Source organism: Pseudomonas sp. FH1 (assembly GCF_000510895.2).
Classification (GTDB): Bacteria; Pseudomonadota; Gammaproteobacteria; order Pseudomonadales; family Pseudomonadaceae; genus Aquipseudomonas; species Aquipseudomonas azotoformans_A.
On record NZ_AOHM01000052.1, the window covers coordinates 1 to 57,671 of the forward strand.

General features: G+C 60.3%; 45 protein-coding genes (2 of these 45 only partly in view). 36 read left to right on the plus strand and 9 right to left on the minus strand.

Translation table 11 applies throughout. The annotated features are described in order from the left end of the window. Window positions 1–329: 329 nt before the first annotated feature. On the plus strand, window positions 330–2,210 hold the full coding sequence (locus tag H096_RS16675; RefSeq protein ID WP_033900071.1) for a methyl-accepting chemotaxis protein: 1,881 nt from the start codon (window positions 330–332) through the stop codon (window positions 2,208–2,210). Window positions 2,211–2,255: 45 nt separating this feature from the next. On the opposite strand, the gene H096_RS16680 is transcribed toward H096_RS16675, so the two are convergent. From H096_RS16680 to H096_RS16700, 5 genes are all read right to left on the minus strand, one after another. Then, window positions 2,256–2,714, minus strand: a complete 459-nt coding sequence (locus H096_RS16680) for an SRPBCC family protein (protein WP_033900072.1) — start codon at window positions 2,712–2,714, stop codon at window positions 2,256–2,258. 18 nt (window positions 2,715–2,732) lie between these two features. After that, window positions 2,733–6,110 (minus strand): amino acid adenylation domain-containing protein, encoded by a 3,378-nt coding sequence (locus H096_RS16685; protein ID WP_033900074.1) that lies wholly within the window; start codon window positions 6,108–6,110, stop codon window positions 2,733–2,735. Further along, a complete protein-coding gene (locus H096_RS16690) occupies window positions 6,107–7,054 on the minus strand; it encodes a diiron oxygenase (protein ID WP_033900076.1) in 948 nt (315 codons plus the stop codon). The genes H096_RS16685 and H096_RS16690 overlap by 4 nt, the downstream gene beginning before the upstream one ends. After that, window positions 7,051–7,809, minus strand: coding sequence for a DUF3050 domain-containing protein (locus H096_RS16695; RefSeq protein ID WP_033900078.1), 759 nt, complete (start codon window positions 7,807–7,809; stop codon window positions 7,051–7,053). The genes H096_RS16690 and H096_RS16695 overlap by 4 nt, the downstream gene beginning before the upstream one ends. 316 nt (window positions 7,810–8,125) lie before the next feature. Next, the gene (locus H096_RS16700) at window positions 8,126–8,836 is read right to left on the minus strand and encodes a GntR family transcriptional regulator (RefSeq protein WP_033900080.1); all 711 of its coding nucleotides are present in this window, start codon (window positions 8,834–8,836) and stop codon (window positions 8,126–8,128) included. 367 nt (window positions 8,837–9,203) lie between these two features. Between H096_RS16700 and H096_RS16705 the strand changes: the two genes are divergently transcribed. The 13 genes from H096_RS16705 (at window position 9,204) to H096_RS16765 (ending at window position 23,443) form a co-directional block, all read left to right on the plus strand. Continuing rightward, the gene (locus H096_RS16705) at window positions 9,204–10,097 is read left to right on the plus strand and encodes a TauD/TfdA family dioxygenase (RefSeq protein ID WP_033900082.1); all 894 of its coding nucleotides are present in this window, start codon (window positions 9,204–9,206) and stop codon (window positions 10,095–10,097) included. A gap of 14 nt (window positions 10,098–10,111) precedes the next feature. After that, window positions 10,112–11,137 carry an ABC transporter substrate-binding protein gene (locus H096_RS16710; RefSeq protein ID WP_033900084.1) on the plus strand — a complete coding sequence of 342 codons (1,026 nt, stop codon included), beginning with the start codon at window positions 10,112–10,114 and terminating at the stop codon, window positions 11,135–11,137. A 1-nt stretch (window position 11,138) separates the two neighbouring features. After that, entirely contained in the window at window positions 11,139–11,990 is an 852-nt protein-coding gene (locus H096_RS16715) for an ABC transporter ATP-binding protein (protein ID WP_033900086.1), read from the plus strand. Between the two features lie 11 nt (window positions 11,991–12,001). Next, window positions 12,002–12,850 carry an ABC transporter permease gene (locus H096_RS16720; protein WP_033900088.1) on the plus strand — a complete coding sequence of 283 codons (849 nt, stop codon included), beginning with the start codon at window positions 12,002–12,004 and terminating at the stop codon, window positions 12,848–12,850. A gap of 99 nt (window positions 12,851–12,949) precedes the next feature. After that, on the plus strand, window positions 12,950–13,576 hold the full coding sequence (locus tag H096_RS16725) for a TonB family protein (RefSeq protein ID WP_033900090.1): 627 nt from the start codon (window positions 12,950–12,952) through the stop codon (window positions 13,574–13,576). A 52-nt stretch (window positions 13,577–13,628) separates the two neighbouring features. Further along, a complete protein-coding gene (locus H096_RS16730; RefSeq protein WP_033900092.1) occupies window positions 13,629–14,549 on the plus strand; it encodes a LysR family transcriptional regulator in 921 nt (306 codons plus the stop codon). A gap of 102 nt (window positions 14,550–14,651) precedes the next feature. Beyond that, the gene (locus tag H096_RS16735; RefSeq protein WP_033900094.1) at window positions 14,652–16,187 is read left to right on the plus strand and encodes an MFS transporter; all 1,536 of its coding nucleotides are present in this window, start codon (window positions 14,652–14,654) and stop codon (window positions 16,185–16,187) included. 15 nt (window positions 16,188–16,202) lie between these two features. Further along, entirely contained in the window at window positions 16,203–17,261 is a 1,059-nt protein-coding gene (locus tag H096_RS16740; protein WP_033900096.1) for an HlyD family secretion protein, read from the plus strand. Next, the gene (locus H096_RS16745) at window positions 17,258–18,703 is read left to right on the plus strand and encodes an efflux transporter outer membrane subunit (protein WP_033900098.1); all 1,446 of its coding nucleotides are present in this window, start codon (window positions 17,258–17,260) and stop codon (window positions 18,701–18,703) included. Before H096_RS16740 ends, H096_RS16745 begins: the two co-directional genes overlap by 4 nt. Before the next feature lie 74 nt (window positions 18,704–18,777). Further along, a complete protein-coding gene (locus H096_RS16750; RefSeq protein ID WP_033900099.1) occupies window positions 18,778–19,287 on the plus strand; it encodes a sigma-70 family RNA polymerase sigma factor in 510 nt (169 codons plus the stop codon). Beyond that, window positions 19,284–20,234, plus strand: a complete 951-nt coding sequence (locus H096_RS16755; protein ID WP_033900100.1) for a FecR domain-containing protein — start codon at window positions 19,284–19,286, stop codon at window positions 20,232–20,234. The genes H096_RS16750 and H096_RS16755 overlap by 4 nt, the downstream gene beginning before the upstream one ends. A gap of 92 nt (window positions 20,235–20,326) precedes the next feature. Further along, a complete protein-coding gene (locus tag H096_RS16760) occupies window positions 20,327–22,780 on the plus strand; it encodes a TonB-dependent siderophore receptor (RefSeq protein ID WP_033900102.1) in 2,454 nt (817 codons plus the stop codon). Window positions 22,781–22,879: 99 nt separating this feature from the next. Beyond that, window positions 22,880–23,443: a hypothetical protein gene (locus H096_RS16765; protein WP_033900103.1), complete on the plus strand. Its 564-nt coding sequence runs from the start codon at window positions 22,880–22,882 to the stop codon at window positions 23,441–23,443. A 12-nt stretch (window positions 23,444–23,455) separates the two neighbouring features. On the opposite strand, the gene H096_RS16770 is transcribed toward H096_RS16765, so the two are convergent. Together H096_RS16770 and H096_RS16775 are read right to left on the minus strand one after the other, a co-directional pair. Continuing rightward, on the minus strand, window positions 23,456–24,160 hold the full coding sequence (locus tag H096_RS16770) for a DUF3142 domain-containing protein (RefSeq protein ID WP_033900109.1): 705 nt from the start codon (window positions 24,158–24,160) through the stop codon (window positions 23,456–23,458). Further along, window positions 24,157–26,325 carry a hypothetical protein gene (locus tag H096_RS16775; RefSeq protein ID WP_033900111.1) on the minus strand — a complete coding sequence of 723 codons (2,169 nt, stop codon included), beginning with the start codon at window positions 26,323–26,325 and terminating at the stop codon, window positions 24,157–24,159. Before H096_RS16775 ends, H096_RS16770 begins: the two co-directional genes overlap by 4 nt. A 168-nt stretch (window positions 26,326–26,493) precedes the next feature. Here H096_RS16775 and H096_RS16780 point away from each other — a divergent pair, with 168 nt between their 5' ends. From H096_RS16780 to H096_RS33945, 6 genes are all read left to right on the plus strand, one after another. Continuing rightward, window positions 26,494–28,098, plus strand: coding sequence for a glycosyltransferase family 39 protein (locus H096_RS16780; RefSeq protein ID WP_033900113.1), 1,605 nt, complete (start codon window positions 26,494–26,496; stop codon window positions 28,096–28,098). Window positions 28,099–28,131: 33 nt separating this feature from the next. Continuing rightward, entirely contained in the window at window positions 28,132–28,377 is a 246-nt protein-coding gene (locus tag H096_RS16785) for a DUF2789 domain-containing protein (protein ID WP_033900115.1), read from the plus strand. A gap of 101 nt (window positions 28,378–28,478) precedes the next feature. Next, the gene (locus H096_RS16790) at window positions 28,479–29,951 is read left to right on the plus strand and encodes a Fic family protein (RefSeq protein WP_033900117.1); all 1,473 of its coding nucleotides are present in this window, start codon (window positions 28,479–28,481) and stop codon (window positions 29,949–29,951) included. 127 nt (window positions 29,952–30,078) lie between these two features. Next, complete coding sequence (locus H096_RS33940; RefSeq protein ID WP_156717490.1) at window positions 30,079–30,693, plus strand: hypothetical protein; 615 nt, start codon at window positions 30,079–30,081, stop codon at window positions 30,691–30,693. A gap of 56 nt (window positions 30,694–30,749) precedes the next feature. Beyond that, window positions 30,750–31,166: a hypothetical protein gene (locus H096_RS16795; protein ID WP_033900118.1), complete on the plus strand. Its 417-nt coding sequence runs from the start codon at window positions 30,750–30,752 to the stop codon at window positions 31,164–31,166. Window positions 31,167–31,194: 28 nt separating this feature from the next. Further along, entirely contained in the window at window positions 31,195–31,347 is a 153-nt protein-coding gene (locus tag H096_RS33945; protein WP_156717491.1) for a hypothetical protein, read from the plus strand. A 4-nt stretch (window positions 31,348–31,351) separates the two neighbouring features. Here H096_RS33945 and H096_RS33325 read toward each other — a convergent pair whose 3' ends face one another. Further along, window positions 31,352–31,645 (minus strand): type II toxin-antitoxin system RelE/ParE family toxin, encoded by a 294-nt coding sequence (locus H096_RS33325; protein ID WP_082461616.1) that lies wholly within the window; start codon window positions 31,643–31,645, stop codon window positions 31,352–31,354. Then, window positions 31,642–31,920 (minus strand): hypothetical protein, encoded by a 279-nt coding sequence (locus H096_RS16800; RefSeq protein WP_033900182.1) that lies wholly within the window; start codon window positions 31,918–31,920, stop codon window positions 31,642–31,644. The genes H096_RS33325 and H096_RS16800 overlap by 4 nt, the downstream gene beginning before the upstream one ends. A gap of 294 nt (window positions 31,921–32,214) precedes the next feature. On the opposite strand from H096_RS16800, the gene H096_RS16805 reads away from it, so the two are divergent. Then, the gene (locus H096_RS16805; protein ID WP_033900120.1) at window positions 32,215–32,625 is read left to right on the plus strand and encodes a MarR family transcriptional regulator; all 411 of its coding nucleotides are present in this window, start codon (window positions 32,215–32,217) and stop codon (window positions 32,623–32,625) included. Next, complete coding sequence (locus tag H096_RS16810) at window positions 32,622–34,700, plus strand: FUSC family protein (protein ID WP_033900122.1); 2,079 nt, start codon at window positions 32,622–32,624, stop codon at window positions 34,698–34,700. The genes H096_RS16805 and H096_RS16810 overlap by 4 nt, the downstream gene beginning before the upstream one ends. Next, window positions 34,697–34,906, plus strand: a complete 210-nt coding sequence (locus tag H096_RS16815) for a DUF1656 domain-containing protein (RefSeq protein ID WP_010214247.1) — start codon at window positions 34,697–34,699, stop codon at window positions 34,904–34,906. The genes H096_RS16810 and H096_RS16815 overlap by 4 nt, the downstream gene beginning before the upstream one ends. Then, complete coding sequence (locus H096_RS16820) at window positions 34,903–35,793, plus strand: efflux RND transporter periplasmic adaptor subunit (RefSeq protein WP_016976684.1); 891 nt, start codon at window positions 34,903–34,905, stop codon at window positions 35,791–35,793. The genes H096_RS16815 and H096_RS16820 overlap by 4 nt, the downstream gene beginning before the upstream one ends. Next, window positions 35,790–37,232: an efflux transporter outer membrane subunit gene (locus H096_RS16825; protein ID WP_033900123.1), complete on the plus strand. Its 1,443-nt coding sequence runs from the start codon at window positions 35,790–35,792 to the stop codon at window positions 37,230–37,232. Before H096_RS16820 ends, H096_RS16825 begins: the two co-directional genes overlap by 4 nt. 81 nt (window positions 37,233–37,313) lie before the next feature. Next, complete coding sequence (locus H096_RS16830) at window positions 37,314–37,946, plus strand: hypothetical protein (protein WP_033900124.1); 633 nt, start codon at window positions 37,314–37,316, stop codon at window positions 37,944–37,946. Between the two features lie 145 nt (window positions 37,947–38,091). Further along, window positions 38,092–39,588, plus strand: coding sequence for a YdgA family protein (locus tag H096_RS16835; protein WP_033900126.1), 1,497 nt, complete (start codon window positions 38,092–38,094; stop codon window positions 39,586–39,588). 300 nt (window positions 39,589–39,888) lie between these two features. Then, window positions 39,889–42,369, plus strand: a complete 2,481-nt coding sequence (pgaA, locus tag H096_RS16840) for a poly-beta-1,6 N-acetyl-D-glucosamine export porin PgaA (protein ID WP_033900128.1) — start codon at window positions 39,889–39,891, stop codon at window positions 42,367–42,369. 12 nt (window positions 42,370–42,381) lie between these two features. Then, window positions 42,382–44,379, plus strand: a complete 1,998-nt coding sequence (gene pgaB, locus H096_RS16845; RefSeq protein ID WP_033900130.1) for a poly-beta-1,6-N-acetyl-D-glucosamine N-deacetylase PgaB — start codon at window positions 42,382–42,384, stop codon at window positions 44,377–44,379. Between the two features lie 2 nt (window positions 44,380–44,381). Continuing rightward, the gene (gene pgaC / locus H096_RS16850) at window positions 44,382–45,722 is read left to right on the plus strand and encodes a poly-beta-1,6-N-acetyl-D-glucosamine synthase (RefSeq protein ID WP_033900132.1); all 1,341 of its coding nucleotides are present in this window, start codon (window positions 44,382–44,384) and stop codon (window positions 45,720–45,722) included. Window positions 45,723–45,724: 2 nt separating this feature from the next. Further along, window positions 45,725–46,207, plus strand: a complete 483-nt coding sequence (gene pgaD / locus H096_RS16855; protein WP_033900133.1) for a poly-beta-1,6-N-acetyl-D-glucosamine biosynthesis protein PgaD — start codon at window positions 45,725–45,727, stop codon at window positions 46,205–46,207. 366 nt (window positions 46,208–46,573) lie between these two features. Beyond that, on the plus strand, window positions 46,574–48,298 hold the full coding sequence (locus tag H096_RS16860) for a ShlB/FhaC/HecB family hemolysin secretion/activation protein (protein ID WP_033900134.1): 1,725 nt from the start codon (window positions 46,574–46,576) through the stop codon (window positions 48,296–48,298). A gap of 30 nt (window positions 48,299–48,328) precedes the next feature. Then, complete coding sequence (locus tag H096_RS16865) at window positions 48,329–56,851, plus strand: hemagglutinin repeat-containing protein (RefSeq protein WP_241495512.1); 8,523 nt, start codon at window positions 48,329–48,331, stop codon at window positions 56,849–56,851. Further along, window positions 56,839–57,357: a hypothetical protein gene (locus tag H096_RS16870; RefSeq protein ID WP_237142536.1), complete on the plus strand. Its 519-nt coding sequence runs from the start codon at window positions 56,839–56,841 to the stop codon at window positions 57,355–57,357. The genes H096_RS16865 and H096_RS16870 overlap by 13 nt, the downstream gene beginning before the upstream one ends. A gap of 120 nt (window positions 57,358–57,477) precedes the next feature. Continuing rightward, window positions 57,478–57,671: the 5' portion of a hypothetical protein gene (locus H096_RS33950; RefSeq protein ID WP_156487784.1), read on the plus strand. Its footprint extends 1 nt past the window's final position; the window shows 194 of its 195 coding nt (coding positions 1–194); the start codon lies at window positions 57,478–57,480; the stop codon is cut by the window's right edge — 2 of its three bases fall inside, at window positions 57,670–57,671. Continuing rightward, a protein-coding gene (locus tag H096_RS33330; RefSeq protein ID WP_082461634.1) for a hypothetical protein crosses the window boundary here: on the plus strand, window positions 57,669–57,671 show its 5' portion. Its footprint extends 360 nt past the window's final position; 3 of the gene's 363 nt are visible here — the first part of the coding sequence; it begins with the start codon at window positions 57,669–57,671; its stop codon lies beyond the right edge, outside the window. The genes H096_RS33950 and H096_RS33330 overlap by 4 nt, the downstream gene beginning before the upstream one ends.

Here is a 57,671-nt window from a genome sequence, read left to right on the forward strand (position 1 = left end):
ATGGTAGTGTGGGGTTTCCCCATGTGAGAGTAGGTCATCGTCAAGATTGAATTCCGAAACCTCTGTCTGCTAACGCAGACAGGGGTTTTGTCGTTTAGGGCCAAAAATTACCACGCTTGGTAACCCCGCCGCATACATGTACCGCCGGTCGGTTTCCTACGTAAAAACAGGAAATGCCTCACAAATACCTAAGATTTGCCAAACCTTGGCCGAAAGCCTGACGAGCCATGCGTGCACCGAAATAGAGCGGCCCGAGAGTCCGCCTATACCGTTACATGGAATGTTCCACTCGGCACGCTCACCCCCCTTTGGCAAAAGAAGTCGATGAAATGAATCTCAAGTTCAGTCATAAAATTCTGTTGGCCGCGTCAGGCGTCGTGGTTCTAGCCTTCGCGTTATTCACCCTCTACAACGATTACCTGCAACGCAGTACCATCAAGCAGAACCTGGAGTCGTCCATCCAACAATCCGGTGAGCTCACCGCCAGCAGTGTGCAGAACTGGCTTAGCGGTCGAATACTGGTGCTTGAAAGTCTCACGCAAAACGTCGCTCACCAAGGCAGTGGAGCTGATCTGCCTGGCTTAGTCGATCAACCGGCACTTACCTCAAACTTCCAATTCACCTACGTTGGCCAAACCAACGGTGTGTTCACCCAGCGTCCGGACGCAAAAATGCCTGACGGCTACGACCCCCGTCAGCGTCCCTGGTACAAGCAGGCGGTGGCTGCAGACAAACCCATGCTCACACCCCCCTACATGGCTGCAGTGGGTGGGCAGATCGTGACAATTGCCATGCCGGTGAAGAAGAATGGCGAATTGCTCGGCGTAGTCGGTGGCGACCTGAGCCTGCAGACCCTGGTGAAGATCATCAACTCGGTAGACTTCGGCGGTATCGGCCATGCGTTCCTGGTCAGCGGCGATGGCCAAGTCATCGTCAGTCCTGATCAGGACCAGGTGATGAAGAACCTCAAGGACATCTACCCCGGCACCCAGGTACGCATCGAGAAGGTGAACCAGGACGTTGTCCTCAATGGCCAGGACCGCATCCTGTCGTTCACTCCTATCAGTGGTTTACCCGGTGCAGATTGGTACATCGGTCTGTCGATTGATAAAGACAAAGCCTACGCACCGTTAGGCAAGTTCCGCACGTCTGCACTGATTGCCATGTTGATCGCCGTGGTTGCGATTGCAGTGCTCCTGAGCTTGCTGATTCAAGTCTTGCTGCGCCCGCTCACCACCATGGGTGTAGCGATGCAAGACATTGCCCAGGGTGAGGGCGACCTGACCCGTCGCCTCGCTGTGACTAGCAAGGACGAGTTCGGCGAAGTCGGCAGTGCCTTCAATCAGTTCGTAGAACGCATCCACGCTTCGATCTCGGAAGTGTCTTCCGCAACCCGTCAGGTCCACGATTTGTCCCAACGCGTAATGGCCTCGTCCAATGCCTCGATTATTGGTTCTGACGAGCAAAGCGCGCGTACCAATAGTGTGGCTGCCGCGATCAACGAACTGGGCGCTGCCACCCAGGAAATCGCACGTAACGCCGCTGATGCTTCACAGCACGCCAGCGGCGCCAGTGAGCAAGCCGACGACGGGCGCAAAGTGGTGGATCAAACCATCCTTGCAATGTCGGAGCTGTCGCAGAAAATCAGCCTGTCCTGCACCCAGATCGAGACGCTCAACGCCAGCACCGACAACATCGGCCATATTCTTGATGTGATCAAAGGTATCTCGCAGCAAACCAACCTGCTGGCACTCAACGCCGCCATCGAGGCGGCCCGTGCCGGTGAGGCGGGTCGAGGTTTCGCAGTGGTCGCTGACGAGGTTCGCAACCTGGCTCACCGCACTCAAGAGTCGGCCGAGGAGATCCACAAAATGATTACTTCGCTGCAAGTGGGCTCGCGTGAAGCGGTCACCACCATGAATGCCAGCCAGGCCTCCAGCGAAGAAAGCGTACAGGTCGCGAACCAGGCCGGTGAGCGCCTGGTCAGCGTGACACAGCGGATTGTTGAGATCGACGGCATGAACCAGTCCGTAGCTGCAGCTACTGAAGAACAGACGGCCGTGGTGGAAACCCTCAATGTGGATATCAACCAGATCAATCTGCTGAACCAGCAGGGCGTGACCAATCTCAATGAAACCCTGAAAGATTGCGATGCGTTGTCGCAACAGGCTAATCGATTGAAGCAATTGGTTGATAGCTTCAAGATCTGATCCGCTGATCAATCAGGCAGGAGCGAGTCATCTCGCACCTGCCACTTAGCCAAGTATCCGGCGGAGATTTTCCAGTGCGCTATCGGCGAAGTCCTGCACGAACTGTTCAAACCCTGTGTTTGCCCTGTCAATGGGCTCGGCAATGATTGTCCATGTCACCTTGGAACGCGCTGCTCCAAGGGCTTCCACACGGATCGCCGCCCACAATCTGGCCACACCGAGGGTGTTGTAGATCGTGGTCCAGGTCATTTGCATGGCCTGCTCGTCCCGGCTATTAAGTTGCTCCACCACACAGTTGCCATCGCGGAATAGCTTTGTACGCAAGGCGCCCACACCTGTGCCCCTCATTTCGATATGCGTCAGGTCAGGAATGAACACATCGAATCGGGCAAATTGTCCCACCATGTCCCACAGGCGAGGGGCAGGGCATTCGACCACGACGCATGCCACTATCGGCAGGCCGTTCGGGTTGCGAATTAACGTATCGGGTTGCAGCGCTTTCATAAGGTTGTCCTGAGGCGTTCAAAGAAAGCCGATGGCCTCGAGGTAGTTGCAGCCTTTACTCAACAGCGCCGAGTCTTTTTCGGGATAGTGGGCCCCCATTTGTTGTACACCCTGTCGCGCGTTGGCGTGACGAATCATTGAGGTGTCACCGATATCTTCGTCGAGACGGTCGAGATAAAAACCCAGCACGCCAAACAGTGCGTTGTCCTGGCTGACCGTTCGTAGCGACTGTTGCCATTGCGCAACGCTCACCCGCCTGAAACGGTGCCCCGCCCGGCTAAAGGCGTCCAAGTAATGCGCCCAGCTCAAAGGCTGCGGGTTGTGCAGGTTGAACACACTCCGATCGGCTTGAAAACGGTCGCAGTGAAACGCGATGAAACGAGCCAGAAAGTCCACTGGCATCAGGTCGAAGTTCAACGTCAGTCGTGGCAGCAGGCCCAATTGCAGTGACCCCTTGAGCATCAGCATCAGGCGATTTTTCTGCGGTTGGCAGACGCCTGTAAGGCTGTTGAAACTGATATTGCCGGGACGATGGATGTTCACCCAGGCCCCGCGTTCCACAGCGCGCCTCAATTGCCGTTCGGCGACCCACTTGGACAGGTTGTAGCCATTCTTGATGTAAAGCGGCAGCGTGGTCGCGGCGGGCGCTTCGAGGACATAGCCCTGGGCGTCGATACTGCTAGAAGCTGACAGTGTTGAGATGAAGTTGAAGACCTTCTTACAGTGCGTCTCACACAGACGCAGGCATTCAAGTATGGGGTCAACGTTGTCCCTGGTCAGTGATGCGTAGTCCTTGACGTGGTTGACCTGTGCCGCGTTGTGCACCAGTACGCCAAAACGTTTAGCGAGGGTCTCATAGGTATCGTTGGCCAAACCCAATCGAGGCAGGCTGATATCAGCCGCAAGTACCCGCACCCTGCTCAGGTCAAGATGTTCCAGGCGATACTCGTGTAACGCTTGGGTGAATCGCGCCATTGCCGACTGTCCGGGTTTCTCGCGTATCAGGCACGCTATCTCGGTTGCTCCAGTGGCCAACAATGCTTCGACGATATGGACACCCACAAAACTGTTGGCCCCCGTAACGATCATTTTGTAAGGATCGCCCACGCAAGCCGCGGGCAGCGTGTTGAGTGGCCACTCTTGTTGAGAGTCGCGAATCGCCTGGCTGTAGGGGGCGTCGGGTGGTTCGCCGTTTTCCACCAATGTTGCGAGCGTACGAATCGTCGGCGCCTCAATGAAGTGATTCAGCGAGAAGCTACGGCCGAATTGTTCGCGAAAACGCAGTAAGAGGGTCGACAGTAAAATCGAATGGCCGCCCAGGTCGAAGAAGCTTTCGTCGATAGACAATTCTTCCACGGGCAACGCCAGCAGCTCGATCCACAAGCAGGTCAATTGGCTCTGAAGCGGGGTTTGTGCGGCGCTCCGGGCAGTCTGCAAAGTAGGTTGGAGCGGTATTGCCAGCAATGCCGAGCGGTCAATTTTGCCGTTGCTGGAACACGGCATGCGTGGCAAAACGTCCCAGAAACCGGGTCGCATGTAGTCCGGCAGCCACTGTCGCGCGTGTTGCTGCAGGGCCGCCATGGTAGCCCCTAGTTCAGGTTGGGCAACAAAGCCACGGATCCTGCGGTCATGGTCGATCACCACCGCCACCTGGCGGTACAACCGGCTGTTGCGCAAGCACTGTTCAATCTCCTGCGGCTCGACCCGAAAACCACGAATTTTCACTTGATCATCACGCCGCCCCCCCATCACGATCCCATCGGCAGTCCACTGTGCCAGGTCGCCGCTACGGTAGGCACGCAAGGGCTGGCCTCCTGGGATTGCCAGCTCCACGAAAGGGCTGCTGGCCTGTGGTGGCGCGTTTACATACCCAAGGCTCACGCCAGGGCCGACGATATACACCTCGCCCATCACCTGTTCATCCACCGGTTGCCGGTGTTCATCAAGAATCAGAACCTGGCTGTTGGCGATGGGGTGGCCGAGATTGCGGTTGCTGTCACTGGGGCACAACGTCCGATGGGTGACCAGCACCGTGGCCTCCGTAGGCCCATAGAGGTTGTGAAGCTGGCACTGCTTCGCCAGATGCTCGATCACATGAGGTTCGCACACATCACCTCCGGTCAGCAGGTGCGTCAGGCCCAACGGTTGACCGAGCGGCAGAATGCTCAGCAGCGCAGGCGGCAGAAAGGCGTGGGTGACGCGCTGCCGATGGAGAAGATCCAGCAGTTGCTGAGGGTCTTGTCGTTGTTCTGCGCTGGGGACAATCAACGTGGCACCCGCTATCAGGGCGGGGAAAATATCGATCAGTGATGAATCGAAGCTCAGCGGCGAGAACTGCAAGACGCGCCCCTGTTCATCCAGGCTCACGCAGGACCTGAACCATGCTGTGAAATGTGCCAGGTTGGCTTGGCTGAGCAACACGCCTTTGGGTTGGCCGGTGGTGCCTGATGTAAAAAACATCATGCAGGGCGCATCGATATGAGGGCGGACGTGCACCAATGGGCGTGCGATGGCGGCGTCGCGGTGGTCGTTGCTGCTGACATCCAATGAAGTCAAACGCCCGCGTAATGGGTGCTGGCCGGTATCCAGCAATACCCGAGCGCCTGCGATGTCGAGCATGGTCTGCTGGCGATGAGTCGGGTGCTCCGGATCCAGCGGGAGGTACACTGCGCCGCAGCCCAGCACCGCAAGAATGCTGGCATACAGTTCGATAGATTTTTCCAGGCACACCCCCACGACTGCTGGCGTCTGCGCAGTCTCCAGTAAGGGACGTAATTGTTGCTGGATTGCTGAGGCCCGAGCATGCAGGTGACGATAGGTCACTTCGCTGGCACCTATGTTCAAGGCGGCCCGGTCTGCGAAAGTGTAAAAACTTGCCTGCAACCGGTTGATCAACGGCAACCTGGCCTCCTCTATCACAGCAGGGTCTGCGGTGTCGTTGAAGCGGTGGTTGAATGCCAGCGCCTCCAGTACTTCCAGACCTTGTTCAGGCCAGTCATTGGCGACGCCACTCAACGTGAACTGCCCAGAGTCCCGTGCGAAATCACTGACGTGCAGCGCGACCCATTCCACCAGCGCATGCGTTACCTGCTGGCGGAGCCTCTGGCCATTTCCACTGGGCTCGTCGGCGATGTTCAGTACAGCCATGAATTGTCGGCCGGGTCCATAGGCGCGCAGCTGCAGAGTGGGCAGCCCATAGCCGGTTAACGGGCCAACCCCAAGGCGTAGACTTAAGCCTGGCGTGTGATGATTTTGGTCTTGCAGCGACTGACTGCCGTCTTCGATCCACAGGTCGATGCTTTCATCACTCGAGATATGCCCATACTGTTCCAACTCCTGCCTGACAGCGCGCAAGGCGTTGCTGGCGCCGGCAAAGCTGATAGTCAGTCGCCTCATGCCACCCTCCCGGACGCTGGCAAGTAGTCGTTCAACGCTTGCGCCACACTCGGCGTTTGCAGCAAACCGCTGTGTTGGAGGAAGCCAAGAATATTGGCCATCAATGGATGCTGACGTGTGATGGGGAAGGCCAGCGCCGCGACTTCATCGCGTAATTCGCTGCGCAGGTGGGTGCTGATGTCGAGATGTTCGATCACGTACAGGTCGAAGTCTTTTTGCAGGTCGTTCGTCAGGTACTGGGCCAGTAGAACCGGCAGCACCTTGGCAATGCTGTTGCGGTCGTCCGCGCTCGCGGCCTGCCAGTACAAGCGTACGAGCCGTACCCAGAATTGTGCGTGGCGGCCTTCATCAAATAGGTGGTCGGCCATCAGGCCGCGGATGGAAGCTTTGACACTGGTGTCCTTGGAGAACGCGGCCACATCGTGAGTCACCGTGTTTTCGGCAATGGCCACCCCAATCAACGCGACGGCATCGCGCAGGTGGGCTGGCGCCTGTGCCTGTGCCGCCGGCAGTGCGCGGCTCAATTCGATTTCCCTCGGCAGTTCCAAGGGTTGTATACCGGTCATGGCCACGGTTTGCTGCAGGAAATCCAGCGCAACCAATGCGTGGTAGTCCTCGTCCACAACGACAGTCATTGCATCAACACGGCAGATCAGCGGGAAGTGCACCGAAAAGCGATTCTTGGCGATGCTGCGTGCAGTCTCGTCGACGATCTCAGTCTCGAATATCACCACGTCGTTGATGAATTTGTAGAAGCTCTGCACCAGTACAAAATCGCGCCACTGCGGGCAGTGTTCAAGTAAGGTCGCACTGAGTACCAAGGGCTGGCGGCACAGGGGATAGATCAGCTTGTCATCGCTCTCCAGCAAGCGGCGCGGGCGTGTGCGAATGGTTGCTCGGCGCTCCCAGTCGTGGGCAATGGGTTGGTAGTCGGTGGCGTTCATGGGTGCACCTCCTGCAGTGAGGCGCGAACCTCATCCCACAACGCGATACGCCCCTCCACGGCAGCGAGCGCGGCGTCGTTGGCCTGTTGCGGGTATGCCGGGTCAGCGTTGGCCAGGCGTTCGAGCAACTGCTCTGCCGCCGGTCCATGATCTTGGGTGTCCAGTTCGATGTGACGCTTGAGATAGGCGCACAAGGTAGGCGCCTGGCGATGGATGAACTCATCAGATTGCAGGATGCGCTCGAACATCCCTGGGATGACATGCTCGCGACCGTGCAGGAAGGTTGCCGCAACACAATGGATAGGCGCATTTAGCGCAAGCTGCAATGTATCGCTGACGAAGCGAGCGACGCCGGGAAGGACCTCGATCGCCTGCAAGGCGGCAGTTGCTTCCAGGCCTTGACGTTGCAGCGCAACGAAGCGGTTGATCGACGAGGTATTGGCACCTACCTCCGCCATGGCCTCCAGATAGAGTTCGAAGTGGCTGCAATAGCCTGTCTCGGGATGCAGGTCTGATTCCTCACCCAGTATGACCTCATTGATCAAGCGCGCTGCGTGTGGGTCGGCAGGCGGTAGCCAGGGCAGGCGAGTGCAGGTCAGGTCCTGTTGCAGGCGTTTAGCGAGGGTCATGAAATCCCAGACAGAAAATACGTGGCTTTCCATAAAAAGTTGTAACTTTCGCAGGGAAGTTATTTCTGAAAATAACGAATGCCCGCATAACTGAAGTTTTGCTGTTTCAAGTAACGGTTGATGCATGGTTGGTGCCTATAAGTTGCCGCGTCTGCTGTGAAAAACAGCGATGAGTATTTGTAGTTGGCAAGAGGTGAGTGGCAGTAGACCAGTTGCTGGCGTGCAGGAGGACTCGATATGGGCGCTGCAACGTCTAGCGAAGTGTCTGGTTTAGTAATAAAAGATAATAAGCGGATTAAACAACTTTGCGGGCATACAAATGTGTTAGAAGTTTTGCTAAATAATATTTGCTGTAATCTAGTTGCTTTGTTGGAAGTGGGAAGTTTCTTCGGGGCGGGGCGCCAACCGTTACTTGGTTCGCCCCGCAACAGGAGATGACGCCTTAGTGCGTGCCTTTCTTGGCGGGGGCACCCAAGCCGTTGAGGTATGCCGTGATCACCTCCATGCCTCGCATCAAGTGGTTACGCAGGGTCAGGATGCTTTCCTGGGTTTTTTTCTGCGCCACGAGGTTCAGTAGTTCGCGGTGATCTTCCTGGGATGTCTCGCCCAGCCCCATGGCCTCAAGGTTGTAACGCAGGAAACGCTCCTCTTCGTTCAAACCGTGCTCCACCAATTTGAGCAGCCGTTGGTTCGGGGCTTTGCCATAAAGTGCCATGTGAAACAGGCGATTGAGGCGTCCTATCTCTGAGTAGTCTTTTTCTTGTTCGAGGGCACAAATAAAGGCCTCCGCTTCGACGATATCGGTGTCAGTGAGCAAGGGAATCGACAGGCGCAACGCTTCAGACTCCAGCAACATCCGCAGTTCATAGGTCTCGGCCGAGTTGTCTTCGATCAACGGAGCAACGACGGCGCCCTTGTGCGTCACTACATGCAGCAGTGACTGGGCTTCCAGCTGGCGCAAGGCTTCACGCACCGGCATGCGGCTGACCCCGAACAGGCTGGCCAACTCCTGTTGGCGCATGGCAGTACCACAGGGCAATCGACCATCCAGGATGGCGTTGCGTAAGGTTTCTTCAATTACGGAACGCGCGAGATGGGCGGGAATAGGTCCGCTGATCTTGATGCTGTTCAAAGGGGTCGGCTTCTGCGTCACGGTTACGCTATCCTCCTTATTCGAATGGACGTGGCTAATTGGATCCAATGCACACTAGAGACTGCCCGTAAGCTTGTCAAACGGGCACAGTTTCGGCTTGTAAGCGTTTCAACATAGCGCTCCCAGCGCCCACAGCCAGCATTTATGGCGCCTTACGCATCCAAGTTCATCCAGCCTGCTTCAAGCGCCGACAATTGCAGCATCAGGTGTTATGGACTGAACACTTTACTGCTGTAATTTATTCCCCAGGGCCAAGCAGCGTGAGGTTGGGCCGGAACATTCCCGCATATCGATATTCATTAACGGTATTTAAATAGCCGTTCTTATATCTATAAAGTCAATCTCCTGTCTGACCGGGAGTGACCTCATGTCCGCCACCTCTACTGTTCCAACAGCGAACGCTACCGCCCAAACCTTCAAGATTCGTCCATTGCCCGGCAACGTCGGCGCCGAGATCATAGGCTTGGACTTGTCGAGACCGGTCAACGACCAGGATTTTGCACGTATCCACCGCGCGCACCTGGACCATCACGTCGTGGTGTTCCGCGACCAGCGCATCACCCCCGAACAGCAGATCGCTTTCAGCCGCCGCTTCGGTGTGCTGCAGATCCACGTGCTCAAGCAATTCCTGCTGGCCAACCACCCGGAAATCCTGATCGTCTCCAACATTATCGAAAACGGTCAATCCATCGGCCTGGGAGACGCCGGCAAGTTCTGGCATTCGGACCTGTCCTATAAAGAACTGCCGAGCCTGGGCTCGATGCTTTACGCCCAAGAGCTGCCCTCTGAAGGTGGCGACACCCTGTTCGCCGACATGCACAAAGCCTGGGACCAACTGCCCGCGCATCTGCGCACCGCCGTTGAAGGCCGCAGCGCCGCGCATTCCTACACCGCGCGCTACAGCGAAACCAAATTCGAAGGCAACTGGCGCCCCACACTGACCCCCGAGCAGCTTGCCCAGGTTGCGGAAGTGGTGCACCCCATCGTGCGTACCCACCCGGAAAGCGGCCGCAAGGCGCTGTTCGTCAGTGAAGGATTCACCACGCGCATCGTCGGCCTGCCGGAAGACGAAAGTCGCGACCTGCTGGCCCAGCTCTACGCCCACAGCGTGTTGCCGCAAAACATCTACCGCCACCCATGGCAGCCCCACGACCTGGTGTTCTGGGACAACCGCTCGCTGATCCACCTGGCCGCCGGTTGCCCGAGCCATCTGCGCCGCAAGCTGTTTCGCACCACCATCCAGGGCGACGCGCCTTTCTGATTCGGAGCACGACCATGTCCAGGAAAATTCCATTCGCACGGCTGGCCGCGACTGTCGGCCTGGGCGTCAGCCTGCTGGCTGGCAGCCTTGCTGCACCGACAGCCGCGCAGGCCGAAGGTGAGATCCGTATCGCCGAACAGTTTGGCATCGTTTACCTATTGCTCAACGTGGTGCGCGATCAGAACCTGATCGAAAAATACGGCAAGCAGGAAGGCATCGACATCAAGGTCGACTGGACTCAGCTGTCCGGCGGCGCCGCCGTCAATGACGCGCTGCTCTCCGGTTCCATCGACATTGCCGGTGCTGGCGTTGGCCCGCTGCTGACCATCTGGGACCGCACCCACGGCAAGCAGAACGTCAAGGCCGTCGCGTCCCTGGGTAACTTCCCGTACTACCTGGTGAGCAACAATCCCAAGGTCAAGACCATCGCCGATTTCACTGAGAAGGACCGCATCGCGGTGCCTGCGGTAGGCGTTTCTGTGCAGTCGCGCTTCCTGCAATACGCCGCCGCCAAACAGTGGGGCGACAAGGAATTCAATCGCCTCGACAAATACACCGTCGCCGTCCCGCACCCGGATGCAACCGCCGCCCTGATCGCTGGTGGCACCGAGCTGACCGGGCATTTTTCCAACCCGCCGTTCCAGGACCAGGCCCTGGCCAATCCGAACGTGCATGTGGTGCTGAACACCTACGACTTGCTCGGCCCGAACTCGCCGACGGTGCTGTTCGCCACCGAGAAATTCCGCAATGACAATCCGAAAACCTACAAGGCATTCGTCGAGGCGTTGACCGAAGCCGCGCAGTTCGCCCAGAACGACAAAGGGGCTGCGGCCGACACCTATATCCGCGTGACCAAGGCCAAGATTGACCGTGCCGAACTGCTGAAAATCATCGACAACCCGCAGTTCGAATTCAGCGTCACGCCCAAGAATACTTATCCGCTGGCGGAATTCCTCTACCGCGTCGGCGCTATCAAGAACAAGCCTGAATCGTGGAAGGACTACTTCTTCCAGGATGCCAAGCCCCTGCAAGGAAGTTGAGATGAACGCGCCCTTGCAAGGCCACACGGCCAGCAACCTGAACACCGCCTTGCCGTTACTGGCGGTGGATAACGTCAGCCTGGAATACCGCACCCCCGAGCGCGTGGTGCGGGCCACCCATCAGGTGAGTTTCGAGATCGATCCCGCCGACCGCTATGTGCTGCTCGGTCCGTCGGGCTGTGGCAAATCCACCTTGCTCAAGTCCATCGCCGGGTTTATCAAGCCCTGCGAAGGTGAGATCCGTCTGCTCGGGCAAAAGGTCGAGCAACCGGGCCCGGACCGCATCGTGGTGTTTCAGGAGTTCGACCAGTTGCCGCCGTGGAAAACCGTCAAACAGAACGTGATGTTTCCACTGCTGGCCTCGAAAACCTTGAAGCGCGCTGAAGCCGAAGAGCGCGCGCTGCACTACCTCGACAAAGTTGGCCTCACGGCGTTTGCCGACGCCTATCCCCACACGCTTTCCGGCGGGATGAAGGCCCGTGTCGCCATCGCCCGTGCCTTGGCCATGCAGCCTAAAATCCTGTTGATGGATGAGCCCTTCGCCGCCCTCGACGCCCTGACCCGGCGCAAGATGCAGGAAGAACTGCTGCTGCTTTGGGAAGAAGTGCGTTTCACCCTGTTGTTCGTGACTCACTCCATCGAAGAGGCGCTGGTAGTGGGCAACCGTATCCTGTTGCTGTCGCCCCATCCTGGGCGCGTACGCGCGGAAATCCACAGCCATCAATACGACCTGCACAGCCTCGGTGGCGTGGAGTTCCAGGCGTCGGCGCGACGCATTCATCGCCTGTTGTTCGATGAAGCGCCCGAGGCCGAACGTGAGTTGGGTTTCGCTGATATCCGCATCGCGTATTAAGGGGAACATCCATGCGCCAGGAATATGAAATCACGCTCGAACCACTGCTCAGCGTTCCCGTGGAGCGCGAACTGCCCCTGCGCCAACGCCTGTGGCAACAAGGCTGGCTGCGCAAGGGCCTGATCCTGATCGTGCTCGCGATCCTCTGGGAAGCGGTTGCGCGTTATCAGAACAATGACTTGCTGTTGCCGAGCTTCTTGCAGACATCGGCCGCACTTTATGACGGCCTGCTCAGCGGCGAACTGCTGAGCAAGGTAAGCATTTCGCTGGTGGTGCTGATCAAGGGTTACCTGATTGGCATCGTGCTGGCGTTCGCCCTGACCACCTTGGCGGTGTCGACCCAACTGGGCCGCGATCTGCTGAGCACCCTGACCTCGATGTTCAACCCGCTGCCCGCCATCGCGTTGTTGCCGCTGGCGCTGCTGTGGTTCGGCCTGGGGCAGAACAGCCTGATCTTTGTGCTGGTGCACTCGGTGTTGTGGGCGCTGGCGCTCAACACCTATTCCGGGTTCCTCGGCGTGTCCGAAACCTTGCGCATGGCCGGGCGCAACTATGGCCTCAAGGGCATGCGTTTTGTGCTGTTCATCCTGATCCCGGCGGCACTGCCGTCGATCCTCGCAGGCCTCAAGATCGGCTGGGCATTTGCCTGGCGCACGTTGATCGCCGCCGAGTTGGTGTTCGGGGCCACCAGTGGCAAGGGCGGCCTGGGGTGGTACATCTTCCAGAACCGCAACGAGCTGTATACCGACAAGGTGTTTGCCGGGCTGGCGGTGGTGAACCTGATCGGCCTGATGGTGGAAAACCTGGTGTTTGACACCGTCGAGCGCCTTACTGTGAAGCGTTGGGGGATGCAGCGCTAAACAGGAATGATTGCTCTTTGCCCGACGTGAGCCCGATAATGCCGGCCGAATCTGACGCCGCCTTGGCGTCAGGCGTACTCGGTAAAAGGATTTACGACGATGCGGTTTTTTGTCTTGGCAGCAGCCTTGCTATTGTCGACCTCGGTCTTCGCGGAGTTTGTGCCCGAGGTGGTCAGCATGCCCAAGCCGCTTTATCCCAGTCACCTGACCTTCACCCAAGGGCATGCACGCATCAGCTTGAATATTCACAACGACGGTACGGTCAGTGATGTCAAAGCGCTCAGCGCCACCAAGCCGGCGTTTGGTGAAGCTGCCGTGGCCGCGGCTACACTCTGGCGCTTCAAGCCGTGGACGGTCACTACCGATCGGCCGGCGGTGCTCGACGCGCAGAACGATATGATTTTCACGCCCGAACCACCGAAGAAAGAAACGACTCAACTGACCTTCACCCAAACCACCTACCAATCCTGCAGCGCGCTGACGGAAGAAGTCAGCCAGTTCCGTCGTGAGCATCCCACCCGTCCGTTGATCGCCATGAAGAGCTTTGCCATTACCCGTGTGGCGGTAATGTTTCCGGCGTTAAGCGGTAAAAGCGACTACAACGAAGGACTGGCCCGTGCCGACGAACTGGAAAACTCCCTGTCGGACATCGTGCGCAAATGCCAGGCTCATCCCAAAGCTGCTTACGCGGACTACCTGCCCCGTAACGTGAAGCGCTACCTGTAAAGCCTGCTACGATTGCGCCCAGTTCACTCTCTACGGGTCACGAGTGCTTGGCATGCAACTACCGGACATGAACCTGCTGGTCGCCCTTGATGCGTTGCTCGACGAAGGCAGCGTGGTTGGCGCCGCGCGCCGCATGAACCTCAGCCCGGCGGCCATGAGCCGCACCCTTACGCGAATCCGCGAAGCGGTGGGTGACCCGATCCTGGTGCGCGCCGGTCGCGGCCTGGTGCCGACGCCCAAGGCCCTGCAGTTGCAAGGCCAGGTACGCAACGTGGTGGAACAGGCGGCGCTGCTGTTCCGTTCGGCGGACCAAGTGGATTTGAGTACATTGCGCCGTCGCTTCAGCGTACGCGCCAATGACTTTTTCATCGGCGTGTATGGCGGTCGCCTGTTCGACACCATGGAGCGCATGGCCCCGCTGTGCGAGCTGTGCTTCGTGCCCGAAGGCGACACCGACGACGAAGCCCTGCGTGAAGGCCGCCTGGATTTGCGCGTGAGCAACACCATGCCGGTCACCCCAGAAGTGAAGGTGCAGAACCTGTTCTCCACCACCTTTGTCGGCCTGGCGCGGGAAGACCATCCGTTATTCGACGAAGAAATCACCGCCGCCCGCTTTGCCAGCTATTCCCATATCAGCATCTCGCGGCGCGGCATTGCCCGTGGGCCGATCGACACCGCGCTGAATGCCCAGGGCCTGGAGCGCCGCGTGGCGATGATCGCGCCTGGCTTTCACGGCGCGATGTTCATGCTGCCCGATTCCGACCTGCTGCTGCCGGTACCCAAGGAAGCGCTGTTGAGCGCCAATCGCCTAAAACTGCCCCTACGCTCGTTCGCGTTGCCGATCTCCCTGCCGACGCTGGTCTTGGCCCAATCCTGGCACCCGCGATTCGACAAAGATCCTGCTCACAAATGGCTGCGCGAGACCATGCGCGAGAGTTGCCACGCCACCTGGCTTGAAGCGCAGCCAGTCTGATCATTGCGCCTGACGCACTTATATCCTTCCAACAAGTAACTTTTTGTCATGTGTTTGCCTGATTAAACTGCTCAGGTATTTAACATTTCGAGTTACCTGTTCATGACCTCCCTCGCTGCCCCCACCCTTGCGGCCGCAGCCACACCCACTGCCATGACCCCACCCGTATTCGGCCCGCGCATCATCGTCGGGCTGGTCGGCGTGTTGCTGGCGGTGCTGGTCTCTGGCCTCAACGAGATGGTCACCAAGGTGGCCCTCGCGGATATCCGTGGTGCGCTGTACATCGGTTTTGACGAAGGCACCTGGCTGGTCGCGGCCTACACCGCGACTTCCGTGGCGGCCATGGCGTTTGCGCCCTGGTGTTCGGTGACCTTTTCGCTGCGTCGCTTCACGCTGTGCGCCATCGGACTGTTCACTGTGCTCGGCATCCTGTGTCCGTTCGCGCCGAACTACGAAAGCCTGTTGGTGCTGCGCACCGTGCAAGGCCTGGCCGGTGGCGCGCTGCCGCCGATGCTGATGACCGTGGCCCTGCGTTTCCTGCCGGCCAACGTGAAACTGTACGGCTTGGCCGGCTACGCGCTCACGGCCACCTTCGGCCCGAGCCTCGGCACGCCCCTGGCGGCGCTGTGGACCGAGTACGTCGGCTGGCAGTGGGCTTTCTGGCAAATCGTCGCGCCGTGCCTGCTGGCCATGGTTGCCGTGGCCTACGGCCTGCCGCAGGATCCGCTGCGCCTGGAGCGCTTCAAGCAGTTCAACTGGCGTGGCTTGCTGCTGGGCTTCCCGGCGATCTGCATGCTGGTCATCGGCATCCTGCAAGGCAATCGGCTGGACTGGTTCGAGTCGGGCCTGATCACCTTCCTGCTGTGTGGCGGCAGCCTATTGCTGGTGCTGTTCATGGTGAATGAGTGGTCGCAGCCGATACCGTTCTTCAAATTGCAGATGCTCGGCCTGCGCAACCTGTCATTCGCCCTGATCGTGCTGGCGGGCGTGCTGATGGTGCTGACGTCGGTGATCATCATCCCATCAAGCTTCCTCGCCCAGGTCCAGGGTTACCGTCCGCTGCAAACCGCGCCGGTGATGCTGCTGATGGCGATCCCACAGTTGATCGCGCTGCCGCTGGTGGCGGCGCTGTGCAACCTGCGCTGGGTCGATTGCCGTTGGGTGCTGGGGATCGGACTGAGCATGTTGGTGCTGTGCTGCGTGGGCAGTGCACACCTGACCTCGGAGTGGATTCGCGACGATTTCTATGGCCTGTACCTGTTGCAGATTTTCGGGCAACCGATGGCCGTGTTGCCGCTGCTGATGCTTTCTACCGGCAGCATCCAGCCCATGGACGGGCCGTTCGCGTCCGCCTGGTTCAACACCATCAAGGGCCTCGCCGCCGTGATTGCGACCGGCGTGATCGACACGCTGACCACCCAACGCCTGCACTTCCACTCGACCATGTTGGTGGACCGCCTGGGTAACTCGCCCCTGGCTGAAGGCGACGCGCCGGGCCTGGCGCACCGCCTGCACGAGCAGGCCGTGGTGCTGACTTCTTCGGATCTGTATTACGTCATGGCTGCGGTCGCAGTGGCGTTGATCCTGCTGATTTTCTGGATGCCCACGCGGATGTTTCCGCCCCGCGCACCGACTTGATAGAAAGGACTGTTCATGAAACGCAAAGACAAAATTGCCGTCTCCGTCATCGCCGTATTTGCGGTCGGCGTGTTGGTGTACCTGGTCGCGCCGGGCGTGCTGGGCAGCAAGCGCCAGACCACCAACGACGCCTTCGTCGCCGCTGACTTCACCCTGGTGGCGCCGCGCGTGGCCGGATTTATCAAGGAGGTGCTGGTGGAAGACAACCAGCGCGTCAAGGCCGGGCAACTGCTGGCGCTGATCGACGACCGCGATTTCCGCGCTGCCGCCCAGGCGGCCGACGCCGATACCTTGGTGGCGCAGGCCCAACTGAAAAACGCCACGGCGACCCTGGAGCGGCAAAGTTCGGTCATTGCCCAGGCCCAGGCCACCGTCGCGGCGGATCGCGCCGAAATGGCCTTCGCCGAACACGAACTCAATCGCTACAACCACCTCGCCGGAGTCGGCGCCGGCACCGTGCAGAACGCTCAGCAAGCCAAGACCCGTATCGACCAGGCCACCGCGCGCCTGGCCAATGCCACGGCCGTGCTGGCGGCGGAACGCAAGCAAGTGGAAATCCTCACCGCCCAGCGCGATGCCGCCGAGGGTGGGCTCAAACGCGCCCAAGCCGCGCTGGAACTGGCCAGTTTTCAACTGTCGTACACGCGCATCGTCGCGCCGGTGGATGGCATGGTCGGCGAGCGTGCAGTGCGGGTGGGCGCCTATGTGACGCCGGGCAGCAAGATCCTCGCGGTCGTGCCGCTGGAAGAGGCCTACGTGGTCGCCAACTTCCAGGAAACCCAGCTCTCCCATATGCATGCCGGCCAAGCCGTGCAGGTGCGTGTCGACAGCCTCGACGGTGAATTGCTCAACGGCCATCTGGAGAGCCTCGCGCCCGCGACGGGCGTGACGTTTGCCTCGGTCAAGCCGGACAACGCCACCGGTAACTTCACCAAGGTGGTGCAACGCATTCCGGTGAAGATCGTCCTCGAACCCAACCAGGCGCACATTGAGCGTCTGCGGGTCGGCATGTCGGTGGAAGCCAGCGTCGACACCTCGCCGGCCGCGCAGCAGCGCGAGGTGGCTCAGCAATGAAACGAGTGGCCTGGCTCACCTTGAGCCTCATCAGCCTGAGCGCCTGCACGGTCGGTCCGGACTTCCACACGCCCCAGAACCCGCAAGTGACCCAATGGAGCGAGCCCCAGGGCCGCCAGGCGGCCAGCCGTGCGGTCAGTGATCCGTTGCAGGAACGCTGGTGGGATGTGTTCCAGGACGCGCAACTCTCGGCGCTTACACGCCGCGCGCTCACCGATAACCTCGACCTGAAACTCGCCAGCAGCCGTCTGCAACAAAGCCGCGCGGTACGCCAGGTGACCACCGCCGAGCGTTATCCGAACGTCAATGCCAACGGTGATTACCTGCGACAACGCAACAGCGGCAAAGGCTTGAGCGACCCGTCCGGCAACAATGGCCGTTCGGCGTTCAACCAGTGGGACATGGGCTTCTCGGCCTCCTGGGAGCTGGACTTCTGGGGCCGCGTCAAACGCGAAACCGAAGCCGCCGACGCCACCCTGCAAGTGGCCGAAAACGATCGTCGCGCGGTGCTGTTGTCAGTGTTGGCCGAGACCGCCCAGGACTACATCCAACTGCGCGGCGTGCAAAACACCCGCGCCGTCACCGAGCAAAACCTTGATGTCGCCCGCCACAGCCTCAAGCTGTCGCAGTTGCGCTTGGCGGACGGTGTGGCGACGGACCTGGACGTTGCCGAAGCCGCCGCTCAAGTCGCCGCCATCGAGGCGCGCCTGCCGGATCTGCAACAGCGTCAGGACCAGCTCATCAACGCCCTCAGTCTGTTGATGGGCGAGCCGCCACAAGCGCTGCACGCGCAGTTGTCCAAGGACGCCGCCGTGCCGCAAACCCAGCGCCAGGTCGCGATTGGTCTGCCGTCGGAGCTGGCCGAACGCCGCCCGGATATCCGCCAGGCCGAGGCGCATTTGCATGCCGCCACTGCGAGTATCGGTGTGGCCAAGGGCGATTTCTACCCACGCATTACCTTGTCCGGCAGCCTCGGCTCCCAGGCCATGCAACTGTCGGATTTTGGCTCCTGGGGATCTCGCGCTTTTGCCTTCGGCCCGCAGTTCAGCTTGCCGCTGTTCAATGGCGGGCGCCTGCAAGGCATGTTGAGCCTGCGTGAAGCCCAGCAACAGGAAGCGGCGCTGGCGTACCAACAAACCGTGTTGCGCGCTTGGCATGAAATCGATGACCAACTGACCCGCTACAACGCCAGCCAACTGCGCCGCGACAGCCTTGCCGAAGCCGTGCGCCAGAACCAGATTGCCCTGCGCACCGCGCAGCAGCAGTACGTTGAAGGCGTGGTGGATTTCGTCAACGTACTCACCGTGCAAAGCGCGCTGCTCGCCACGCAAGAGCAGTGGGTGGAAAGCTCGACGGGCGTGTCGCTGGCGATGGTCGGCTTGTACAAAGCGTTGGGCGGCGGCTGGGAATCGGTGTACCCGCTGAAAACCGCCGGGCGCTAAGTACAAAGAGTTTTTGTCAGTCGCTAAATAAACTGTAATGATAATTGCTCTCAATAGTGTATCTGAGCTTTTTCATGGACAGCGCGACTGACGGCCAGCAACAGCTTCACCTCCTGTACCGCGACCATCACGGCTGGCTGCAAGGCTGGCTGCGCAAGCGCCTGGGCGATCGCGAGCATGCGGCTGACGTGGCGCAGGACACCTTCCTGCGCCTGCTGGTGTCCGGGCGCTTTCCCGGCGACAAGGAAAGCCGCAGCTACCTGGCGCAGATCGCGCGCAACCTGGTGATCGACCAGTGGCGCCGCCTGCGCATCGAGCGCGCCTACCTGGAAAGCATCGCGCACCTGCCCGAGCCGGAATCGCCGTCCCTGGAAACCCGCGCGCTGATCCTTGAAACCCTGATGCAGATCGACGCCATGCTCGACCGCATGCCCGGCAACGTACGCCAGGCGTTTTTGCTGTCGCAGTTCGAAGGCCTGAGTTATGCACAGGTCGCTGAGCGCTTGGATGTCTCCATTAGCTCGGTGCAGAAGTACATGACCCGCGCCATCGTCGCCTGCTACCAAGTGGCCTACGCCGAATGAGACACGACGCACCTATCGCCCCGGCGATTGTCGAGCAGGCCAGCGAATGGCTGATGCTGCAATGGGGCGGCGACCTGCAAGGCGAACAACGCCAGGCTTTTGCCCGATGGCAGGCTGCCGATCCGGAACATCGTCGGGCCTGGCAGCGTTTGCAGCAGCTGCAGCACACCCTCGGCAGCGTGCCTACCGACAGCGCCCGCGCGGTGTTGCGTGACACGCCGGATACGCAGCGCCGCGCTGCGCTCAAGCTGCTCGGCCTGCTGCTGGTCGCCGGCGGCAGTGGTTACTTGGTGCAACGCAGCGAACCCTGGCAAGCCGCCTTCGCGCAATACCGCACCCGCACCGGCGAGATTCGCCACGTCACCCTCAGCGATGGCACGCGCCTGGACCTCAACAGCGACAGCGCGGTCGACCTGCGTTTTAGCGCCAGTGAGCGGCGTATTCGCCTGATCCGCGGCGAGATCCTGCTGACCAGCGGCCACGATCCCTTCCGCCCGTTGATCGTCGAAACCCCAGCGGGCGATGTGCAGGCGCTGGGCACTCGTTTTGCCGTGTGCGACCTGGCCGATGGCAGCCGTGTCGACCTGTACGAAGGCCGTGTTCGCGTGACGCCGTTACAGGGCGTAGCCGTGCAGATGAACGCCGGTGATAGCCTGTGGTTCGACCCGCATCAAAGTTCGGCGCTGGCGGCGGTGGGCGCCAATGCCAGCAGTTGGACCGAGCACCGCCTGATCGCCGAGCGCCAGCCGTTGGGCGAGTTCGTGGCGCAACTGAGCCGTTATCGTCCGGGGCTGCTGCGGTGTGATCAGGCGGTGGCCGGTCTGCTGCTGACGGGCGTGTTTCCGCTGAACGATACCGATGCCATCCTCGCCGCGCTGGAGCGCTCGTTGCCGGTGCAGGTGCAGGCGGTCACGCGTTATTGGGTGACGATCAAGGCGCGAGTCTGAAAATTTTTGCACCCAGGCTTGTCGGTTTTTACATCCCGTTCGGGATACCTCTTGAAAGCCAATCAAGAAGCGATCTCACGGGGAGTCCTGCAATGCCGCACCACCCAATCCAACCCTTGGCCCGCGCCCTGCGCCGTGGCGTGTTTGTCAGCCTGTTGGCGACGGTGCCGATGGTACCGACGCTGGTCCATGCCGAAGAAAGTACCGAGGCGCAGCGCAGCTACAACATCCCGGCCGGCAGCCTCGACCAGGCACTGAATCGCTTTGCCAGCGCGTCGGGCATTTTGCTGTCGGTGGACGCGACGCTGACCGAAGGCAAGCGCAGTGCGGGCCTGCAAGGGCGCTATGGCGTCGGGTCGGGTCTGGAGCGGCTGCTGGCGGGCAGCGGCCTAATGGCGATGCAATCCCAGGGTGGTTGGTCGTTGCAGGCGGTTTCCAATGGCGGACCTTTGCAACTGGGCGCCACCCAGATCAGCGGCCAGCAAGCCCAGGAAAGTGCCTGGGGCCCGGTGGACGGGATTGTCGCCACCCGCAGTGCGTCCGGCAGCAAGACCGATTCGGCACTGGTGGAAATTCCGCAGACCATCAACGTGATCACCGCCGCCGAGATCAAGGCGCGCGGCGCGCAAAGCGTCACCCAGGCGTTGCTCTATACGCCGGGCATGAGTGCGGGTGGTTTCGCCGACCGGGTGAAGCTGTTCGATGAACCGACGTCCCGGGGCTTCTCGCCTACGCCGCTTTATCTGGACGGTCTGCACTTGCCTTATGGCGGCGGCAGCACCGGCGGTGCGTTGCAGATCGAGCCGTATTCCCTGGAGCGCATCGAAGTGCTCAAGGGCCCGGCCTCGGTGCTGTACGGGCAGAACCAGCCTGGCGGCATTGTCAACATGGTCAGCAAGCGCCCCAGCGAAACGCCGATCCACCAAGTGGTACTGGAAGCGGGCACCTACGAGCACAAAAGCGCGGCCATCGACCTGAGCGGTCCCCTGGATGAGCAAGGGCAGTTTTTGTATCGCCTGACCGGCTTGGCCAATGACGGCCAGGACGAAATCAACTACGTCGAAAACAAACGCCAGTTCATCGCCCCCAGCTTTACCTGGCTGCCCGACGATGACACCCGCGTGACGGTGTTCGCCCAGTACCAGAAAGACAAAGGCGTGCCCGAAGCCCAGGGGTTGCCGGCGTCCGGCACGCTGTGGGCCAACCCCAACGGCAAGATCAAGCGCGACCTGTTTATCGGCGAGCCTGGCGTCAACCAGTACAACCGCGAGCAATACGCGCTGGGCTACGAGATTTCCCATCGCTTGAACGACACCTGGACCCTCAAGCAAAACGCACGTTATGCCGAGGTCGACGACCGCTACACCGCGCCGTTGCACGGCTACCGTTTCGTCGCCAACCCGACCACTGGCGTACAGGATCAACGCTACCTGCAACGCTTCGGTGTGGACTGGGCGCAGAACAACAAAGTGTTTGGCGTGGACAGCATCGCCCAGGCGGAATTTGATACCGGTGCCTTCTCTCATACGATGATCTTCGGCCTGGACTACTACCATTCCAACTCGCAGTTCCACGGCTTGTACGACCGCAATCCGCCGATCATCGACCTGTTCAAGCCGGTCTACGGCCAGCGCCTGAATTTCGGCCAACCGTACCGCTGGGACCGCACCATTACCCAGACCGGCCTTTACGTGCAGGACCAGATCAAGTGGGACAAATGGGCATTGGTACTGGGCGGGCGCTACGACTGGGCCAACGTCGTCAACAAAGAGCCCCTGGCCAACACCCGGTTTGCCAGCAAAGACCAGGCCTTCACGGGCCGTGCGGGCCTGGTGTACCTGTTCGATAGCGGCCTGGCGCCGTTTGTCAGCTACACGGAATCCTTCCTGCCACTGGCCGGCACTGACGCCAACCAGAAGCCCTTCGAGCCGTCTACCGGCAACCAATACGAAGTCGGTGTGAAGTACCAACCGCCTGGGCAGAAGAGTTTCGTGCAGGTCTCGGCCTATCAACTGGACCAGGAAAACGTGCTCACCACCAACCCGGTCGACACCACCTTCAGCACCCAAAGCGGTGCCATGCGTTCACGCGGCGTGGAAGTGGAAGCCAAGGCCGTCCTCAGCGATGCCTGGGACATCGTCGCGTCGGCTTCGCGCAACGACATCAAATACACCAAGGACAACGACGGCCGCGAGGGTCGCCATCCCGCCGGTATCTCACCGCTGACCGCGTCGATGTGGGTCAACTACAGCGTACTTGGCGACACCCCGTTGGCCGGCCTCGGCGCAGGCCTGGGTGTGCGCTACGCTCGCCAGAGCCTGGGTGATTACTACGAAGGTGCCTTTACTGTGCCCTCCTACAGCGTCTACGACGCCAGCCTGAGCTACGACCTGAGCCGCTCGCCGCTGAAACTCAAGGGCGTGAAGCTGGCGATGAACGTGCAGAACCTCACCAACAAGACCTATGTGTCGCAGTGCACCAGTGACCTGGATTGCTACTACGGCGAAGGGCGTACGGTGGTGTCGAGCCTGACCTACGACTGGTAGGCAGTCGGTTGTAGGACACGTCCTGATTGAGTCGGGTGTGAACTTTAAACGTCTCGCGAGCGTTAGCTTTTGGCTGGCCACCCTCGCGAGATACGGCCTATGTCTGTCGCTGAAGATCCCTATGCCACACCACGTTCCCGCCTGAGCTGGATGCCGGTTCGCGAACCGGTATTCCTGGTGGTCGCCCCGCGCAAACTCCTCGTCTTGGTGCTGCTGACCCTGGGCGGCTACTTTGCCTACTGGCTCTACCAGCAATGGGCGCTTCACCAGCAAGCCAGCGGCAAGACGCTGTGGCCCTGGGTTCGGGTGATGTTTCCGGCGTGCTACTTCTGTTCGCTGATCCTCAGCGTGATGCGTGAACTGGAGCAGGGCGAGTCGGCCTACCATTGGTGGCCGCGCTGGCTGGCGGCGGTGATCTTTGTGGGAGGGTGCTTGCCGTTCACCGTGCTGTGGCTGTTGTCGCCGTTTGCCGCACTGGCTGTCGTTGCCTGCATCGCCGTGTTGCAGGTGGCGTTGGCGTTGCAGCTGCAGTGCGCGATCAATCACTTGGAGCAGGATCCCGAGGGAGAGGGAAACGCACGCCTGACGCGCGCCAATTGGCTGGGAATAGGCATCGGGCTACTGGGATGGGGCTTGCTTGTTACCGTCTGGGGCGCCGGATAAGAGAACGGCGTTTCAAGGGTTTTGCAAAAACACCACATACCCTCGAAACCACTCGCTCGTTTGCAAATACTTCGGTTCCTCCCACGCCCCGTCTTGAATCAAGCCGATCTTGAACGGCAACCCCAACCGATTCATTCGTGGCAAATACGCCGCGTAATCCGGGATGCTGTGGCGCCCCTGGTACGTCTGCACCACCACTTCATCCACCACGCCCTTGAGCTGGGCTATGGCGGTGGGGTCGGCATTGCTGCTCCAGTCCATCAGGCCGGTGATGCTCAGGCGCAGGTCGGCGGGCAGGCGCTGGCGCAGGTCGCGCAGGAAGTCGGCGTATTCGTGCAGGTACTGGGTGCGGGCGTCGAAGTCGATCTGAATGCCGACCACCGGATTGCCTGCGTCCCGCCAGCGTTGTACCTGGCCAAGCAGTTGGGTGTAGACCTGTTCGGGCCAGTGCAGGGTGTGGGCGCGATAGACAATCCAGATGTCGCCCTGGGTCAGGCGCGGCACGCTGATGCCTTGGGCGATCATCTGCACGCCGCGCCTTGGCGCGCGGCGCGTGGAGTTGATCTGGCCCTGGAGGATGTACAGGGTTTTCGCCTGCTTGAGCACCGGCTGTGGCGCGACGCCGCTCCACAGCCAGAAAGCGTCATAGTTGCGGGCGTCGACGGCGCCGAAGGCCGAGCTTGCCAGCAACAGCAAGCCGAGCCACAGGTGTTTCACCAGTAGTACTGCAGCGATTTGCCCCACTGGGTGTCGGCGTAGCTGGTTTTCAGCTGGCGGAACCAGGCTTTGCGCACGGCCGGTTCCACGTCCACGCCGCCGCAACTGTTGTAGCCCGAAGGTCCGTAGCAGTTGATGGCGCGGAACAGTGCGTAGGCCTTGTCGTTCTTGGGGGCCTTGGCGTTGCCGATCACCTGTTTGTAGCCGTCCAGGCGCGAGAAGGTTTCACCCTTGAAGTCCGATGCACTGCTGCCCAGGCTGCCGGCGGCGCGCGCCTGTTCCAGTGGCATGCCGTCCAGGCCATTGCGCAGGATGAATTCCCCCAGGCAGTTCAGGCCCTGTGGGTTCTTGGCATCGGCCTGCAAGGTCGCAGCGATTTGCGTGATGCTCGGGCAGGCGTAGCCGGACTCGGCTTTGTCACCGTTCCACTGGAACAGCTTCAAGGTCTGGCTGGCGCTGTAGACATAACCCAGGCTGGTGCCCAGTTTGTCGTCCGGGGCAGCGGCTGGCAGTTGCTTGAGGTCGTCGGCGAACGTTGCGTACTGGCCGCGCAGCAGGTCTTTGTAGAGCAACACGAATTGCGCGGTCTGGCGTTCCAGGGGGGCGCTGGCCCCGGCGATCTGCTGGCGCAACAACTCGGGACCGGCGACGTTGCGCAGCAGGATGTAACGCACCGGCTTGGCGCTGATCGGCGAATCGGTGGCAAACACCTTGGCCAACTGGCCGCTGCGCTCGTAGTTCATGGCCAACGCCAGCTCAAGTTGGTCGCGTTGCAACGGCAGTTTCGCCAGTGGCAGCAGTTGCAGCCAGAGCGCTTCGGCGCCTTTCCAGTCTTGCTTGGCTTCCAGGGCCAGGGCGCGCAGGGTCTGCTGGCTGAAGGCGAAGTAATTCAAGCTCGACGGCACGCTCTGGGGCAATTGTTTCAGCGCGGCGTCCGGCTGATGCTCGGTATACAGCGCAGACACCGCGAGCAAGTAGTCATACAGCTCCGGCGCGCCGGCGAACGCCGCTTTCTGCTTTTCCAGGTCGGCGCGAGAGAGGGCGGGCTGGTTGCCACCGCGCATCACCATCAGGTCACTGACAAACTGGATCATCGGCGTGGTGACGGTCTCGCTATTGACCATCAACAGCTTGAGGTCGGCTTCCTCCACCAGATCATCCAGCGACACATTGCGCTGCGCGTCAGTCGCTTCGGTCATCGCCCAGCCGAAGGCCTCGGCGAGTTTGGTGTTGTCACCGGCCAACCAATAGACGCGACGCAGCAGGCCGCGCGCGGAGGCCAGGTAGTCGCCCTGTGGATAAGTTTTCAGGTAACCGAGGAAGCCTTCTTCGGCATCACTCAGGGCGGACTTATCCACATGCTCAAGCTGCGGCATGCCGTACTCGTCAAAGGCTTCAGCCTGGGCCTGGTTCAAGGAGGTACGTGCGGTCATGTACAGCGCGGTTTCCTTCAGCCAAGGCACCTGGCTGGTGCTGGCGGCGGCAAAACCGCGCTCAGCGTCACCGAAGCGGCCGCTGTAGAAGTCGGCGGCGGCTTGCAGGTAGGTACGGAACAGTTGGCCGTCGTGGGACTGGATCTGCTGGGCGTCCACCACCTGGCCTTCCCACGAACAGGCCTTGAGCAGTTGCAAGCGCGCCTTTACCAGCAACTCACGCTCGGCTGCCGGCATGTCGGCCTTGATCACCTGGCTGATGAAGGCCGTGGCGCTGTCATCATCGTTGCTGCGGCAACGGCTGCCTTCGCCAGTCAGGAACGCTTCGCCTGCGGTCTTGTACTCGTCGCGCTGGATGCCCAGGGGCTTGAGCAGGGTGTCGAGTTCGGCGGTGCGCGAGTCGTCCGGCTTGTTGTCGGGCTCATCGTTTGTCGCGGGAATAGGCGCCAGGCGATAGACCGGGAAGGGCACCGGGCCGAAGCCCTGGGACAGATCATCTTCGCTCAGGGCGTTGGGGGTAAGCGGTTCGGCCTGTTTGTCCGCCAGCAGCAGGCGCAGGTTGACGCGACTGTCGTTGCCGGGGCTGAGGAAGGGCAGGTTACTGCAGGAATCGAGGCTGTCACGCGAGACGCGCCAATCGGGGTAACACGAGTCGTCAGAGCTGGCCTGGGCCTGTTGGGTGATGCCGGCAAGCAGTGCCAGTGCCAGGGGTGACAGAAAACCGATGCGCATGGCGTGTCCTTGATCCTGAGTCCTTGGAGGGGGGCAATAATAGCGTGTTCCTACGGTTGCTTCGGAGAAGCCCTGCACAAATTACTGATTTGTCCGATTCCAGCAGCCAGCCTGGGTCTTTTGTCCTAGAGTGGCGGTGTTTGCGCTTGGGCAATCGGGGGAATCGAGGTGCGTCGGTCTGTGGTAGAGCAAAATGAAAAGGTCGGGACGTTACCCGCACTCAATCGCCTCAGTTGGGAAGGTACCGGCTGGATCAGCCGTCTCTGGTGGGTGCCGATCCTGGCGCTGGCCATGGCCCTGCGTCTTTACAATCTGACGTCGGCGGCGATTTGGGGCGACGAGGGCTCTAGCCTGCTGCTCAGCGAATACGCCTTGGGCGACCTGTGGTTCCACGCGGCGCACGATGTGCACCCGCCGTTGTATTTTTTCCTGCTGCGCGGCTGGATCGAACTGTTCGGCGACAGCATCTGGTCGATTCGCGGCATGAGTGCCATTCCCGGCGTGGTCGTCGTGGGCTTGGGCATCTGGCTCACGCGGCAACTGTCCACCCGCCGTGCGGCGGTGCTGGCGGGGATCCTGCTGGCGCTGTTGCCGACGGCGGTGCGCTACAGCCAGGAAGTGCGCATGTATTCGCTGCTGGGCGTGTGGCTGCTGGGCGCCACGCTGGCGCTGGTGTACTGGGTGCGCCAACCCGAGCGCACGCGGTATCTGGCGGCGTATGTCATCTTGATGACGGCCGGTTTCTACACCCATTATTTCACTGCACTGTGCGTGTTAGTGCACTGGGCCTATCTGGGTGTGCTGGCTGGCACGATGCCGCGTGACCAGCGGCTTATCACACGCCCGGCCTGGTGGGTGGCCAACGCCGCGATTGTGTTGCTGTACCTGCCGTGGCTGCCGAACCTGCTGGACCTGGTGCAGCATGTCGAACAGCTCAAGGTGGGCGGTGATATTGGCTGGGAAGAGCCGGTCAGCCTGTTCTCCCTGCCGTCGATGATGTGGCAGTTTGTGCTTCAAGACGAAGGTGTCGGTTTCTGGTCGCCGCTGTTCTGGCTGTTCCCGTTGCTACTGGTGGCTGTCGTGTTTGCCACCGCTTGGCGTGACCGTGAGCGCTATCGGCCGGCCAGCCTGTTGGCGCTGTTTTTCCTGTTGCCACTGCTGTTGGTCTACGGGGTGTCATTTATTTCCCCGGTGTTTATCGAACGTTACCTGACGGTGTATGCCCTGGGTTTGCCGATCCTGCTGGCGATAGCCATCGATCGTCTGCCATCGCGGTTTTCACTGCTGGGGGCGGCGCTGTTCGTGCTGTTTGTCGGCGTGGAACTGGTGGGGTTGAAAAACAATTTCACCGTGGACGAACACGACCAGTTCAACGTGCCGGTGGAATTCGTCAACCGCAATTACCAGGAAGACGACCGCATCGTCCTCAGCGACATGATGTGGTACCTCAGCTACGTGTATTACGACCAGACCGACGCCCAGTTGCAGCTCTACACTCCGCCCAAACCCGACGGCACGCCCACCCGGCCGAATGCCTACGGCTTTGGCACGTTGGTGGACCAGGACGGCGGGCGCATCTACCTCGACCACCTGTCGGCACTGCCCGCAGAGACCCTCCGTGTATGGCTGATCAGCAGCAACGAAGCCCCCGACGACTTCGCCCCGCTGCCCGAAGGCTGGCGCGAACTCAGTCGCCAGGATGGCGGCGGCGCGCGGGCGCGGTTGTTCGTGCTGTGCAACGTACCGTCGGCACAACCCGAGGGCTGCCGCTAGACTGGGTTGACACTTTTCTATCAGGAGCCCTCCATGGAATCGCCCGTACATAGCTTGCCGTCACTGTTCAAACAGCTGGGTTTGCCGGATGACCCGGTGAGTATCGAGAAGTTTGTGGCGGTTCACTCGCCGCTCAAGCCGGAGCTGAAACTGGCGGATGCGTTTTTCTGGACGGACAGCCAGAAGGCGTTTTTACGCGAGGAGATTCTGGAGGATGCGGATTGGGCTGAGGTGGTGGATGAGTTGAATTTGATGTTGCGGGGTGGGCGAGGGGTGTAAAAAAAACTTTGCTGAAACACGATAATGTAAAAAAAAATGGTGAGAGGTAAAAAAAACTGGGCTTTAATCGCTCAAGTGAATTTTTTCTGGGGAAGCTCACCTTGGCGACAGTCGGATATGCCTATCTCTGCGAATCGCTGGATTTAAAGGTCATCCCGCTTCAGCGCGTCGCGATGATTAAACCCGTGACCAGAATCACCTTGATCGGCAACTGCCTGGCGGTTCCGCATGCCGTCGCACCTGCGCAACATGCCCTGTTTGAGCACGTGCTGTTCGCACTCAAGCATGAGGGTGTGAATCTCGCCATACTTGCCCAGGTTTTTGAACGTCTTGGTCCGGAGCAATTTTTGGCCGGTTTGGCGGAGTCCCCCCATGGCGCCTTTATCCGTAAAGCCTGCTATTTGTGGGAAGGATTTACCGGGCGAGCGCTTGATTACGCACTACCTGTTCGGGGGCGTGTTGTTGCCTTGTTTGATCCCGAGCGCTATGTGACTGGCCCAAGCATCCGCAACAGTCGTTGGCGAATTGATTTTAATGGCCTGGGCTCTCTGCATTACTGCGCGACTGTGGAGAGAACGCCTGAGTTAGAGGCGTTGTTGGCGCTTGATGTGTTGGGTCGCGCCAAATCCTTCATGGCCACGCTCCCACCCGAAATGATGGACCGCGCGATCCAGTGGGCCTATCTCCACGAAACCCGCGATTCGTTCGCCATCGAAAAAGAACAACCCAGCGAAGAAAAATCCCGACGCTTTGTCCAGCTTTTACGCCAGGCCCACGAAGGGCGGCTGCTGACAGAGGACTACTTGGTCGAGCTGCAAAACAGCACCGTCTCCAACCCGTTCGACAAAGCCGTCGCATTCCGCCATGAACAAAACCACCTGCACAACGGCCTGCGTGGTGCAGCGGGTGTCAGCTATGTACCACCTGCTGCGGCGCTCTGTCAGGACCTGATGGAAGAATTGATGGCGTTCGCCAACCAGCCTGTGAGAGAGGTTGATCCATTGGTGGCGGCTGCCGTCACTGCTTTCGGCTTTGTGTTCCTGCATCCGTTCATGGACGGTAATGGGCGCCTGTCTCGCTTCCTGATCCACCAAACACTCTGCCACTACGGCGCGCTGGAGAACGGGCTGTTGTTGCCTGTTTCCGTTGCGATGAAGCACGAAGAGGCGGCCTATCTGGAGGCGCTCAAGTCGTTCTCCCAACCCAGGCGGGAATTCTGGAGCGTGACTTGGCTGGATGGCGATGAAATGGCCTTCGAGTTCATCGGCCACCCGTCGATTTACCGCTACTGGGACGCCACCCGCTGTGTCGAATTCACCCTGCAAATGGCTCGACGCGCATTGGAAGTGGAACTGCGTGAAGAAACCGAATTCCTCGACCGCTACGACCGCGTGATCAAGGCCGTGAACCAGCGTTATGACGTGCGCGGCAGTGATCTGTCGAAGCTGGTGATGATGTGCCTGGACAACGAGGGCAAGGTTTCGAAGCATCGGCGCAAGCAGTTTCAGTACAGCGTGGCGGAGGAGGTGTTTGAGTTTATCGAGGAGGAGACCCTGAGGTTAATCGGGGAGTAATAGGGCGATCCTGAAATTTTGTGGAGAATATGGGATATGTCCTATTTCTTTATAGGACGCGGACTATGGTCGCAGCAGGCGTTTTTTCTTATCAAAGGGAGGACCTCCTATTGACAAGAGATGCGACATGCAAAAACTAATTCCGCGTAGACAACTACAAAATTTTGATCCCTCGACAATTGAACCTATAAGTCCTTTTTTTGCGACATCAATTGTTGAGTCTCAACTTTCCTCTACTGCCCATTTATTCGGTTTGTCTGAACTCATCCGTGAATGTGGTGTACGTTTGAGTTCGTGTGTAGCGAGGAATGAGCGAAAAGGAATACTTGAGAAAATTAAAAGTGGAGAGTGGCTGCTTATTTCAGAGCGGGTGGGTGCTTTAAATGACGCAGGTGCCAGGCGATGTATCCCTATCGGATTCTCTCCTCGCCAGCCTGAGAGCGAGGCGGCGGCAGGGCCAGGAAAATGGGCATTTTTTAGCATCGATTATGACGGAGTGAAAAACACCGCGATTATAGCCGCCAATCGATTAGGGTCTATGGGAGATCAAGGTCGAGTATTTGGTTCTGACGGTAAAGATTTAGCAAACACGACCAGAACACTCATTCAGCAATGGGTACCACTTAATGATTTCGAGGAGCACCGCATCGCGGATTCTGCTATCCGTCGATATGGCGAGCTGCGGCATACCCCGCAACGGTTTCTGGAAGGAGAGGACAAGTGGCAGGTTGGGGGGAAATAGTGGCACTGGCAGCCAGTTACGCAGGATGAGGCGTATGAGATAAAGGGTGGAACAAAATGAGCCGTCGTAGAATTTGGCTGTTGTGGGGAGCGATGGATGCGATTTATCTCATTTGGTACTCAATCAATAGTTTTTTAAATAACAGAATCCCGTATTTGACTGACGTAGTAAACGCGTCAACTGTTTTGCAGGAGCATAGTGTTGTGCAACTGTATATGTTTGTGTTGGCGTTGATTTTACACGTGTCAATATTTGCATCGTGCGCGATGTTTTTTTTTCAAAAAAGATCAGTCTGGTGGCTTGTCTTTTTCCAAACGCCTTTACGGCTTGTGCTTGTTATTCCGTCCGTTTCACTACTGTTAGTAGGCGCTCGAATCGCCCCGCATTACAGCCTGCCGTTAATGGCTGGCTTGATCGGCGCTTCGGAGATTCTAAAAGTCTGGAGCGTGTGGCGATGGAGCAGAAAAAGGTGATGCTTTTGTCTGTCGCGCCAGATCTTTCATGGTAACCCTGCCTCCAGAAATGATGGATCGCGCCATCCAATGGGCTTACCTCCACGAAACGGGTGTCAGCCATGTACCACCTGCTGCGGCGCTCTGTCAGGAACTGATGAAAGAGGTGATGGCGTTCGCCAATCAGCCTCCGTTCGCTTGAGGCATCAATGGGGTACGCCACTTTCTGGAGGCCACTGGCGAGCGGTATGCACCAGAGCCACAATCCTCACCACGTTTGGCTCAAGTTGATAAGCGAGCCGGTAACTCGGATGGGGAATGACCTCGCGCGTTCCAGAGATTCGACCTGAGGGGCCTATTTCCGGGTTTTGGGCCAAGCCAGCTGCTGCGATGCTAAAACGCCGGTCCATGTCGGCAGCGGCCTGCGGGTTTTTATCGAATAGAAAATCCCAGATTTCTCGACGATCCTGCCCGGCCTCGGGCGTCCAGGTAACCCTCATTCAAGGTTATCTACTTGAGCGCGCCTCGCTGCAAATTCGGCCTCCAGGTCTTCGTTGGAAATCTCTCGGCCTGCCCGAATGGACGCGCGCGAGGCATCTACTTTGCGTTGTAAGAATTCGTCATATTCCCGTGTCTCCTGTTGAGACTGCACAAACTGACGCATCATTTCCCGCACGATTTGCGACGCCGGGCGATGCGAGGCTTCGCACTCTGCCATGAATTGGTCGCGCAACTCTGATTCCAGTTTCATAGTGAAGACGGCTAATTTGGTCACAGTTGAGGTCTCGAAATGGTATGTACAAAGTATATACATCGTAATTACCAATAGAAGTGAGGTCAGGCAGGAGGCGACTAACGGTTTAGAGCAATTCGGCCGATTGCACCCTCGTCGCTTCTCATCAAAATCCGGCACCCGCGCCCAAACCCGCTTTACTTACCCCAACCCCCCACCACCCATCCGCTAAATTGTTTCAAAACTTGACGCATTTGGATCCATCCACCATATTGATAGTTAGCAAACTAACTGTATGCGAACTATCCAGTGCCTCAATCCCTCGAACAACTCCAGATGAACCTCAGCAGCAGCATGGTGGTGGGCGCCCGTAACTGGCGCAAAATCTGCCAGACCACGCTGGTGAGCTATGGCATCTCCGAAGCCTGCGCCGTGCCGTTGTTGATGATCGGCCGCTTGGGCGATGGTGTGCATCAGGTCAAGGTCGCCCAGGCGTCGGGGATGGAAAGCCCGTCGCTGGTGCGCCTGCTCGACCGCCTGTGCACCGACGGTTATGTGTGCCGCACCGAAGACGTGCATGACCGTCGCGCCAAGGCCCTGAGCCTGACCGAGCGTGGCCGTGAGCTGGTGCAAGCGGTGGAAGTGCAGCTGGTGCGCCTGCGTAAGGAAGTGTTGGCCGACATTCCCCACAGCGATATGGAAGCCGCGCTGCGAGTGCTGCGCGCCTTCGAGGCGGCGTCGCTTTGAACGGATTTTTTACCGGTTTCCCGCCCGCCCGTGATTGGTTCTACGGGGTGCGCACCTTTGCAGCCTCGATGATCGCGTTGTACATCGCCATGCTCATGCAAATGCCGCGTCCGTACTGGGCGATGGCCACGGTGTATATCGTTTCCAGCCCGTTTGTCGGCCCAACCAGTTCCAAGGCGTTGTACCGCGCCATCGGCACGTTCATGGGCGCCGCGGCGGCGGTGATTTTTGTGCCGATGTTCGTGCAATCGCCCTACCTGCTGGTGGTGGTGATTGCCTTGTGGACGGGCACGTTGTTGTTTCTGTCCATGCACCTGCGCACCGCCAACAACTACGCGCTGATGCTGGCCGGGTACACCTTGCCACTGATCGCCTTGCCGGTGGTGGATAACCCGCTGGCGGTGTGGGATGTGGCCGAGGCGCGCACCGAAGAAATCTTCCTGGGTATCGCAGTGGCAGCGGTAGTGGGCGCGATGTTCTGGCCGCGCCGCCTGATGCCGGTATTCGATGGCTCGGTGGCCAAGTGGTTTGCCGACGCTCAGGTCTACAGCCAACGCTTTCTGACGCGCCAGGTTGAGCCTGAAGAAATCAGCACCTTGCGCGGCGGCATGGTCACTACCTTCAACACCCTCGAATTGATGATCGGCCAGTTGCCCCACGAAGGCGCCCGGCCGCAGACGGTGCGCAACACCAAGGAACTGCGCGGGCGCATGATCCACCTGTTGCCGGTCATCGATGCGCTGGATGATGCCGTGTACGCCATCGAGCATCGCGCACCGGAGTTTCTTGATCAGCTCAAGCCTTTGTTGGAAGAAGCCAGCGCTTGGCTGGAAAGCACTACCGAGCAAGCACCCCTGGAACGCTGGCGCGTGCTGCGCGACAAGGTCGACGCCGCTCAACCCCAGGGCGAAGCGCTGGACGACCGGCACACGCTGCTGTTCTCCAACGCGCTCTACCGCCTCGCAGAGTGGATTGACCTGTGGCAAGACTGCCGCAGCCTGCAAGCCGCCATCCAGTGCGAAAGCCAGGACACCTGGCGCGCCGTCTACCGCCATTGGCGCCTGGGCCGGCTCACGCCGTTCCTCGACCGTGGCCTGATGTTCTACTCGGCGTTTTCAACGGTTACCGCGATTATCGTTGCCTCGGTGCTGTGGATCCTGCTCGGTTGGACCGACGGCGGCAGCGCGGTGATCCTGGCCGCCGTCGCCTGCAGCTTCTTTGCCTCGATGGACGACCCGGCGCCGCAGATCTACCGGTTCTTTTTCTGGACCGCCATGTCGGTGCTGTTCGCCAGTCTCTACCTGTTTTTGGTGCTGCCCAACCTGCATGATTTTCCGATGCTGGCGCTGGCGTTCGCCGTGCCGTTTATCTGCATCGGCACGCTCACCGTGCAGCCGCGTTTTTACCTGGGTATGTTGCTGACGCTGGTGAACACCTCGTCGTTCATCAGCATCCAGGGCGCCTATGACGCCGACTTTCTCAACTTCGCCAACGTCAACCTGGCGGGGCCGGTGGGTTTGCTGTTCGCCTTTGTGTGGACGCTGATCGCGCGGCCCTTCGGCGCCGAGCTGGCGGCCAAGCGCCTGACGCGTTTCAGCTGGCGCGACATCGTCAGCCTCACCGAGCCCGCGACCCTGGCCGAACACCGGCACATGGCCGCGCAAATGCTTGACCGCTTGATGCAGCACCTGCCGCGCCTGGCCCTGATCAATCAGGACACCGGCACCGCCCTGCGCGATTTGCGCGTGGCGCTGAACCTGCTTGATCTGCTCGCCTATTCGCCGCGCATTCTCGGCGTGCCACGGGTGCTGCTCAACCAAGTCGTCGAAGGTGTGGGCGGTTACTTCAAAGCGTGCCTCAAGGCCGGTGAACGCTTGCCCGCGCCGAGCGGTCTGCTGATGACCCTGGACCGTACGCGCCGCGCCCTCAACGGCCAGGGCCTGCAAGACGAAGACGACACCCGCCTGCATCTGCTGCATGCGCTGGCGGGCTTGCGCCTGTCGCTGCTGCCGGGCGTGGAATTTATTGGCGGCACCGAGATGGAAGCGCCGCTGCCTGATGGAGCGCCTTTATGATCGGTGATCTGGATATCAGCGGGGTGTTCCTGCCCACGCTGCTGGTGCTGATGGGCATTACGTACGTGTTGTTCCTGGTGGTGCACGGGTTGTTGACCCGGCTCCACTTCTATCGCCTGGTCTGGCACCGGGCATTGTTCAATGTGGGGCTCTACGCGCTGTTGCTGGGCGCGGTGGACTCACTCAGTCGATACCTGATGACATGAAAAAACCTTTTTTGACCATCGGCCGTGTAGTCCTCACGCTGTTGATCGTGACGTTTGCGGTCGTCGTGGTGTGGCGCATGGTCATGTACTACATGTTTGCCCCCTGGACCCGTGACGGCCACATCCGTGCCGACATCGTGCAGATCGCGCCGGATGTGTCCGGGCTGATCCAGCGCGTGGACGTGCGCGACAACCAGTTGGTGACCAAGGGCCAAGTGCTCTTTGCTGTCGACCAGGACCGCTTCAAGCTGGCGTTGCGCCAAGCCCAGGCCGCCGTGGCCGACCGCCAGGAAACCCTGGCCCAGGCCCAGCGCGAGTACAAACGTAACCGCGGTCTCGGCAACCTGGTGCCCAGCGAGCAACTGGAAGAAAGCCAGTCCCGCGTAGCCCGTGCCCAGTCGGCCCTGGCCGAAGCGCAGGTAACGGTGGATTCTGCGCAGCTCAACCTCGACCGCTCGGTAGTCCGCAGCCCCGTGGACGGCTACGTCAACGACCGTGCGCCGCGTACCCAGGAATTCGTCACCGCCGGGCGCCCAGTGTTGTCGGTGGTGGACAGCAATTCTTTCCATATCGATGGTTATTTCGAAGAGACCAAGCTCGACGGCATCCACGTCGGCATGGCGGTGGACATCCGTGTGATCGGAGACAACGCCCGCCTGCGCGGACATGTGCAGAGCATCGTCGCCGGTATCGAAGACCGCGACCGCAGCAGCGGCTCCAACCTGTTGCCCAACGTCAACCCGGCGTTCAGTTGGGTGCGCCTGGCCCAGCGGATTCCGGTGCGCATTGCCTTCGATGATGTGCCGGCGGACTTCCGCATGATCGCCGGGCGTACGGCTACCGTCTCGATCATCGGCGATAAGGTTAAAGACGGAGACCAGCCATGAAGCAGCTGTTGGCGACCGCCGCGCTGGGTTTGCTGCTGTCGGCCTGCCAAGTGGTGGGGCCGGATTACACGCTGCCGGATAAAGCCGCCGTCAACCGTGGCGACCTGCAAGGGCAGATTGCGGGCGAGGGCAACAACGTTGTGTCGGCGCCGGTGCCGGCGGACTGGTGGAAGCTCTATAAAGACCCGCGCCTGGACGAGCTGGTGCGCCAGGCAATGGCCTCCAACACCGACTTGCGTGTGGCCGCCGCCAACCTGCAACGCGCGCGTTTCCAGACCCAGGAAGCGGAGTCCGCAGGCGGCTGGAGCGCCGGCGCCAAGGCGGAGGCCCAGCGCCTGCAAGAGTCGGGCGAAGCCTTTCTGCTGACAGAGAAAGTCCCAGTGGCCAATATTGGCAGCGCCAGCATCAGCACGTCCTACCAGTTCGACTTGTTCGGCACCCTGCAGCGCGGCATCGAAAGCGCCCAGGCCAGTGCCGACGCGGCCCAGGCGGCTGCCGACATCGCGCGTATCACCCTGGTGGCAGATGTGGTTCGTTCCTACACCCAGGTGTGCGCGGCCAACGAAGAACTGGCGATTGCCAACGAGTCCCTCGACCTGCAAGCCCAGAGCACTCAGCTCACCCAGCGCCTGCGTGACGCCGGGCGGGGTGATGAAACCCAAGTGACCCGTTCGCAGACCCAGTACAAATCCTTGCGCGCCGACATGCCACGCTACGAAGCGGCACGCCAGGCCGGGTTGTTCCGCCTGTCGATGCTGCTGGCCAAGCCGCTGGACCAACTGCCGGTGGGCACCGCCAGCTGCGCCGAGCTGCCGCACATCGCCCAGTTGCTGCCGGTGGGCGACGGCGCGACCCTGCTCAAGCGTCGCCCGGATGTGCGCCAGGCTGAACGCCAACTCGCCGCCGCGACTGCACGTATCGGCGTGGCCACCGGCGCGCTGTACCCGGACATCAGCATCGGCGCCACGGTGGGCACTGTCGGGATTCTCGATGACCTGGGCACTCCGGCGACCAACCGCTGGGGCTTTGGCCCGCTGATCAGCTGGTCGGTGCCGACCAACGGCGCCCGCGCCCGTATCCACGAAGCCGAGGCCGCGACCCAGGGCGCTTTGGCGCATTTCGACGGTGTGGTGCTCAACGCCATCCGCGAAACCCAAACCGGCCTCGCGCAATACACCGCGCAGTTGCAACGCCGCGACGCCCTGGCCGAAGCGGGCGAGTCTGCCCGCGAAGCCGCAGACCAGACCCACCGCTTCTTCCAGGCCGGCCGTGCGTCGTTCTTGGCCGACCTGCAAGCCACCCGCACCTACACCGATGTGCTCGCGCAACTGGCCGCCGCCAACACCCAGGTTGCCATGAGCCAGATCGACCTGTTCCTGGCACTGGGCGGCGGCTGGGAAAGCGGACGAACGCAACCTGCGCCGGCCAGCAAACCCTGAGCAAATAGCTATGCTTTGACAGGCGGATCGCCGTGACGATTCGCCTGACACTGCTCGCGTTTGCTCATGGGGATTCCAATAATGAAAAACCCTTATGCTCCCGCTTTCTGGTGCGTGCTCTTCGCACTGGTGCTGTTATCGGCTGCTTATTTCTACGGCGTCATGCTGGCTCACCAACTCGACAAGGCGATGGTGTTTCTCGACAGCGCATGCCTGGTGATCGGCACCCTCTCCATCGGCGTCGTGGCCTGGGCCTCCTACCAGAACCAACGGGTGAAGAAAAAACTCCTCGAACAAGGCAAGACTCGCGTGGCGATCTGGGACACCAAGGTCGCGTTGCGCCGCGTTGAGACCGTGTTCGACCGCTACTTCTGGGGCAGCTACTGGCAACCGGGGCGCACCTTTCAGGAGGTCATGGGCGACCTGACCGGCACGCCCCTGGAAAAAAGCCTCGAAGTCCTGAAAAAACAGTGCGTGGCACTCGATCAGCAAGTCGCGGACGGTAGGCACTGGCTGAATAACGCGCGGGAATTGTCCGACGTGGCCACGCAAATGGCCCGCGAGCGCTACCAACTGGACTTCTGCGACCCCAAGGCCGACACCCCCGGCAATGCCGTGATACACCGCGAGTTTGAGGTGCTGGTGTACACCTGGACGGCACGCCTGAAGAGTTTCGACCACCAGTTGGATGAAATTGAGCTGGAGTATTCCTGAACTAGTGCTGATCTGATCCCTCTGAAAAGCTGGGCCGTTCGCGGCCGCCAGTGCTAATCTTCCCCCGCTTTTGGCGGGCTTGAGCCAACCCTTATGGGTTCAAGGAAGACAGCCCACTTCTCACAGGATTTGATCAGGTCACTTCATGAATAAGCCAGCCGTTGTTCTTTTGGGTTTCGTTGTCGCCGTCGGCGTTGTCAGTGCAGGCGGTGCCTGGTACACCGGTAAGCAGCTGGAGCCGGTGCTGCAAACGGCGGTGCAAGACGCCAACAAGGAACTGCAACGTTCCATGGCTGGCGTCGACGGCACCGTGGCCCTGGAGCTGGTGTCCCTGGACCGTGGCCTGTTCAGCAGCACCGCGCACTACCGCCTCAAGGGCCAGGGCTCATTCTTCGGCGAGCAGAACCCGAACCCCGAGCTGCTGTTTGTCGACCATATCGAACACGGCCCGTTGCCGTTCTCGCGCCTGGTGTCGCTGAAGTGGCTGCCGGTCATGGCCACCAGTCACTATGAGCTGGAAAAAAACGCCACCACCGAAAAATGGTTCGCCGCCGCCAAAGACGTGTCGCCGCTCAAGGGCGTGGCCAATATCGGCTACAGCCGTTCGGTCACCGGCAACCTCGAATTGCTGCCGCTGGAATTCAAGGACGAGACCTCCTCGGTGAGCTTCTCCGGCCTGAACCTGGACTTCGACAGCACCGCCGAGGGCAAGAAGGTCAAGGTGGATGGCTACATGAACAGCCTCAAGCTGGACGTAGTCGACGCCAATGGCGCGCCGTTCAACGCCGAGCTCGCCGGCCTGACCGTGGCCAGCAACCTGGAAAAATCCACCTTCGGCTTCTACACCGGGCAGAACACCGTAGAACTGAGCGATACCAAGCTTACCTTCGGCCCGCAGAAAGCCGTGCTGACCCTCAAGGGCTTCGAGCAGAAAGACACCAGCGAAATCAAGGACAACAACATGTCCGGTCGCGTCGACTACAAGATCGACGAGATCGGCTACCAGGGCAAACCAGTCGGCTCTGCTGCCATGGCCCTGAGCTTGAAGAACATCGACGTGCCGTCCGGCCTGGTGCTGACCAAGCTGTATCAAGACAAAATGCAGCCGGTGCAGGCCGCTGCCGCCGCCGGTCAACCGGTGCCTGAGCTGCAACTGACCGAAGCCGAGCAGACCCTGGCAGAAGCCAACGTCAACCAATTGCTGGCCGCCAAGCCGCATCTGGCGCTGGAAAACCTGTCGCTGAAAACCACCCACGGCGAAAGCAAGTTCAATCTGGTGCTGGACCTGGCCAAGCCGACCTCCATGGAGCTGCCACCGGTTGAGTTGGGCAAGCAAATGGTCTCGCTGCTGGACGCCAACCTGACCCTGTCCAAGCCAATGATCGCTGACGTTGCCGCCCTGCAAGCGCAGGTCGGTGGTGTGACCGACCCTAAAGCCATCGAGCAGCAATCCCAGATGGCGAGCGAGATGGTCAGCGGCATGGCGGTCGGCACACAGCTGGCAACGCTGGTCGGCAGCGACGTGGTCTCCAAGCTGCATTACGCCAACAATGAAGTGACCTTCAACGGCCAGAAGATGACCGTCGAGCAGTTCATCGGCTTTGTGATGTCCAAGGTCGGTGCGGTCGGCGGCGCGCAGTAAAGATTTCGCCATCGCCCAGAAATAATTAATGGGGGAGCGGGGTTGTCCGCGATAAGGGTCAAAAGGCCGGCACTCATGTCGATTAGCCACCCTTCATCGCAGGCAAGGCCGCTCCCCCATTGGTTTTTCAGATTTGTAGGGCAATTCTGAACAATTGTTATGAATTGTCATTTTTCATACAGGCGTCGGGGATAGTTCATACAGGAAAGCTAGGTCGGGTCACGAGACGCCGACACCCTGATGCAAATTGCTCAGGACCACCTATCGTTACAGCTTTCCGTGTGTAAGGAAGCTCACGATATGCTGCGAAACCTCCCACTCAGTGCCTCAGGCCGGTTACGGCTGCTCATCGGGGTAACCTTGTGCAGCCAGTTGCTGATGCCCACCTTCGCCATGGCCGACCCGGCTTATGACGCCCTGATCATCCAGGCGCGCAACGGCAATTTCACACCCGCCTTGACTCAACTGCGCCAACTGCCTGCCGAGCGCCAGACGCCAGGCCAGATCAGCGACCACCTGGTGATTGCCGGTTGGGCCGGCCAGGATGCCGAAGTGCTCAAGGTGTATGAGGCACAGGGTCAGAATCGCAACTTGACCGCCCAGGCCCTGGCCACGGTCGCGCGCACTTATCGCAACCAGAAGCAGTGGGCGCAGGCCGAGGCGGTCTATCGCAAGGCGTTGCTGCGGGAGCCGAGCAATGTCGACCTGCAACTGGGCCTGGCCCTTACCCAGGCTGACGGCGGCAAAGCCAGCGAAGCGGTACAACGCGCTCGCGCGCTGGTGGCTGCCAAACCGGATGATCCGAATCGACGCATGGCCCTGGGCTATGCGCTGACCCGCGCGGGCTTGCAGTACGACGCGCTGCACGAATTCGACCAGGCGTTTGTCCGCGCAGGCGACAAGCCGGAAGTAGCCCGCGAATACGTCGTTGCCTTGCAAAAGGCACGTCTGCCCGAACCTGCATTGCGCCTGTCTGCCCAACGCCCCGGTCTTGTCGACCCGGTGACCCAACGTCGCCTGGAAGGCGACCTGGCCGCCGAGCGCGTGCGCATGGCCGAGTTCGCCACGCGCACCGAGAAAGAACGCTACGTCATCGCCGATCGCGCCTTGCAGGGCTATGACCAACTCCTCGCCCGCTGGACCCCGGACCCCACGGCCAAAGACGACGTGGTGCGCTGGCGTATCGATCGCCTGGGTGCGCTCAAGGCGCGGGCGCGCACCGCCGAGGTGATCCGCGAGTACGAAACCCTCCAGGCCGAAGGTGTGCAGTTGCCCACCTATGCGGTGCGTTGGGTGGCCGCGTCCTACCTCGACCAGCGCCTGCCGGAAAAGGCGGCGCCGTTGTATCGCCAAGCGCTGAGCGCGCCCGATGCGGACGTGGGCGACCGCGTTGAAGACAGCACCGCTTTGTTCTATGCCTTGCTCGAAAACGACCAGGTGGACGAAGCGCGGGCCGTCGCCAAGAACCTGGCCGACAGCCAGAAACCCCGGGTTGAACTCAAGGGGCTGCCCATCGGCAACCCTAACGATGAGTGGATGGACGCCCAACAATTGGCCGCCCAGGCCGGCACCTATGGTTCCGACCTGCCGTCCAGCGAAAAGGCCCTGGAAGAACTGGTCGGCAAGGCGCCTGGCAGCATCGGCCTGCGCCTGGCGCAAGCCGAGATGTACCGCGCCCGCGACTGGCCACGGCGCGCCGAGCAATCGCTCAAGGAAACCGAAGCGCAAAGCCCGCGTGACATCGGCCTGGAAATGTCTCAGGGCTTCACCGCCCTGGACCTGCAGGAATGGCGTCAACTCGACATCCTCACCGACGACGTGGTCGCCCGTAATCCCGACAATCGCCAAGTGCAGCGCCTCAGTCGCCTGCGCGATGTGCACGACATGGCCGAGCTGCGGGTCGAGGCCTACACCGGTAAAAGCTTCGGCGGCGGCAACAACGGCGATGCCGGTGCCGTCTCGGGTAGCCGTGACTGGGGCATTGAAAGCCGGATCTACACGCCGCCCATCGACGAAGACTGGCGCGTGTTCGCCGGTGCCGGCTATGCCACTGCCGACTTTGAAGAAGGCACCGGTCACCACCGTTGGCAAGTCGTTGGCGTAGAACGGCGTACCCGCGACATGACCATTGAAGCCGAGGTCTCCAACCACTCCTACGGCGATGGCTCCAAACAAGGCGCCGCCGTGTCGATTGCCCGCGACATCAACGATAACTGGCAATACGGCGGCAGCCTCGGCTACCTGCTGTCCACCACACCGCTGCGGGCGTTGAATGAAGGGATCACGGCCAACGGCGGCAGCGGTTTTATCCGCTGGCGCGCCAATGAAAGCCGCGAGTGGAAACTGACCCTCAGCCCGTCCCATTTCAGCGACGGCAACGACCGCTTCGAAGCCTTGCTCAGCGGCCGCGAAGGCCTCTACAGCTCGCCCAAGGTGCAAGTAGACCTGGGCCTGGAAGTGGGTGCCAGCCGCAACAGCAAGGAGGACACGATCTACTTCAATCCGAAGTCAGACTTCACCGTGTTGCCTGTCCTCAACATCAATCATGTGCTCTATCACCGCTACGAGACCCAGTGGAGTCAGCAGTTCCAGGTCGGTGCGGGTACTTATAGCCAGCAGGATTATTCCACCGGTGGCATCGGTCTGGTGGGCTACGGCCAACGCTATCGCTGGAACGATGTGCTGGAAGCCGGCGCCAACCTGAGCCTGATCAGCCGACCTTACGACGGTGATCGCGAACGCGATCTGCGTCTGCTCGTCGACCTCACTTACCGTTTCTAGAAGAGCCTGACCATGACCGTCCTCAGCCGTTGCTTGTTGATTCTGGGCGTAATGCTGGCCAGTGCCTGTGCCCAGCAACCCGCGCCTTTCACTCCACCCGCCGAGCGGCCGACCCCGGCCAACGAAGCGCCGTGGCCGAAAAACCATTTCCTGGGCATTGCCTACCACGACGTCGAGGATCGCGACCCCGATCAGGCGGTGGTGGCCGTGCGCACCGAGCGTTTGATCGAGCAGTTGGCCTGGCTGCGCGAGAACGGCTACAAGGCGGTCAGCGTCGACCAGATCCTGGCGGCCCGCAACGGTGGGCCTGAGTTGCCGCCCAAGGCGATCATGCTCAGCTTTGACGATGGCTATTCGAGCTTCTACACCCGTGTGATGCCGATCCTGCGTGCCTATCGCTGGCCGGCCCTGCTGGCGCCGGTGGGCTACTGGATCGACACGCCGATGAACCAACCGGTGGACTTCGCCGGCCAGCCACGGCCGCGTGGCGAGTTCCTGACCTGGCAGCAGATCCGCGAAGTGTCCCAATCGGGCCTGGTGGAAATCGCCGCGCACACCGACAACAACCACAAGGGCATCCTGGCCAACCCCCAGGGCAACCTGGAGCCGGCGGCGACCTCGCTGCGTTTTGATCCTGCCACCGGGCGCTATGAAAGTCAGGCGCAGTTCGATGCGCGGATGCGTGCTGACGTTGCAGCGATCTCCAACAAGATCCAAAAGGTTACCGGCAAGAAACCACGGGTGTGGGTGTGGCCTTACGGTGCCGCCAAAGGCACTTCGCTGGCGATCATTGGCGAGCAGGGCTACCAGATGGCCCTGACCCTGGAAGATGGCCTCGACAGCTCCAGTGACCTGATGAACAGCCCACGCTTCCTGGTCGCCTCCGACCCGGATGGCGAGCATTTCGCCAACAGCATGGTCGCGGTGCAAGCCAAGGCGCCGATGCGCGTGTTGCATGTGGACTTGGATAACGTCTACGACCCGGATCCGGCTCAACAGGCACGCAACCTCGACCAGCTTGTGCAGCGCGTGGTGGACATGGGTGCGGGCACTGTGTTCCTGCAAGCCTTCGCCGATCCCAAGGGTGACGGCCTGGTGCATTCGGTGTACTTCCCCAACCGCCACTTGCCGGTACGCGCCGACCTGTTCAACCGCGTCTCCTGGCAGTTGCACACCCGTGCCCATGCCAGCGTGTATGCGTGGATGCCGGTTCTCAGCTTCGCCCTCGACCCCAAGTTGCCCCGCGTAACGCGCTGGGACCCGAAAACCGGCCAGGTCGGCCTCGACCCGGACCAGTACAAGCGCCTGTCGCCGTTCGACCCGCAGGTGCGCAAGATTATCGGTGAGATCTACGAGGACCTGGCGCGCAACAACGCCATCGACGGCGTGCTGTACCACGACGATGCGGTGTTCAACGATTTCGAAGATGCCAGCCCCGCCGCGCTCAAGGCCTATGCCGCCGCCGGCCTGCCGAACACCATTGAGGCGCTGCGTGCCGACCCGGCCGTGATGCAGCGTTGGACCCGCTTCAAGAGCCGCTACCTGATCGACTTCACCAAGGAGCTGACTGCCAAGGTCCGCGCCATCGGTGGGCCGCAAATACTGACCGCGCGCAATATCTTCGCCGAGCCGATGCTCAACCCCGGCAGCGAAGCCTGGTTTGCGCAGAACCTGGATGATTTCCTGCAGACCTATGACTGGACCGCGCCCATGGCCATGCCGCTGATGGAAGGCCAGGAGTACAGCAACTCCAATGCCTGGCTGGAGAAGCTGGTCGCCACGGTCAAGGCGCGCCCCGGTGCCATGGAGCGCACCGTGTTTGAACTGCAAGCCAAAGACTGGCGCACCCAGGCCGCACCGGACATCAACGCCAAGCAGATGGCTGAATGGATGGGTGTACTCAAGCGCCAGGGTGTCACGAGTTTTGGCTACTACCCGGACAACTTCCTGGAAAACTCCCCGGACCTGAAGACTGTGCGTCCGGCCCTTTCCAACCAATGGAACCCTTGACCATGTTCGACAGACTCTTGGCTTTATTCGTGCTGGCATTGGTATTGGGTGTGCCCCTGGGCCTGATCTTCCTGGTCACCGGGCAGTTCCTGATGGACTTTGTGTTTTTCTACCCGCTGTTCATGTCGGCGTTGTGGATCGCAGGCGGCCTGTATTTCTGGCTGCACTGGGAGCGCCACTGGGCCTGGGAAGAAGACACACCGGCGCCGACCTTGGCCGCCAACCCGCTGATCTCGATCATCATCCCTTGCTACAACGAAGGGGATAACGCCGCCGACACCATCCATGCGGCACTGGGTCAGCTCTACCCGAACATCGAAGTGATCGCGGTGAACGATGGCTCCAAGGACAACACCGCCGCCGTGCTCGACGCCCTGGCGCTGGAGAACCCGCGCCTGCGCGTGCTGCACCTGGCGCAGAACCAAGGCAAGGCCGTGGCCTTGCGCATGGGCGCCGTGGCGGCGCGCAGCGAGTTCCTGGTGTGCATCGATGGCGACGCGTTGCTGGATAAAAACGCGGCGGCCTACATGGTGGCGCCCATGCTGGATAACCCGCGCCTGGGTGCTGTGACCGGCAACCCGCGCATCCGCACACGCTCGACCTTGATCGGCCGCGTACAGGTCGGTGAATTCTCTTCGATCATCGGCTTGATCAAGCGCACGCAACGGGTGTTTGGCCGGATCTTCACGGTGTCGGGTGTAGTGGTCGCGTTCCGTAAAAAGGCGCTGGACCGCATCGACTACTGGAGCACCGACATGATCACCGAGGACATCGATGTCAGTTGGAAGCTGCAGCTCGATCACTGGAGCATCTTCTACGAGCCCCGCGCCCTGTGCTGGATCCTCATGCCCGAAACCGTCGGCGGCCTGTGGAAACAGCGCCTGCGCTGGGCCCAAGGTGGCGCCGAGGTGCTGTTCAAGAATATCCGTGGCATCTGGCAATGGCGTCATCGCTACCTGTGGCCGCTGTTGTTCGAATACTGCCTGTCCACCGGTTGGGCGTTCACCTTCCTGTTGTCGGTGATCTTCTGGGGCGTGGGTAAATTTATCCCGCTGCCTCAAGCGATTGCGGTCGACTCCCTGATGCCACCGGCGTTCACCGGCTTGGTATTGGCCATGGTGTGTCTGTTGCAGTTTGCCGTGAGCATCATCATCGACCGCCGCTACGAGAAGGACCTGTGGAAAACCCTGTTCTGGACCGTGTGGTACCCGATGGTGTTCTGGCTGGTCAGCCTGTTTACCACCCTGGTCAGTTTTCCCAAGGTGTTGTTCAACCAGCATCAGAAGCGTGCGCGCTGGGTCAGCCCGGATCGCGGTATCAAACCCACTGAAGAGGAGGCGTGATCATGAAACTGGTCAGAACTCGCCAACGGCTGGTGATGTGGATCATCGACGTGCTGTTGACCCTGATGGCCTGGGCCGGCCTGATTTGGTTGCTGGCACGTGGGATCAGCTCGATGCTGGAGACCCACGATGGCCCGCGTATCGAAGCGCCGATCTTTGCCGCGCTCAATACCTTGCAGGTGTACCTGTGGATTGCATTGTTCAACGCCGTGATCCTGGTCACCTGGGCGCGCTACCAGCAACGCAAAGGGCGCAAGTTTGCCCAGCGTCGCGCCGAGGCTAAGGCGCTCACGGATAAGAATCTGAGCGAGAGCTTCAGTCTGGGCGAAGGTGACTTGGAGCAACTGCGTCGGCCTGGGGTGCTGGTGATCCACAACGATGAGGACGGTGGTGTGGCGCAGGTCAAATCCCATGTTTCCCGTGATGTGGAAAAGCCCGGGCTGACCCTGGTGCCTGGCAAGGACCAGAACAAAGACGCTGGCTAAGAAACATGCAGGAAGATCGTTCCCACGCAAGGTGGGAACGATCCGGTTTAATCCCGACAAATGGGATCCAATTCACAAAACCTCCGCGAACTTTTCTGCTTTTTCCGGTACTAACCTATCTCGGCAATAACTTGATGGCCAACTAATGGCAATTTATAAGTTATCCGACGAATCGCGATCAATAGTGCTGCCGCTTGTCGGAATAATAATTCCAGTGACAGGCCATGTATCTCTTTGATTATTTTTAGTTGTTATTAATCAACAGCTTGCATGATTAACTAGTACGAATGTGCAACTAACTCTTGTTTTTGAGTTGGTGCAAGTTCGATGTTAGTTTGCCGGCCCTTGATTTTCGATGGATCGAACATGTCTTTGTTACTGCCACGGACTCGGTATCTGCTGTGCACTTTCCTGCTCGCCTATTTGAGCCTGAACAGCGCCACGGCCGCTCCTACGCCTGGGGATCAGGACCTGATCCGCGACCGCCAGAACCGCCTCCTCGAAGAGCAGCGCCGGCGCCTGGAAGAGCTCCAGGACCTGCCCGGCAAAGACACCCAGCCCCAGGCCCCGGCGCTGCCAGCGGACACCCGTTGCTTTCCCATCCAGGACATCGAACTCAAGGGCGCCGACAGCCTGTCCGGCGGCGACCGCAGACTGCTGCTCAAACCCTATGTCGGCCAGTGCTTGGGCGTTGCACAGCTCAATGAATTGCTCAAAGTCATCACTGACTACTACATCGCCAAGGGCTGGGTCACCAGCCGTGCCTACCTGCCGCAACAAGACCTCTCCAGCGGTCATCTCCAGGTGCTGGTGGTCGAAGGCAAACTCGAAGGTTTGAAGGGCGCACAGGGCAGCAATGTGACTGATCGCGAACTGGCGATGGCGTTTCCCGGCAAGGTCGGCGAGGCGCTGAACCTGCGGGAAGTCGAGCAACTGGTGGACCAGCTCAGTCGCTTACCCTCCAAGCAGGCGCAGATGGAATTGACCCCTGGCAGCCAGGTCGGCGGCAGTGAAGTGCGGGTCAAGAACACGCCACAAAAGCCCTGGCGTGCCAGCCTGTCACGCAACAACGACGGCCAGAAAAGTACCGGCGAACAGCAATGGGGCGCGGGCCTGGAATGGGACAGCCCGTTAGGCCTGGCCGATCAGCTGATTCTGCGTGGCGGCCACGACGCCCTCAGCGACCACCAGAAAACCTCGAAAAGCAGCATGCTCTATTACAACCTGCCGTGGGGCTGGTGGAACTTCAGCTACAGCTACAGCGAGAGTGAATACCGCACCTTCGGCAGGGTCGATGACTTCAAGTTCAAGCAGAACGGCGACAGCCAGAACCACCAACTGCGCGCCGAACGCGTGATCCATCGTGACGATGTGAGCAAAACCTCGGTCAACGTCGGCCTGACGCACCTGCGCACCAACAACTACGTGCTCGACGCACGCCTGCCGACCAGCAGCAACCGTCTCAGCGAGTTCCAGGTCGGCCTCACCCACGGCCGGCGTATCGGCAGTGCCTTCATCAACTTGGACGTGGGCATGCAAAACGGTATCGGCGCCTTTGACGCGCAAAGCAATCGGCAAGAACGGGACGCCCAGGGCAACCTCACGGCGACGCCGCGCTATCGCAAATACACCGCCACCATGAGCTACCTACAACCCTTTACGTTGTGGGGCGAGTCGTTGAGTTTTTCCAGCCTCGCCACCGGGCAACGCAGTGAAGACGTCCTGTATTCACCGCAACGCATGAGCCTGGGAGGGTCCTACTCGGTGCGCGGTTTCAAGGACCAGCAACTGAACGGCGACAGCGGTGGCTACTGGCGCAACGAAGTGCGCTGGGCGCGACCGGTCACCCTGGACTGGATGCGTCCGGCCTTCGCCGAATACGGCGCCAGCGTCGGTTATGACCAGGGCGTGATTCGCAACGATCGCTACAACGATGACGAGCATGGGCGCGTATCGAGTAATTCCGTCGAGCTGTTCGCCCGCGGCAAATACGTCAGCACCAGTGTGACCTTTGCCCATTCCCTGGAGCGACCTGGCGTGGTGACCGAGCGCGAAGCGCCGATCTATTTCCGCCTGGATTTCTTCCTGTAATTCAACGCCGCTGCCTTGAGATTTAAGAATATGGATGTTCGCCCTGCTTCTGCCCTGAAAAGCCTGTCCCAACGCGGCCTTGCGCTGGTCCTGGCCAACGCGCTGTTCTGGCAGCCGCTGCTGGCCAATGCTGACGGCATCGTGGTCAGCGGCCCGGGCACCAGCGTCGGCCAGGCGGGCAACGGCGTACCGGTGGTGAACATCGCCACGCCCAATGGCAGCGGCTTGTCCCATAACCAGTTCAAGGACTACAACGTCGGCCCCAATGGCGTGATCCTCAACAACGCCACGGGTGCGCTGCAGAACACCCAACTGGGCGGGATCATCGTCGGCAACCCGAACCTCAAGGGCGGCGCGGCGAACGTCATCCTCAACGAAGTCAACGGCGGCAGCCCCAGCCAGTTGCGTGGCTATACCGAAGTGGCGGGGCAGTCGGCCAAGGTCATCGTGGCCAACCCTTATGGCATCAGTTGCAACGGCTGCGGGTTTATCAACACCCCCAACGTCACGCTGACTACCGGCAAACCGGTGATCGATAAAGTCGGTCGCCTGGATCATTACCAGGTGGATGGCGGCGCCGTGACCATCGACGGCAAAGGCCTGAACGCCAGCAACGTCGACCGTTTCGAGATCATCACCCGTTCGGCCAAGATCAACGCGCAGATCAACGCACGCGAACTCACCGTGATTGCCGGTCGTAACGACGTCGATGCGCAAAGCCTTAAAACCACCGCACGTGCCGATGACGGCAGCGCTAAACCTGAACTGGCGATCGACTCCTCGGCGCTTGGCGGCATGTACGCCGGCGCCATCAAGCTGGTGGGCACCGAAGCCGGCGTGGGCGTGAAGCTCGACGGTACGCTGGCGGCCAGTGGCGGCGATATCCAACTGGATGCCAACGGCCACTTGAGCATGGCCCAGGCCGCCGCCAGCGGCGCGGTGGACATCAAGGCCGCCAGCCTCGACGCGAACGGGCCGGTCTACGCCGGCACCACGCTAAAGGCTAAAACCAAAGGCGAGCTGAAAAACCGCAAAAGCCTTGCTGCTCGCGACAGCATCACCCTGGCCAGCAATGGCCAACTGACCAACAACGGCATCATCGAAGCCGGGGTCAACGCCGATAACACGCGCAATGCCGGTGGCGACGTCACGCTCGACAGCCAGAACATCACCAACACCGGCCGGGTGATCGCCAATCGCAGCCTCACCGCCACCGCCGCACAAACACTGGATAACCAGGGCGCCACGATGAGTGCCAAGCAGGCGCTGAACGTTACCGCCGCCAGCGTCGACAACCGCAACAAGGGCCAACTGCTCAGCGACGGCGCACAAACCCTCACCGTCAGCGGCCTGCTGGACAACAGCCAGGGCGGCATCATCGATAGCACGGGTGCATTCACCCTGTACGGCAACCGACTGGACAACAGTGCCGGTAACCTCACGGGCGCAAGCTCCATCACCCTGGATTTACTCGGTGACCTGATCAACCGCAACGGCAAGCTGGCGAGCGTCGGCCCGCTGCTGGTTCAACGCTCCGCCCATGTGGATAACCAGGGCGGCAAGCTCGCCAGCCAGGGCCTGCTAACCCTGTTTGCCAACAGTGTCGATAACCAGAGCAGCGGGACGCTGGCCGCCAACGATGGCCTGGCGCTTACCACCACCGGCCTGCTGCAAAACGGCGGCAACGGGCTGATCCACAGTGAAAAGGCCGGTGTGACGATCACCGCCGGCACCCTCGCCAACAACGGCGGGCGCATCGCTGCCAAAGCCGGCGATGCGGTGATCGATGCCACCGATTTCAACAACGGCAGCGGCACGCTGTTGGCCCGTGATCGCATTCGCCTCAGCGGCTTGAATGTGGATAACGGCGGTGAGATCGCGGCCAACCAGATTGACCTGACGCTGCAAGGCGCCCTGACCAACCGCGGCTTGATCGAGAGCGCCACGACCCTGGATGTCGACACCGCCAGCCTGACCAACAGCGGCCAGATGCGTGCAGTGGGCCAGGTAGGTAAAACCCGCTACGCCATCGGCGGCTTGCTGAACAACAGCGGCAGCCTGGAAACCGCCAACGACCAGTTGAGCCTCGCCGCCGGCACTTTCCAGAACACCGGCGGCAAAGTGCTGCACGTGGGCACTGGCGTGCTGGATCTTAGCGGCATCAGCCTCGACGATGTCGGCGGCAGCCTGGTAACCAATGGCGACCTGACCCTCGATAAAACCCATTGGACCAACAGCACCGCAATCCAGGCCGGGCGCCTGACCGTCAATGTCGACAGCCTGCAACAGACAGCCAGCGGCAAACTGCTCGGCACCCGTGCACTGGTCGGTAAAGGCCTGGACTGGACAGTTGGCGGCGCCGTCGCCAGCCAAGGCAGCCTCGACCTGTCCGTGGGCAACCTGCTCAATGACCATGGCCTGATCTTCAGCGGCGGCGATATGAACCTGCGCGTCGAGCGCCTGAAAAACCTCGGCGCCAACATTTACGCCATGGGCAACCTGCGCGTTGATCGCGACGGCCAGGGTGGGCTGGCGACCAGCATCATCAACAGCTCAGGGACCATCGAGAGCGAGCGCAACCTGACCCTGGCCGCCAGCACGATCCAGAACATTCGCACTGTGCTCACCACCGAGTCGGGCATCTACAGTGCGTCCATCACCCCCGTTGCCTGTGTCGAGGGCGTGACCGGTGGCGACTGTGACGGCGGCAAACAGAACCGTCCGTTCCAGATCACCCAGCGCGAACACCTGATCGTCAAGGAGGCTTCAGCCGCCTCCAGTATCACCTCGGCCGGCAACATGCTGTTGACCGGCGGTGATCTGCTCAACAGCAGCAGTAGCATCGCCGCCGGCGGTAACCTGAGCGTGCGCGTCAACCAGCTGAGCAACATCGGCCTGGTGACCCACGACACCCAGCACGACCGTTTCTTCATGTCTGAACGCGAGCGCAAGCCGCAAGGCTGGTACCTCTACGCGGCGAATTTCACCCGCCAGTATTCCGTTGACGGTGCTGGCTACGACGCCAACAACCTCGGCGGTCTTGAAGCAGGCATGGCCGCCTTTATCGGCATGATGCAAAAGGAGCTGGTCGAACTTGGCAAGACCACCGAACTGTCGCCCACCGACCAACGCTACGCCGCGGTCATCCAGGCAGGCGGCGCTGTGGATGTGGTGGCCCAGGCCGGTATCGACAACACCGTGGTACGCGGCGGCTACACCTACGTGGGCAGCGGCGCCAATACCCAGGCGCCGGGCTACTCGACCCAGGTCAGCCTCAACCCGCAACTGCCGCCGGACGTTGCCCAGCAGCAGGTCAACCCACTCGGCCTGCCGGGCTTCGACCTGCCGACCGGGGAGAACGGGCTGTTCCACCTCAACGACGGTAAGGGCGTGAATGGCCTGCCGACCAGCCAGTTCGCGGCTAACCCGCACAAGTACCTGATCGAAACCAACCCGCTGTTTACCGACATGCGTCAGTTCCTGGGCTCGGATTACATGCTGACCAAGCTCGGCTACGACCCCGACACGGCGCAGCGCCGCCTCGGTGATGGCTTCTACGAGCAGCGCCTGATCCAGCAAGCCGTGCTCGCCCGCACCGGCCAGCGTTTCATCGACGGCCAGACCAGCGATGCCGACCTGTTCAAGCACCTGATGGACAACGCCATCAGCAGCAAAAGCGCGTTGAACCTGTCGGTCGGCGTGAGCCTTACCGCCGAGCAGGTTGCGGCGCTGACTCACGATATCGTGTGGCTGGAAAACACTACCGTCGCCGGGCAACAGGTGCTGGTGCCGGTGCTTTACCTTGCCCAGGCCAGCAACCGCCTGGCGCCGAATGGCGCGTTGATTTCCGGCAGCGACGTCCGGCTGATCACCGGCAGCAATCTCAATAACGCCGGCACCCTGCGCGCCACCGGCAGCCTGTTGGCAAACGCCGGCGGCAACCTCACCAACAGCGGCCTGATGCAAGCCGGTGGACGCCTCGACCTGCTCAGCGGCAACAACCTGAGCAACCGTGGCGGCGGCGTGATTGCCGGTGGCGACGTCAACCTCGTCGCCGGTGCCGACCTGCTCAATGAGCGCAGCGTGACCACTCACGAAAGCGCGAGTGCCTATCGCACTGAACGCAGCGACTTTGTCGACAGTGCCGCGCGTATCGAATCTGCTGATGCACTGGCGTTGAAAGCCGGTGCCAACCTCTACAACGTCGGCGGCGTGCTCAAAAGTGCTGCGGATACCACGGCACAAGCCGCTGGCGACGTGAATATCATCGCTGCGCAAACGATTAATAGCAGCGCCGTCGGCACCCGTTCGAGCTTCAAAAACATTGCACAGCAGGGCTCCGTGGTCGAAGCCGGCCGCGATTTGCACGTGATCGCCGGTCGCGACATCAGCGCCGTCGCCAGCCAAGTGGAAGCCAAGCGCGATGTGAACCTTGTCGCCACCCGCGACCTCAACGCCATCGCGGCGGCCAACGAGCAACATTCGTCGTTCAATTCGAAAAAAGTCACCCGCATCGAAGACCACGTCCAGCAAGTCTCCAGCGTGATCAAGGCCGGTGGCGACGCCACCCTGAGTGCCGGGCAAGACCTGCAACTGGTGGCCAGCCAGGTGAATGCCGGTAGCGAGGCTTACCTGGTGTCCGGTAAAAACCTCAGCCTGCGCACCGCCGAAGACCAGGACTACAGCTTCTACAGCAAGACCAAGAAAACGTCCCAGGGCAAGAAATTCCGCCTCGACGAAACCGACGTGGTGAACAACGTCGGCAGTCTTGTCAGTGCAGGTACTCACAGCACCGTCGTAGCCGGTGCAGACCTGCTGCTGGCTGGCAGCGCGGTCACCGCCGAGAAAGGCGCGACGCAATTGGTCGCGGGCCAGGACGTGAACATCCTGGCCGTGAGCAATTCCGACAGCGCCCGCCATGAGCGCAAGGAGAGCAAAAGCAGCTGGGGCGGGCTCAAGTCGAGCAAGGTCCAGGACAAGGTCGACGAAAAACGCACCACCGCGATGGGCAGCATGGTCTCCGGCGAAACCGTCACGGTTGCCGCCAAGCGCGACGCTACCGTCACCGGTTCCAACCTGGTCAGCACCGGCGACCTCGCCGTGCAAGCCGGTCGCGACCTGACCATCGACGCGGCGCAAAACACCTTCGCCCGCACCGACATGCACAAGGAAAAAAATCGCGACCTGACCGGTGTGCTGACCGGCAACAAGCTCGGTCTGGATGACATGACCGGCAACCAGAAGCTGTATATCAACAGCTCCAAGCACAACGGCACGGCCAATGAGATGACCTTGACCGGCAGCACTATTGGCTCGAGTGCGGGCAATGTGTCGTTGACGGCGGGGCGTGAGTTGACGGTGGTGGCCAGTGATCTGGTGAGCACCAAGAACATGGAGTTGAGTGGTGCCAATGTCACCGTCACCTCGGGTGTGGAGACTGCCAGTCAGACCAGTAAGGACAGTTCGAAAAGTCTGGCAGTAGGCCGTGTTGTCGCGGGCTCTGTCGTCGATACCGCCAACAGCATTCGCGACGCCGCAGAGGCCGCTCGCAGTGCCGACGACCCGCGCCTCAAAGCGGTAAAAATCGCCCAGGCGGCGCTGTCGCTCTACAACCTCAATAACCAGGGCGGCGAGCTCAATAAGCAGAGCACCGGCTTCAAGAACAAAACCGGTGGCTCCGCCGGCAACGGTTCGCTGATCAAGATCGGCACCGAACTGGCTAACACGCGTACCAAGAGCAGCAGCGAATACGCGGCGCAGACCGTTCACCAGAGCAACCTCAACGTCGGGGGCAAACTGTCGATCATTGCTGCGGGCGACGCGCCGGGCACGTTGGGTGACCTGACGATTACCGGCAGTACGTTGAAAGCCGACAGCACGTTGCTGTCCGCGAAAAACAACATCCTGATGCAAAGCGCGCAGAACACCACCGACCGCAAAAACGATGGCTCACGCAATCGCACTGCCATCGGCGCCAGCTTCAACATCGGCGAGCAAAATGGCTTCACCCTCGACCTTGGCGCACAAACCGCCAAAAACTTGGGTTCGGGTGGCTCGGTTACCCAGGTCAACACCACGTTGGACAGCGGCTCGCTGGTACTGCGCAGCGGCCAGGACACCAGCCTGATCGGGGCACAGGTACGGGCTGATCGTATCGATGCCGACATCGGCGGCAACCTCAACATCCTGTCGCGCCAGGACACCGATACATCCAAGAGCAAGCAGGACAGCGCGGGCTTTGGTGCGAGCATCTGCGTTCCACCGTTCTGCTACGGCTCAACCGTGGCAGCGTCCGCCAACCTGGCGGCGTCGAAGATGAACAGCGACTACCAGGCTGTCACCGACCAGAGCGGTTTCTATGCCGGCAAAGGTGGCTACACCATCGACGTGGCCAAGAACACCACTTTGCAAGGTGCAGTGATTGCGAGTGAAGCCACCGCCGATAGAAACCTGTTGCTGACAGATCGACTGCTGGTCAGCGACATCAAGAACAAAAGCGAGATTGAGAGCAAATCGGCGGGCGTGAGCGTCTCCGGTTCATACAGTGGCGGCGTGGGCACGCTGACTCCAGGTGCCCTGTATGGCATGGCGCTTAATGATTCGGATCACAGCTATACGCGCAGCGCTGTCAGCGAAGGCGCGATCCTAGTGCGCAACCCCGAGGGCGCTAACGACCTCGTCGGTTTGAACCGCGACACAGCGAATGCTAACCAGCGCCTCGACAAGCCTGATGAAAAGGCCATGCAAGAGCGCATGGACTTGGTCAAAAGCTCGATGGAGTTGACCAAGGGGATTGGCGACGCGATTGCTGCGGCGAGGATCAAGGCCGCTGACGACCCTAATAGCGACGTCAACAAAGCGACCCGAGAAAAGCTCGTGCAGGAAGGGGTTGCTAACCCGACGCGGGATCAGATCAACCAACGTGCCCAGCAGGATTATGGCGTAGGGAGCAGCTTCCAGAAGGCCAGCCAGGCGGTAACGGCTGTGGTGCAAGCGGCCATGGGCGGTAGCGTCGGGGGCGCGTTGGCGGGGGCGGCGGCGCCGTATCTGGCAGAAACAATCAGGGACAGGACCAAGGGCGACCCCACAGCCAATCTGATGGCCCATGCGGTACTGGGTGCTGTGCTCGCCAAGGCTGGCGGTAACTCAGCACTTGCTGGCGCAGCCGGTGCTGTGGCGGCGGAAGAAACCGCCAGGCTGATCAAGGAGCATCTGTATGGCGTCGTCAGTAATGAAAGCCTGACCCAAGAGCAAAAACAGACAATCGCCAGTCTTTCGACCTTGGCGGGTGGCCTTTCTGGATCGCTGACCGGCAAGGGCGCGCTGGATGCGGTGGCAGCGGCGCAGGTTGGGAAAAACGCGGTTGAAAATAACCTGTTGAGCCCGGCTAACGAGTCTTTGCTACAAAAGGCTCGCGACGCGATCAAGCACAAAAAGTACACCATCGAGGACGCAAAGACGCTTATCGCGCTCGATCAGCAAGATCAGATTTCAGATGCCTTGGTTGAGCGCCTGCGCCGCAATTCAGACTCGATGTCGGCTGCCGATAAAGCCGCAGCACAGGCGTACCTCACGGATTACGCAAACGCACTCGTTGCGGCGTATGGACAGGGTGAGGCTGATCGCCGCATCTACGCGCTTATGCGGCCCGGTCCTCTGCGACAAAGCAACGATGTGGCGTACGCGGCTGGGAGCTTCAATAAAGACGCTTCGCTAGAACGGCTCTATCCCGGCGATTTGTTGGCGCAGATGAACCGCTTTCCTAGCGAAAACGAACAGCTTTACCGCGACGCGCAACAGAAAATGCTCATTAACCAGCACTACGAAGGGGAGGCTGCAATTGGCACGCCTGCTTTGTATGTGCTGGGCGGGGGCGTGGGGTTGGCTGTACGGTTGGTGACCGCTGAGAGCGGCGTATTGCAGATCACTTATGGTGGCGTGCAGGCCTATAACGGTGACTCAAGCGACGGCGCCAAGAACATTTTCCTTGGGGCTTTGAACGCATCGGCTGCCGGTTTGCCGAGCGTGTTTAAAGGACAGTCGGTCGCCGGGTCTACTAAAGGTGTGGTAGCCAAGAATGAGAATGCTTTTGGGGGGCAGGGTGACTGGGAAACGAGTGTTCTGGTCGAAAGAAATGTTATACCGGCGACCCCAAAACCAATGGTTGATGCCGATGTTGTCACCCTCGCCAACGTTAACTATGGGCGTAGTCCTTTCTCAGAACTGAACGGCGCAATCGGCGAAGCGCGTGGATGGCACCAGACATTGGACTCCGGCCAGATAGGCGTCTCCGGTCCCGGAAAAGCATCGCTACCCGGTGCAGATTTCATTACGTATGATCCGTCGATTCGTTCACTGATTGTTTGGGACGCTAAGTATCGAGCGGAAGGGGGACGTTATCCTTCATCGGTGCCGGCTTCAAAACTGCAGGCCTGGCAAACCGAGATCGTAAATTCGGTCAAAAATATGCCAGAGGGACCGCATAAAACGGCAGCTGAAAATGCACTCAAGGCTGGCAGGGTCGAAGGCAAAATATTCAAATGGCCGCAATAATTCTGGAGGGTGTGGTGATGATTCCTTGGTCGTTGTTGCTTGAGCAAAAAGCAGGTGATGTCCTTGATACATCCGGAGCGGCACTTTCACTCATCGATGAGGGTGTTTATGGAACTTGCGATAATCAATTTTGCTTGGCCGACACCGTTAACGAGGATGGTCAGGACAAACTCCGATTAGTTTCTTTTTACTGGGCAACCAGCGAGGCAGCGTTTCGTCGAGCCTATTTCAGAGAAGTTGAACGTGATGACATGGCTGTCAGTAGTCCCCCTGCGGAATTGATACCAAAGACGGCAGGCACGACCTATGGTCAAATCAAGCAAGCGTTGAAGGCCGTGGGGGACGTTATGGAACATGCCTCTTACCGCATAATGTCCGATGGTGCCTTTGTTCACAAAAGCCTCGAGAACGCGTCAGTGGTCTACTATTTTCGCTCGACAGACATATTGGATGACGAGCTGCCCTATGCCATTTTGTGGAAATGTCGCGGGCTTGGTAACTATTAAAAAGCAGCAGGGGAAAATAGGGGGCAGAACACGATTACTGCTAAAACTTATATTGGTGGTCTGACCCCTATTTTCCACATTGACCTTGCGAATAGTAAGCCCGTTATTGCAGCTGGTGAGGTGAAAATTGTGCGCGGGGAAGTTAAATATATAGATAATACTTCTGAGCATTATGAACCTTCCGGTCGCGCTGCACAGATCGCAGCAGAAAATGCGTTCTCTCAAAAAGGACTTGATGTGACTGGTAAATACATAGAAAAAGTCTGGGTGCCAGATCTTGGTAATCCAAGAAAAGTTGCTTGGGTGCCAAAATG

Coding starts and splice junctions, on each gene's coding strand:
- H096_RS16675 (WP_033900071.1), top strand. CDS start 330: ATGAATCTCAAGTTCAGTCATAAAATTCTGTTGGCCGCGTCAGGCGTC.
- H096_RS16680 (WP_033900072.1), bottom strand. CDS start 2,714: ATGAAAGCGCTGCAACCCGATACGTTAATTCGCAACCCGAACGGCCTG.
- H096_RS16685 (WP_033900074.1), bottom strand. CDS start 6,110: ATGAGGCGACTGACTATCAGCTTTGCCGGCGCCAGCAACGCCTTGCGC.
- H096_RS16690 (WP_033900076.1), bottom strand. CDS start 7,054: ATGAACGCCACCGACTACCAACCCATTGCCCACGACTGGGAGCGCCGA.
- H096_RS16695 (WP_033900078.1), bottom strand. CDS start 7,809: ATGCATCAACCGTTACTTGAAACAGCAAAACTTCAGTTATGCGGGCAT.
- H096_RS16705 (WP_033900082.1), top strand. CDS start 9,204: ATGTCCGCCACCTCTACTGTTCCAACAGCGAACGCTACCGCCCAAACC.
- H096_RS16710 (WP_033900084.1), top strand. CDS start 10,112: ATGTCCAGGAAAATTCCATTCGCACGGCTGGCCGCGACTGTCGGCCTG.
- H096_RS16715 (WP_033900086.1), top strand. CDS start 11,139: ATGAACGCGCCCTTGCAAGGCCACACGGCCAGCAACCTGAACACCGCC.
- H096_RS16720 (WP_033900088.1), top strand. CDS start 12,002: ATGCGCCAGGAATATGAAATCACGCTCGAACCACTGCTCAGCGTTCCC.
- H096_RS16725 (WP_033900090.1), top strand. CDS start 12,950: ATGCGGTTTTTTGTCTTGGCAGCAGCCTTGCTATTGTCGACCTCGGTC.
- H096_RS16730 (WP_033900092.1), top strand. CDS start 13,629: ATGCAACTACCGGACATGAACCTGCTGGTCGCCCTTGATGCGTTGCTC.
- H096_RS16735 (WP_033900094.1), top strand. CDS start 14,652: ATGACCTCCCTCGCTGCCCCCACCCTTGCGGCCGCAGCCACACCCACT.
- H096_RS16740 (WP_033900096.1), top strand. CDS start 16,203: ATGAAACGCAAAGACAAAATTGCCGTCTCCGTCATCGCCGTATTTGCG.
- H096_RS16745 (WP_033900098.1), top strand. CDS start 17,258: ATGAAACGAGTGGCCTGGCTCACCTTGAGCCTCATCAGCCTGAGCGCC.
- H096_RS16750 (WP_033900099.1), top strand. CDS start 18,778: ATGGACAGCGCGACTGACGGCCAGCAACAGCTTCACCTCCTGTACCGC.
- H096_RS16755 (WP_033900100.1), top strand. CDS start 19,284: ATGAGACACGACGCACCTATCGCCCCGGCGATTGTCGAGCAGGCCAGC.
- H096_RS16760 (WP_033900102.1), top strand. CDS start 20,327: ATGCCGCACCACCCAATCCAACCCTTGGCCCGCGCCCTGCGCCGTGGC.
- H096_RS16765 (WP_033900103.1), top strand. CDS start 22,880: ATGTCTGTCGCTGAAGATCCCTATGCCACACCACGTTCCCGCCTGAGC.
- H096_RS16775 (WP_033900111.1), bottom strand. CDS start 26,325: ATGCGCATCGGTTTTCTGTCACCCCTGGCACTGGCACTGCTTGCCGGC.
- H096_RS16785 (WP_033900115.1), top strand. CDS start 28,132: ATGGAATCGCCCGTACATAGCTTGCCGTCACTGTTCAAACAGCTGGGT.
- H096_RS33940 (WP_156717490.1), top strand. CDS start 30,079: ATGCAAAAACTAATTCCGCGTAGACAACTACAAAATTTTGATCCCTCG.
- H096_RS16795 (WP_033900118.1), top strand. CDS start 30,750: ATGAGCCGTCGTAGAATTTGGCTGTTGTGGGGAGCGATGGATGCGATT.
- H096_RS33945 (WP_156717491.1), top strand. CDS start 31,195: ATGGTAACCCTGCCTCCAGAAATGATGGATCGCGCCATCCAATGGGCT.
- H096_RS33325 (WP_082461616.1), bottom strand. CDS start 31,645: ATGAGGGTTACCTGGACGCCCGAGGCCGGGCAGGATCGTCGAGAAATC.
- H096_RS16805 (WP_033900120.1), top strand. CDS start 32,215: ATGAACCTCAGCAGCAGCATGGTGGTGGGCGCCCGTAACTGGCGCAAA.
- H096_RS16815 (WP_010214247.1), top strand. CDS start 34,697: ATGATCGGTGATCTGGATATCAGCGGGGTGTTCCTGCCCACGCTGCTG.
- H096_RS16820 (WP_016976684.1), top strand. CDS start 34,903: ATGAAAAAACCTTTTTTGACCATCGGCCGTGTAGTCCTCACGCTGTTG.
- H096_RS16825 (WP_033900123.1), top strand. CDS start 35,790: ATGAAGCAGCTGTTGGCGACCGCCGCGCTGGGTTTGCTGCTGTCGGCC.
- H096_RS16830 (WP_033900124.1), top strand. CDS start 37,314: ATGAAAAACCCTTATGCTCCCGCTTTCTGGTGCGTGCTCTTCGCACTG.
- H096_RS16835 (WP_033900126.1), top strand. CDS start 38,092: ATGAATAAGCCAGCCGTTGTTCTTTTGGGTTTCGTTGTCGCCGTCGGC.
- pgaA (WP_033900128.1), top strand. CDS start 39,889: ATGCTGCGAAACCTCCCACTCAGTGCCTCAGGCCGGTTACGGCTGCTC.
- pgaB (WP_033900130.1), top strand. CDS start 42,382: ATGACCGTCCTCAGCCGTTGCTTGTTGATTCTGGGCGTAATGCTGGCC.
- pgaC (WP_033900132.1), top strand. CDS start 44,382: ATGTTCGACAGACTCTTGGCTTTATTCGTGCTGGCATTGGTATTGGGT.
- pgaD (WP_033900133.1), top strand. CDS start 45,725: ATGAAACTGGTCAGAACTCGCCAACGGCTGGTGATGTGGATCATCGAC.
- H096_RS16860 (WP_033900134.1), top strand. CDS start 46,574: ATGTCTTTGTTACTGCCACGGACTCGGTATCTGCTGTGCACTTTCCTG.
- H096_RS16865 (WP_241495512.1), top strand. CDS start 48,329: ATGGATGTTCGCCCTGCTTCTGCCCTGAAAAGCCTGTCCCAACGCGGC.
- H096_RS16870 (WP_237142536.1), top strand. CDS start 56,839: ATGGCCGCAATAATTCTGGAGGGTGTGGTGATGATTCCTTGGTCGTTG.